Genomic DNA, 54,896 nt, shown 5'->3' on the forward strand with positions numbered 1-54,896 from the left:
TTGTTGAAGAATTAACCCAGGAAAGTCGGTTTACAGTGAAGGGGCAGGAGTATACGGTTGCTGAACTGCTTGGATCGGATTCAGAAGCAGAGCAATTTTCTGGTGGACAAGTTCTAATTTTCTACTTAAGTCCTACTGATTATCATCGTGTTCATGTTCCGGTAGACGCGAGTGTAGAATCAGTATATACACTTGGGCGTGAAGCGGCGCCGGTAAATGAACTAGGTTTACGACATGGACTTCGGCCGCTTACTCGCAATTATCGACTTGTTTCGAAGCTCAAAGCTGAGGGACATCCTCTTGCACATGTTATGGTAGGAGCGTTGAATGTCAATACGATTGAACGGACGAATACAAATCCTGTTGTACACCGAGGAGATCCTTATGGATATTTTTCATTTGGTTCAACCGTAGTATTGTGTGTTCCAAAAGGTGCTCTAGAATTCACAGGAAAGACAGGTCCGGTTAAAATGGGTGAACAACTTGGCCGCTGGGTACCAAAGGAATTGTAATCGAAAATGTGTACAAGAAAAGAACCCGCTTAACAGCGGGTTCTTTTCTATTATGCTTGAACTTCTTTTTTTAATAGACCGGCAATCAGCGCTGTAACAACAGATCCGATCATGATGGCCAGCACATAAAGCAATGGGTTTCCGTTTACAATTGGAATAACGAATGCTCCTCCATGAGGCGCAGGAAGTCCGATGCCAAAGACCATGGAAAGTGCCCCGGCAACTGCTGATCCCGCAATCGCAGCAGGAATAACCCTACCTGGATCTGCAGCTGCAAAAGGAATTGCACCTTCAGTTATGAATGAAGCTCCCATGATATAGTTCGTCTTACCTGCTTCTCGTTCTGCTTTTGTATATTTCTTTTTAAAAAACGTAGTGGATAAAGCCAACCCGAGCGGTGGAACCATTCCGCCAGCCATGATCGCAGCATGCGGAGCGAAATTTCCAGCATCGATCATCGCGATACCAAACGTAAAAGCTGCTTTATTAATAGGTCCACCCATATCAATAGCCATCATTCCACCTAAGATCAAACCAAGCAATACGAGGTTGCCTGTCCCCATACCTTTTAACCAAATCGTTAGAGCATCGTTTAACGCTTTTACAGGCTCTATCACAACAAACATCATGATGAGACCGGTCAAAAGGATTCCGAATAGAGGATATAACAGTACCGGTTTAATACCTTCCAATGAACTAGGCAGGTTACTAAAGAGTTTCTTTAAGCTTACTACCAGATAACCAGCTAGGAAACCAGCAATCAATCCACCTAGGAATCCAGCACCGCCTGTAGCGGCCATAAACCCTCCGACCATACCTGGAGCAAAACCAGGTCTATCAGCAATACTCATCGCAATAAATCCTGCTAAAACAGGGATCATGAGAGCGAAAGCATTCCCCCCGCCTATTTTACTGAGAGCTTCAGCAATCGGATGATAAGTAGGATCATTAGGATCAGCGGCATTTATACCGAATATAAACGAAATAGCAATTAAGATACCGCCTCCTACAACAAAAGGAAGCATATTGGATACACCGCTCATTAAGTGCTTGTAAAAACCGCTTCTTCCACTTTTATTTCCCTTGTTATCTCCGCCGGATTGCGAGGTTCCGCTGCCTTTGTACACCGGTGCATCTTGATCTAACGCTTGTTGAATAAGTTCTTGAGGTTTTCTGATCGCTTGGGCAACAGGAACGATAATCACATGTTTGCCGTTGAAACGTTCCATTTCAACCTGCTTATCCGCTGCTACAATGATCGCATCTGCTTCTTCAATATCTTTAGGGGTAAGCCCATTTTTAATTCCGCTCGATCCATTTGTCTCTACTTTAAGTGAAACATCCATTTCTTTTGCTTTTGCTTTTAAGGCATCTGCCGCCATATACGTATGTGCAATCCCAGTCGGACAAGCTGTAACAGCTAAGATTTTCTGTTTGGAAGCTGCAACGATAGGGTCTTCGTCTTTTTCCATCTCTTTTTCTTTACTATCAATAGCTTGTAAGATTTCCTCTACAGTGGCAGCCGATTCAAGCTTTCCTCTAAACTTAGCATCCATTAAAAAACTTGACAGCCTGGAGAGAGTTGCTAAGTGATCATTGTTGGCGCCTTCATAAGCAGCGATCATAAAGAACAAATGCGCATTCTGGCCATCTAGTGATTCATAATCGATGCCTTCTGCTGAACGCCCAAAAGCGATAGCAGGCTCTCTGACTGCACTTGTTTTTGCATGCGGGATCGCAATCCCTTCTCCAATACCTGTCGTGCTCTGACTTTCCCTTGCTAGTATCGCTTTTTTATATTCTTCTTTATCCTTTAGTTTGCCAGCAGCATGCAGTTTCTCGATGAGTTCGTCAATAACTCCTTCTTTGGACTGGGCATTTAAAGATAGTAGAATTGTATCTTTTGTTAATAAATCTGTGATTTTCATATTAACTCCTCCCCCGAAGTTTAACGTGTTGTCTTCTCTATAGTAATTTGGTTTCGTAAGGCCTCAATCTCTTGCTTTGTACAAAGATCTTCTGAAAAAGCAGTAGCACTTCCTGAAGCAACACCATATTGGAACGCAGATTGAAAGTCGCCATCTTGAATGATCTGGGAAAGGAATCCTGCAACAACTGAATCTCCTGCACCTACAGAGTTCTTAACAGTTCCTACCGGTACATTGGCAAAAAGAACGTGGTCTTTATTTAGGAAGATGGCTCCTTGCCCCGCCATTGACACGATCACATTCTGAACGCCTTCTTCAAGTAACTTTTTGCCGTAATAAATGGCAGCTTCTTTACTTTCAATCCTTACTTGAAACAGATCACCAAGCTCATGATGATTCGGTTTGATCAAGAATGGCTGAAATGGAAATGTTTTAATCAAAGCTTCTCCTGTTGTATCGATAACCGCTTTAATCCCTTTTTGATTACATTTTTCTGTGATTTTTGCGTAAAAATCTTCAGACATGGATGGTGGAATACTTCCTGCTAATACAAGAAAATCACCTTCGCTCATAGCATCAATCTGGTCAAGCAGTTCTTTTTGCTGTTCATCAGATATTGAAGGTCCCTGTCCATTGATCTCGGTTTCTTTATTAGATTTAAGTTTTACATTTATTCGTGTAGCTTCTGAAACCGTTATAAAATCGTGCAGAATCTCATCTGCTGTTAAAAAATCTTTAATGAATGCACCTGTAAAACCGCCAATGTAGCCAATTGCAGTACTTTCGATCCCTAATCTTTTAAGTACTCTTGAAACGTTAATTCCTTTTCCGCCTGGATACATCTGTGTGCTATCTGATCGGTTTAAATGGCCTTCTTTAAAGTTTCTCACTCTCGTTACATAATCAATAGATGGATTTAGTGTGCAAGTATATATCATGGTGTCACGACCCTTATGTCTGTTTTATCTTGAAAATCATAAGCAGCATCTTCGTCAATTTCATTAGTAATAATGATCGCTTCGTTTAGTTCAGCAACCTTTGAAAAGGAGGCTTCATTAAATTTTGTATGATCTGCAAGTACGAATGTTTTTTGTGAAAGTGAGATGGCCAATTGCTTTACAGCAGCCTCTTCTGGATCTGGAGTCGTAAACCCTGCATCCAGGTGTATTCCATTTATTCCAAGAAAGACCTTATCAAACCTATAGGTCCGTAAGCTGTTTAAAGCACCGCTTCCAACAAGTGCTTTTGTTTTTGGTTTTACGAGTCCACCTATCAAATAGGTCTTGATTTCATACTCGGTCAGCAAATCAAGGTGGGAGATCGCATTTGTTACTACTGTAATGTCCTTATCTTTTAAATAAGGAATCATCTTCAGTGTTGTTGTGCCTGCATCAATGTAAATACAATCACCTTCAACAACCAAGTCTCCGGCAAACTGTGCGATTCTTTCTTTTTCTGGTGAATTTTTTGCTGATTTCTCGATTACACTCAGTTCTTCACTTTTCTGGTGAAGCAGAGATGCACCTCCATGAACGCGCTTTAATTTCTTTTCCTTTTGAAGCTGGCTTAAATCTCTTCGTATGGTTGATTCAGAAGATGATGTGGCTTCAACTAATTCCTGTATCGTTACGACTTGTTTTTCGCCTAATTGTTCAATGATCTTACGATGTCTTTCAGGTGTTAACATCCTTACACCTCCAGTTGTTCTGATTCATTGAAATCATTGTAACGTAAGCCCTTACATTTTTCAATCAAAAACAATCATAAATAATCAAAAACAATCAAAAAAGGCCATCCAAATGTATCCAATGTATTGTTATAATGGATGGGCGTAAAAATATGGAAAGTAGTGTGGAAGATGACGGAAATCGAACAAAACACAGATTATCCAAAAACAAGAGGATCACTGGCTGAGGATTTTCGGAACTTGGGCTTAAAAAAAGGTATGACAGTTATCGTACACTCAAGCTTAAAATCCTTGGGTTGGGTGGTTGGCGGTCCTGTTGCAGTTGTGCAAGCATTGATGGACGTTCTGAGTGAAGAAGGTACGTTAGTCATGCCAACCCATACAGCTCATTATTCAGATCCTGCAGGGTGGATGAACCCCCCGGTCCCTGAAGAGTGGTGGCCGGTAATTCGTGAGGATATGCCTGCTTTTGACCCTGCGATTACACCAACGTATTATATGGGAGCGATTGTTGAGGCATTTCGGACATTTCCTGGTGTTATCAGAAGCAATCACCCGACAGAATCTTTTTCAGCTTGGGGAAAAAATAAAGAAACGATCATAAACGATCATGCTCTGGATTTTGGTTTGGGTGAATCATCCCCTATTGGAAACATATACAGTCTGGGTGGTTATGTGCTTTTGTTAGGTGTTGGCTATGATTCTAATACATCGATGCATCTTGCTGAGCATCGTGTCCCAAATCCTAAAACAGAAGAAAATGCTGGACCTCTTCTCGTAGAGGGGAAGAGGATCTGGTATACATTCACACAGATTTCTTACCGAGAAGAACTCTTTGAAGAAATCGGTAAAGCATATGAAGAAGCAAATTTCCCTGTATCAAAAGGAATGGTAGGACAGGCGCACGGCAGGCTGATTCCACAAAAGGAATTAGTTGATTTCACATTGAAGTGGCTTATTCAATATGATGAGGCAAGCAAAACGTTTAAGAAGGCTTAATAATAAAGAAATAGGGGTATGTTTATAAGCAAATCCAATGAAATGAGGGACTTGCTATGAGACGTTCCGTACCGGCAACAATTATTTCATTTATTGTTGGCATCATTCAGCTCATCTTAATTTTACGTTTTCTTTTTCAACTGTTTAATGCAAATGAAGGAGCCGCATTTACACAGCTTATATACGGACTGAGTCAGCCGTTGCTTTTACCGTTTGCAGCGATTTTCCCAAATGTTGAGCTCGCAAACGGATTCGTGATCGAACTATCCACGATCGTTGCGATCATTGTTTATGGAGTGGTCGGCATGCTGCTTAAGCGACTCTTTTCAGTCAGGAAAGAACCTGCTCATCGCGAAACAGTGATCAGAGAAGAACCAACAGCACATGAGAAGAGAATCGTTAGAGAAGAAAGAAGATAGAAAAGAAAAAGCGGTACCGTAAAAGGTGTCCGCTTTTTTTTTCGTGACCAGTGTCCTTATCTGATGGACATTATGTACTATGCGATCGTGATGACTTCATATTTGGCAGAAAGCTCTACAAAGTGTGCCATACCGGAAATTTCACCAGCAGCAAGTTCGTTCTCCACGTTGTAGTGGTCTACGCAAGTTTTACAGCCGAACACCTTTACACCTTTTTCTTCGATTTCCTTCAGGTGCAGTGAACATAGTGATTGGTCTGTTAGGCAATAGACACCACGGTTCATAAAGAAGATAGCGGCAGGAAGGTCAGTTTGCTGCTTCAATACAGTAAAGTACGTTTCCATGACGTTCTCGCCAAGAGCAGGGTCGTTACCCGTTCCAAAAGAGTCTGTTGTTACTAAGATTATTTTATTTTGCATTCAACATCACACCTCTCTTCTCATTTTATCAAACCAATTTTTCTTTATGGGAATTATACCATGCTTTGTTTATGTGAAGTGACACTTTGGTATGCTAGTAGCAGGAGGGTGATAGTTGTGAACGATTCTCTTTTTACAGTGATTGAAAAAGAAGAAGGGCGGAGAGCCACATTTGAAGTCCTTGAATACAAGCAGTTACCCGTTACAAGTGCTGGTTCAAGTTCTTCTTATTATGCAAAAGAAACGGGCATTAAGTTAAAACAAGTCCGAATTACTTTGCGCCAAGGAGCTGTTCAGGCAGAAGCGGGAGCTCTTCAATTTATGAAGGGTGACTTAGAGCTGAAGAGCAATGCCGGTGGTGTAGGCGGATTTATGAAAAAGATGGCGTCTAATATTCTAACAGATGAATCGTTATTTAAGCCTCTATATGAAGGGACGGGAGAAATTTATCTTGAGCCTTCTTATGGACACTATCTTTTATTGAATTTAAATGATGAGGAAGTGGTCGCTGATCGAGGAATGTTTTATGCAGCTGAGCCCAGTGTTCAGCTTGGTGTAGCAAGACAAAAGCTCACCGCTTCCATAAAAGGGGAAGAAGGGCTTTTTCAGACAAAATTTAAAGGTTCAGGTTTTTGTGTGCTTCAAAGTCCTGTTCCCACAGAACAAATCATGAAAGTACAGCTTAATAATGAAAAACTCCAAGTAGATGGTACGTTTACGCTCTTAAGAAAAGGAGATATCGACTTCTCAGTCAAGCGTTCTTCATCATCTCTTATTGGGTCAGCTACGAGCGGAGAAGGCTACCTGCATGTATTTGAAGGAACAGGAGAAGTCTGGCTGGCGCCAACATTAGGCCGATAAAAAAGGCTCCTCTCTTTTGAAGAGGGGCCCTCATTTCTTAAGTCTCAAAGCCAGAACCATTATTATTCGGGTTTCCGGTGTTGTTTATATTGTTGTTTTTGATGTTCGATTTGTTTCTACGATTAGTACTATTGTTATTGCTGCCAGCAGAATTTGTGCCGTTGCCGCTGTTTTGGTTCTCGTTCGTGACTTCGATCGGAACGGTTGGATTCATCATCCCAGCGCCATTTTTATTAACGATTATCATTAAGATCCCATTCGTATACTGAGCTTTTATATCTTCATTCCGAAACATACAAGGCAGCTGAACAAAGCGTTCTGTCCGTTTTGTTGTCTTCCTCTCCTGAAAATGTCCCGTTCGTTTGTTTTTCATTGAACGAAATTCTTCTCTTTGAGCCTTGATCTGAAGTCCTTGGTTAAGCACCTCGATATGAATATCTTCAGGCTGATACTCTTTTAAGTTTGCGTAGATCCTGTAATCCTGAGGTGTTTCTTCTATATCCACCTCAAAAGACAGCTGATCTGCGTATTGCTCAAATTGGGTAAGCCCTTTATTGACAAATTTCTCAAAGGATTTTAGCCAGTCATCCATAGAACGGTTATTAAAGAAAGGCATCAAAGGACCTTTATCAAACATCCGTATTCCCCCTACGCATTGCCGGCATTATTAGAATCAAAAACATCAGGATCCAGCGTGTTTGTAGCACTGACAACATTTATCGTCTGTATAAAGTTCCCTGTATTTCCCCCGCCAGATCCGCTGTATCCTTTACTTGTGGTTTTAGGATTGATTACTAATGTATCGCCGAAATTTACAACCCCTTCTGCAGCATTGATATTAATGGGTGCAACAATTAAACAGGGCACTTCAACACCCCCCTCATTTTTATTTACGAGTGTGACGTCGTCCTTTGAATTAAGTTATGTAGGTAGTAGCCTAAAGGTGAATATAAAGGGATTGGAACAGAAAGATGGGCGGATGCATACCATAAAGAAGTACTGAAAGTGGGGATGAACGTATATGCCAGCTATAGTGGGATCTATATCAGTAAACTCCATATCGAGCGGCGGCATTTTTCATATAGGAGACGTCCAGACGATCTGCCCAGTGAGTTATGCCAAGACATATGCAGGTGCAGGTTCATTTAATGTCGGTGATCATCTTCGTGTTCATAATGGCTATAATGTGACGTATACACAAGACCCAGATGTAAATGACAGCAACAATGCTACAAATTTTTAAGCGACATGCAAATTCCTTAGGAAGAAGGCATACATCTTACTAAGGAGCTGATAGTATGCACGAGGAACATAACTATTATTTGAGCAAGCTTCAACAGATGATACAAGATCAGAATGACAAGATCAGAGAAATAGAAGATCAAATTAAGAAACTGAAAAAACAAGTGAAAGAACTTTCTTCCAAACCCCAGAATATAGAATATAAGTTTGACCAGTTAAAAGTAGAGAGGCTCGAAGGCACCCTCCATATTGGTCTTGGGCATTCAGCTGAAAGCAAAGATCTGATTGAGCAATTTAATATTGGCCAGAACACTGTCCAAATGCCCGGCAAAATGCAGAGGAGTACGATTGAGAACCCAAATTACGGCGAGATGATAAAAGCGATGGATGATTTTTTTGTAAAAGAAGCTCCTGTATATCTACAATCTCTTGAAAACAAGATTAATGTTCCGTTAGATGAAAACTATCGAATCTTCATATTAGAGGATGTACAGCGTCAAGTTCCAGGAAGAATCAAGCATTATCTGACAAAATATGAACCAAAGGATGAGAAAGGAAGAAAAGATATTATTCAGAAGACGAAAGAAGACATCTATCGCGGGATCGAAACATTTATCGTTCATTTAAAAGATTCAAAGTCTAACGGAGGTGACGAGAGTGAAATTTTGCGTAACCAACCATGAGTTGTTCGTAGGCGAAATTCATATTATCGGTGTTAGTTTATCCTCGGTTGTTTTAATTGGGGATTCAGATTGTATCAGTCTTGGTTCAGCATTCGATACACCGCCTGAATCACTTGTTATAGGAACAACACTCGTTCCACTTTAGAGGTGAGCTATGTACAGAACATCTGTCGTTGATTGTGTGATCGTGAATTCAGTTGTCGATACTGGTGTGTTACAGACAGGAGATTCTGAAAAGATTAACAGCTATTCTGCTGCTCTTGCCATTCATAGGGAGAATACAAAATTCGGGACTTTTGATGTTCCTCTTAGTAAATATAAGGTTTTTTCACAGTCTGTTCTGGTTCCCGTATGTCCGTCAATTAAGACCAAGCAAACCTATAATGCGAATCCGTATATACGAGTGGGCAAAATCAATATTCTTGGGATATCCAGTTCAGCGCTTCTTCATATCGGATCGGTCAACGATATGACGCTTCAATCCCGAGTTAAACATATTCGACACTTCTTTACCCATCCTTATCCAGAAAGCGAGGAGGAAGGAGTATGAATCTTTTTGTCAGTCAGACGATCGTTATTCAACAATTAAGAGTTGACGGCATTACAAATTCTTCTGTGCTCCAAGTAGGGAGTGCAGGTGTTATTCAACCAGTCTCACAATTATTTAACACAGGCGGTTATACAGGTCCTGCTCCTCAAATTCCGGATTCAGATATTCCTTCCGTTCCTTTAGGGCCGCCTTCATAAGAGGTGATTGAAATGGACACATGGAAACAGATGATGGACTGGAAGAGGATGGCCGAAGATTATTTTGGAGATCAATTCTTTACCCCTAATCAAGGACAACGTGCTGAGGCTAGAAATGAGAGTCCGCTTTGCAATATTTACGAAACTCCTCAGGAGATCTGCTGTGTATTGGCACTTCCAGGTTTAAATCGTACAGATGATGTAGAAGTAATGGTTGATCCATACAAACTGACTATACAAGGAAAGTTATCTTTAACACTTGATTCCTATCGTTTAAATTCAGAAGAATTTCAACTCGGAGAATTTCAGCGTGAGGTCACACTGCCTGTAAGAGTACTACTGGATCCTGTTCAAGCTTTTTATCGAAAGGGTTTATTATTTATTCGCTTATTAAAAGATACTCGGCCAGGAGCAAACCAGAGAAAAGTGAATCTGAACTGGGTGCAGGAATAGTGGAAAAAGGCTTGACTCGAAAAGTGAATTTCATTTACAATTTAGACAAATAACGGAAGGAACAGGTGCTTGCGTCCAATGAGCAATTAATCTTATTTTTAGCCATTTACTTGAATAAAAAAAGTAGAACGCTAGATAGGATTTCTCTGCCCATTTTTAGGACTTAACACAGGCCTGTTTTTTTGTTGCAAAAAAACGAGTAACAGACGTTTTTTTCGTGATGATATTTTTTTGGCTTGGGCAGACCTCTCTAGTAAATTGGGAGGTTTTTTTATGCTTTTATTAGAAGCGATCGGATTAGAAAAGTCGTATAAAGGAAATTTAATTTTAAAACAAACAGAGCCGTTCCAGCTTTTTTCTCAGGACCGTATTGGTCTAGTAGGATTGAATGGAACAGGTAAGTCTACCTTTTTAAAGCTGCTGACAAAAACAGAAGAAGCAGATGCAGGGCTTGTTCATCATTACGGTACATTTGGGATTGTGAGCCAGTTTGAAGAGGGTGAAAAAGCCTTAACCTCAAGAAGTGAAGGCATTTGGAATGTTAGTGGGAAAAGCTATGAAACCATGAGCGGCGGGGAAAAAACACGCACGCAGATTGCTGCAGCACTTGAACGTAACCCTGATTTCCTAATACTGGATGAACCGACTTCACACTTGGATGTCGAAGGCATGGACCAGTTGGCAAAAACACTTAAACATCATAAAGGTGCTGTTCTGCTCGTATCCCATGACAGGGTATTCCTTGATATGGTATGTACCAAAATAATCGAACTGAATCAGCAAACATTCACGTCTTATACAGGGAATTATTCTGAATATCTCGTTCAGAAGGCTCATAATGAGGCTCGCCAACAATCTGAATATGAACAGTATGTGAAGGAAAAATCAAGACTCGAGAATGCTGCAAAAGAGAAAGCGTCAAAAGCAAAGAGCATGAAAGACAAACCGGCACGCATGTCCAATAGTGAAGCGAAGTTAGGAAAAGGCAAGCTTCAGTGGGCAAAAAGGTCTTTAGAGAAAAGCTCAAAAGTTATTGAAAAGAGAATCGAGATGCTGGATAAAAAAGAAAAACCACAGGAGCACCAAAAAGTTGAATTTGATATTCAGCGCTTCTCTGCCATTCATGGCAAACAAGCACTATCTGTAAAGGACCTTTCTCTCAGGTTCGGCAATCGACTGCTCTTTAACCATCTTTCGTTTTCCATAAAACCGGGGATGAAGGTGGTTTTAACAGGAAAAAACGGTACAGGAAAATCAACGTTACTTGAAGAGATCTATAGAGGCAATGATGCGATTGAACTGTCTAAACAGCTTAAAATCGGGTATTTTCATCAGCATTTGGACATCTTAAATCCGGCTAAAAGCATCTTAGAGAATGTCATGGAAAATAGCTTATACGATGAAACATGGGTAAGAACAATTTTGGCAAGAATGCTTTTTAAACGGGAAGAGGTTTATAAGAAAGTAGAAGTCCTAAGCGGAGGAGAGAAAATGAAAACCGCTCTAGCGAAACTATTTTTAAATGATTATAATTTTTTATTGCTGGATGAACCGACAAACTATCTGGACCTTTTTACTAGAGAAGCTTTAGAAGAAGTCTTAGTGGCATATCCGGGTACTTTTATTCTGGCTACTCATGATAGAAGATTAATGGAGAAAACGGCTACACACATATTAGAGCTGCAGTCTCCAAAAGCAAAATGGTTTGAAGGGAGATACGAGGAATATAAGAATAAAGAAAATACTGGTGCTAAAAAAACATCAGAAAATGATGCCTCTTTGCTAAAACTAGAACTCGAAATGACAAATTTGATCGGGCAGCTTTCTTTAGAGATGAAAGAAGAAGAGAAAACGATGCTTGATCAAAGATATCAAGAAGTATTAAAAGAAATCAGGAGATTGAAAACTTATTAAGGTGCTGTACTATATGCTTTAAAAGGTTTAGCTAGTTTCTTAAAAAGGAACAAAATTATCGTACTACTATAATTAGGAGGCGATAAAAATGGAATTAAGAGATATTATGACAGCAGATATTGTTGAAACATGTGAACCAGGGACAAAGATTAAGGAAGTTGCCAGATTGATGAAAAGTTTAGATGTTGGATCCATTCCGATTTCTGAGAATGGTGGACTAATAGGGATCGTATCTGATCGTGATATCGTTATTAGGTGCGTAGCTGATGGAGATATTGAAGGAACAGCAAGAGATGTGATGACTACAGATCCCGTAACTGGAACGCCAGATATGACGATAGATGACGCGAAAAAGCTAATGTCTGAGTATCAGATTCGCAGACTTCCTGTCTTAGATAATGAAAAGCTGGTAGGTATCGTTTCATTAGGTGATCTCGCCGTTAAACATGAGGACAACGATAAGGCAGGGGATGCTCTTACTGAGATTTCCAGACCATTATAATTTAGTTAAAAAACCATCCTTAGGGGTGGTTTTTTATGATTAAAACTTGATTCTTAGCGAGTTAATAAATCGACAAAACTATTTTGAACTGCACATTTAGGAGTTTATTATTTTTCTGTAAAAGGTACATTACAGCCATAACTAAATAAAAAAATATCTTGAAATAGTAAAAACGCGAAGGAGGCAATCGAAATGGGAAAAAATATTGTAGGCGTATATGATACAAAGGATGAAGTGATTGAAGCTGTAACACAATTAACAGGAAGAGGATATGACACAGAGGATATCTCAATCTATACGAATGGTGAAGCTACTGATTATCTGGAATTTAACAAAAGCGTAAATGGCTCTAGAGTAGGGGATAGGGAGGACGAATCTTTCTTTGATAAAATCAAAAATGCTTTTACGGATGAAGGATTGAGTTCGTATGCTACCACAGAGGAAAGACTGAAAGGAATCGGTGTTCCAGATAATGTTGCTGTAGATCATGCATCAGACTTGGATAAAGGGAAAATCGCCATCATTGTTGATGATGATGGATCGAATAATAAATTCAATGATTCTAGGGAGACATATGACAATGGTAAAGCATTTAGCGAGGATGAAGAAAGACAGATTAAACTTCGAGAAGAACAGCTAGATGTTCATAAGAATACTGTACAAAGCGGTGAGTTAGAAATTTCAAAAAAGGTGGAGTCACACCAAGAATCAGTGAATGTACCTGTTAAAAAGGAAGAGGTCTACATTGAACATAAATCGGTTGATAATGATGACGATATAGATGGAAGACCGATTGAAGATGGTGAAAATATCCGTATTCCTATTCGGGAAGAAAAGTTGGAAGTAAATAAAAAACCAGTTGTAACGGATGAAATCGTTATTGGGAAAAGAACAGTGGAAGAAACAGAACGAGTAACTGATACCGTAAAAAAAGAAGACTTGCTGGTTGATGGTGAGGATGTTGACAACTATTCACGCGATAGTGAAAGAAGGTTTAAAAAGGACAAATAAAATATTAGTAAAAGATGCCTCAAGCTTTATAGAGGCATCTTTTTTGTGGGTTCAATAATTTATTAATCGTTTCTTTTGACATTTTCCCCCGCGATAGAAGGCGGTTCTTCTTGGTCAGTAATTCCTGTATCATAACTGATCTGACGTAAATCTTCTTCGTCTGCGACGGTACCTCCAGCCATTCCTTCATTAATCATACGGTCGATGTCTAAGTACAGATCTCTCTTACCTTCATATTCTTTGTCTTTCTTCGTCATAACAATCAGCCTCTCTTTTGTAGATATGTTAATAGGTTGTCCTATTCTGAAACTTTTTTTGCGTTTAATCCGTATAGAAAATCAAGGTGATACACGAAATAATTAAAGCTGATGATAATATTCTCAAAGAAAAGAGGAGATTTCATGAAAAAAACGTTGTTGGCAGTTCTACTAACGTTTAGTGTTCTATCAGGCTGTTCAGCGGTAGAAGATGTAACGAATGGTATAAACTATGTACCTGAAGCAACTGAATATATAAATGATGTACAACAATTCTCAAAGGATATTCCAGCATTGGCTGAAAATGCACTATCTGATCAGAACGCCCGCGCTGAACTTGAAAAAGCACTTCAAGACATGAATGCAGATATAAAAGATTTTAACGAACTCGTTCCGCCATCTGTATTTGAAGATGTTCACAATCAAGTGATGGAGCACAATCAGTCGCTGCAAGAAGGTATTGATAAATATTTAGGTGCGGTCAAAAACGGAGAAATTACTTCAGATCTTCTGGAGCAAAGTGGTTTGCTGGATGAGATTGCAGTATATAGCGATCTATTAAACGAAATTAAGAAGCTTGGAGAGTAACTCTTTCAACTCAAAATAAATCTGCTCTTTTGAAGAATTCATGTTATATACCGCAGCTTTTAGGGAATATGACAATGAGATAATTGGTAAGGGTGGGTAATAGAATGAATGACTATCATCTGAAGATTGAAGATTATTTACAGTTATTAAAAAAGAGATACAAAAAAGGCAGACTTCAAGCTAAACAATATCGCAAAAGAATTGAGCTCATTCATCTATGGCACGTTAGAGGAGTCGTTAAAGTGCCAAAAGAATAATTAAAAAATGACAAGTCTTTGACGATAAATGTATAAACACGACTAGTCTTGGCAGGTGCAGCATGATCCCATTGAATACAACATTCGAAAAAGCTGAGCATACAAAATATGATTATTTCTTTCATATCGCGTTTGCTGTTCTTTTCTGTTTATATAGCTTCTTAATCCTTTTTTCCAGCAAACTGCTGGGTTTTTTGTTTTTTATCTATGGATTGGTGTTATTAGGATTTACCGTATGGAAGGAAATAAGAACAAGTTTTTCTATCCCGTGGGTACTGTTGGGTTTAACTGGTTTGTTTTTTAGCAGGCTCTATTGGATGGATGCTTTTCAAGTTTTACCCGTTTTCTTTTTTGCGATTTTCCAGTGTGTATTTTTCATCGGATTTGGAATTGGAATCGCATTGCTGTACAGCTTAACTATTAAATCAGCACCGCTTTCGAGCCGTATAACAAAGCACGCAGTGCATGGTTTTTACTTTTTAACTGGGATGATTTTGTTTCCGTATACATGGATATTTAGTTATGGAGCTGTGATGCAAGGCAATTATGAAAATCTGGTCTGGGCGCTCCTCATCCTTATCTTATGGGGTTTATTATACTATGTTCAGCTGAGTACCCATTCCAATAAAATTATGAGTGGTGCGCTCTACGCTATTAATATTGGTGTAATGTGCTGGACTGTTTTGAGATGGATATCGATATTAACATAAGAGTAAGAAAAGAGAAGCCTATGCGGCTTCTCATTTTTTAACGGCTTCGTAATTTAGACAGAAGATGTAGAATTTCAAAATAGAGCCAGATCAGTGTAACCATTAAACCGAATGCACCGTACCATTCCATATACTTAGGTGCTCCTCGATCGGCTCCGTATTCAATAAAGTCAAAATCTAAAACCAAATTTAATGCAGCGATTACAACAATAAATAAGCTGATTCCTATCCCGATCGGTCCAGTACTATGAAGATAAGGAATGCTGATTCCAAAAAAACCTAGGATAAAACTAGTCAGATAAACAAGCATGATTCCCATTGTTGCGGAAAAAACGATCAAACGGAAATTGTGAGTTACTTTTATGATTCTGAACATGTATGCAAGAAGCAGAGCAAACAGTGTGCCAAACGTTAATGCAACAGCTTGCAATGTGATTCCATTAAATTGAGATTCAAAGTTTGCAGAGATTCCTCCTATTGCAAGACCTTCCAATGCAGCATAAACAGGAGCAAGCAAAGGGGCAGTTTTAGGAACAAATGCCACAATAAGAGCTGTTACAAGTCCGCCGATTGAACCGATTACAATGTACTGCGCGACTGGATTTCCTGATTGATATTGATACCACGTAAATATGGCAGATGCCATTAGAACAAGCAATAAAATGAAAGTCTTATATACTGTCCCCGATAACGTCATTCTTTTACTGAAAGACGCTCCCCTAAATTTATCAAAAGTCGTTCCTTTTAAAGCAGGATTTGCACTTCTCATGTGAATACCTCCTTAGCTTTCTATCTATAGAATATACGAGTTATCGAAGTTAAAGTTTCATAAACAAGCTCATGACGGCTTGATTTTTTAAGACAATGTTCCTCTTGATTTCTTTTGAATTTTTGTCTTGTTTAGGAAGTAATGACTATTTTGGACAATGACCGACAAATATTTCATGAATTGGATGTATTATATAGTTGGAAGAAGGGAGGTGAATTTATGCGAATACCAAACCTCATTATGCAGAGTTTGATCGCGGGTGCCGTCCTTTTTATACCAGCAGAAGTTTTTGCTGAGAAGGAAAACACAGAAAAACGTAATCCTGCTGCTGAGAGGAATCGATCAGCGGTGGAGCAAGGAAATCCAGCAGCAGAACAACTTCCAGAACAAGCGCAAAAGCAAACAGAGCCCACAGAAAAAGTGTCTAAACCACAGCCTTCTTTGACCAGTGATAAGAAAGCTGAAGTCACTAGACCTGATTCAAAAGGGTCTCAGAAAAGTTCTGAAGTAAGGCAGAAAAATGCAGCTGCTGAAACAAAGCCTTCTCAGAAGACACAAAACCAAAGTGGGATAAAAAAACAAGTTCCTCAAAGACCATCAAAAAAGAATGTTCCAATTAATCAGTCCCAAATTAAAAAGGCTGAAACATCAGAAAGAGTCATACATAGAAAGTCATCTTTAAGCAAATCTGCATTGTCTGAAGAAACGGTAAAGAAATACAATGGGAAGAAGTTCACAGCGAAGAAGGATACTAAAAAATCACTGCCTAAAAAGGCTGTTACTAAGTCTCCTCAAGAACGGCCATCTCACCCAGTTTCAAAACATCCGATTTCAAAGGCAATTCCAGCGGCATCAAGTCAAAGCTCTTCCCATTCGTCATCAAATACAGATGTAGGAACAGGAAATGCTTCTTTAGCTAATTTTAAAGCTAACTTAGTGCTGCCATTAATTTTTGCTGAAAATGAAAAGGTTTCTGTGTATTTTAGCAGAATGGACCTCTTGAGAAGTCAATGGGTGAACGCACCGCCTTCAAAACCACCGGAAGCCGCTCTTAAATTTTTCAAAAAGATTGTGTGATGAAAACCAACTATCTGAAAATTTAAGGAGCGAATTATAATGAAAAAAGTCAACCGTACATTTGTAAAATCTTTAGTATTTGCTGGAACATTAACTCTTGCGGCAGTTGTAGGAACTGGTGCTGCTGAAGCAGCTGGGCATAAAACAGAGAAAGCAATTGCAGCACAAAACGCAAAAGCTTCTCAAGGAAATGTACAGGCTAAAGATGAGAAGTTAGCGAAACCATCTAAAGTTACTGTGAAAGTTCAAAAGCCAGTTAAAGCTGAAAAGCCAGTTAAAGCTGAAAAAGCAGCTAAACCTGCAAAAGCTGAAAAGGCTGCTAAAGACAAGAGTCATTCTCAAGCTGCTGAACATGCGAGTGAAAACGCAAAGAAACATGCTGCTCCAAACTCTGCTGTTCATGCTGTTCCTGTTAAAACAGAAGAACCTGTTGTAACAGAGCCAGTTGTTGAAGAACCAGCTGAAGAAGTTGTGGTACCTGTTGAGGAAGAAGAAACAGAAGTAATTGAAGTGGAAATTCCTGAAGCAGACACTGAGGAAGGTAAAACTGAAGACACTGTGACCGAAGATGAGGATGCTACGCGTAACGAAGATGATTCTGATGTTGACTCTGACGAAGAAGCTGTTAAAGAAGACGAAGATGATTCTAAAGACGAAGAAGTCCAAGAGGAAAATGAGGATAACCCAGTTAAAGAAGAAGAGGAAACAGATGTAATTGCTGACGAAGATGCAGTTAAAGAGGATGATGATTCTGACGAAGAAGAATCTGAAGATACTGAAGAAGTAAAAGAAAATAAATCTCTTCAAAACAAGATCAACTCTAATGCATTTGAGCGTTCAAGTGAAAACGCAAAATTGCATGCTGCACCAAACGCTGCTGTACACGCTGATGCTGATGCAACAGAAGAAGTACCAGCGGAAGAAGAAGTAACTGAAGAAGCACCAGCAACTGAAGAGACTACAACTGAAGAAACTGCAACTGAAGAAGAAGTAACTGAGGAAGCACCAGCGACTGAAGAAACTACTACTGAAGAAGTTGTTGAAGAAGAAACAGAAGTAAAAGAAAATAAATCTCTTCAAAACAAAATCAACTCTAATGCATTTGAGCGTTCAAGTGAAAACGCAAAATTGCATGCTGCACCAAACGCTGCTGTACACGCTGATGCTGAAGCAACAGAAGAAGTACCAGCAGAAGAAGAAGTAACTGAAGAAGAAGTAACTGAAGAAGCACCAGCGACTGAGGAAACTGCAACTGAAGAAGAAGTAACTGAGGAAGCACCAGCGACTGAGGAAACTGCAACTGAAGAAGAAGTAACTGAGGAAGCACCAGCAACTGAAGAAACTACGACTGAAGAAGAAGTTACAGCTCTTTTAAACAAGATCCGCTCTTTTGCAGCTGAGCGTGCAAGTGAGAACGCAAAGTTACATGCAGCAATCAACGCAGCAATCTTGGCAGCTGAAGACGTTTTATCAGAAGAAGAGACTACAGAAGTTGTCGAAGCACCAGCAACTGAAGAAGATCTAACAGAAGAAACAGTTGAAGTAGTAGTAGAAACTTCAACAAAATAATGATTGAGAAGTCAGGGATTCGCGGTCCCTGGCTTTTTTGTGCTCTCAGTACTCATGAATGACTATATATTCCAACGTTTTCTTTTAAAAGTTCAGGGAAGTATATTCTTAAGACTGAAGGAGGTGGGTTATTTGTTAAAAACAGGGGATAAAGCACCGGATTTTACTTTGCCATCCACTTTACAAAAGGATATTTCATTATCAGATTTCAAGGGTAAGAAAAATGTCCTTGTGGCTTTTTATCCATTGGATTTTACACCTGGTTGAATTAAGGAAATAACCTCTTGGAAAGAGGACTACCAGCGATTTAAAGATGCCAATACGGAAGTGCTCGCTGTAAGTGTGGACCATATATATTCGCACAATGTCTTTGCCGCAGCACTAGGGACCCTTCCATACCCACTTTTGGCTGATTGGCATAAAAAAGTAACGAAAGATTTTGGTGTTTTAAACGAAAAAAACGGAACAGCCATCAGATCATGTTTTGTTATTGATCAGAACGGGATTGTCCAATTCTGCAACCATACATTTGATGCAAATGAAAAATTGCAATATGAAGAAGTGTTTAAAGCCTGTGAATCATGTGGAAAGGATGCATAGACGTGGGAAAAGATAAACAAGACCAAAAACCGTATGAAGATCCAACTGCTCATGCAGAGCAAGAGATCAATCGTTACTTTTATGATGAAAATCAAGAGAAGGATGGCCATCCTACTGACTATATGAATAGTGAGATGCCAGCCGTCAATATTGCAAAACCAGATGATGAAAAATAAGGCTGCTGTCATAGCAGCTTTATTTATTTGCTTAACCTGTTCTTCTATCTTGAAACCGGCGCCATATATAAGATGTTGTGTTACTATATAGAGGAAGTATGCTGATATAGGGAATAGGAAGGAACCGGCTTAATGAATATTTTTCTTACCGGAGCTACCGGTTTTTTAGGTGGACGCTTAATTCAAAACTTGTCACGTGAAGGTCATACCCTTTACGTTTTAGCGCGTAACTTGGAGAAAGCTGAACAGCTTATTCAGAAGACGGCAGATTTAAAAGGCAGTATTCATATTATTCAAGGGGATATTACTGTCCCTCATCTAGGTATAACAAAAGAGGTAGAAAAAGAGCTCCTGAATAAAATCGATGTGTTCTATCATATGGCAGCTCTTGTGAAATTTGATTTGGATCTTAAAGAAGAACTTTTTCAAATAAATTATTCTGGAACGAAGCATGCACTTGATGCTGCAAAGAAAATGGGTGTTTCTCATTTTTATTATGTAAGTACAGCATATACGCTTGGTAAGGATGAATATGCGAAAGAAGAGCTTCACTCCTTAGACCGTGCATTTAACAATCCATATGAGGAGAGTAAATGCAAAGCTGAACATCTATGCATGGAATATAAAGATTCATACCATATAACAATCTTAAGACCTGCAATCATTATCGGCGATTCAAAAACAGGGGAAGCAGACTCCAAGTTTACCTTATATGGTTTATTAAGAAGTCTTGAAGTATTCAAAAAAAGATTTCAGCGTAAAGGAATTAATGATCGTATCTTTCATTTACTCTGTGAAGAAGGCAGTACCCAGAACCTTGTACCTGTAGATTATGTGGCAGATGTTTTGTCAGGCGTCTTGAGAAAAGGGCGAGAAAATAACATCTATCACATTACGAACAGTCAGCCTCCATTAAGTGCAGATGTGTTTCAAATCATGCGGGAGAAAGCTGGTTTAGAGATCTATAAACTTGCTCCATACGATTATGAGCGATACTTGAACGAGGAAGAAAGAATGTTAAACAGTGTGATTGAGGTCTATAAGAATTACCTCAATCGTAATATAAAGTTTGATGATTCGAATACACAGCAATTGCTCCAAGAGGTTGATGGGAATCCTTTAAATATGGACATCGCCATGATAAAACGAATCATTGGAGGCTACAGCGGGGCTTCTGTTTCGAAATAAAATATTATGCATCTATTTACAGATTTTGCATATACTGCTATAGTGAAGAAGTAAATTAATTTCTAATGAAACCCAAGGAGGGATGTATGATGAGACAACTTAATGGATTGACTTCAGAGAGTGTAGTTCATGTACAGCCTATTGGGACAATGAAGATCAGCAAATAATTAATTTGCTATATTTATCTTCGTTTAAATTTGTCATTTAAACCATGGGCTGTGCATACAGTGCCATGGTTTTTTATATGGAGAAGGGTTATTTGTGTACCTTTCTTTTGTAAAGAACCTAAGTAGATTAGGTTCTTTTTTATTACAAAAAATTTGACAATATTAATTCGGAGGCTATTACATTGAATTTAAAATCACTAGGCTGGAATCAAACATTTGAAGAATCATTTAAATCATTTGAAATTCTAAATCTTGTTCCAGGAAGAATCAGTATCGAACATAAAGGACTATATAACGTTCTTACAGAACACGGAGAATTGCTCGGAGAGATTACAGGGAAAATCAGATTTAATGCGACAGGGAGGCATGACTTTCCTGCTGTTGGAGATTGGGTTGCTGTTCAAGCCATTCCTCAAGAAGGAAAAGCATACATTCATAATATACTGCCGCGAAAGAGCAAGTTTTCTCGAAAAGCAGCTGGGCATACAACGGATGAGCAGATAGTAGCGACTAATGTTGATACTGTATTTTTAGTTAATGCGTTAAATCAAGACTTTAATCTGCGCAGACTTGAACGCTATCTTTTGATGGCATGGGAGAGCGGTGCTACACCTGTTATTGTTTTAAGTAAGGCAGATCTATGTGAAGATGTACAAAAATATATAGATGAAGTAGAAACGATAGCGTTTGGTGTTCCAACATTTGCTGTCAGTGCTGAAAAAGGAACAGGACTTGAAGCTCTTTCCTCTTATATTTCCGAAGGTGAAACGGTTGCCCTTTTAGGCTCTTCAGGTGTTGGTAAATCAACACTTGTTAATAAGCTGTTTGGTTCAGAGATATTAAAAACGAATACGATCCGTGATGAAGATGGAAAAGGGAAGCATACAACAACACACCGTGAATTGCTCGTGCTGGATGGCGGAGGTATTCTAATTGATACTCCAGGAATGAGAGAACTTCAGCTCTGGGAGGGAGATAATAGTTTAAGTCATAGCTTCCAGGACGTTGAAGGACTTGCAGAAAAATGCCGTTTTCGTGATTGTACGCATCATAATGAGCCAGGCTGCGGAGTTCAAGCTGCGATTGAATCGGGTGAGCTGAACAAAGAACGCTATAACAGCTATTTGAAGCTACAGCGGGAGTTGGCTTACTTTGCGCGAAAAGAAGATCAAAAGCTGGCACTTGCTGAAAGAGCAAAGTGGAAAAAAATCGCGGGTGACCGCACACGCGTTCATCGAAAATAATGTTCTTAAAACCCCCAAAGGTTTTCTTTTGGGGGTTTACTTTTTTCTGTTTCTAAGATAAAAAGGATTTGTTTAGGGAACCATCAAATTAACAAGGTAGAGGAGGGATTTTAATTGTCTCAAGTTTTTACGATACAAACGCATAAGCGTGATGAAATGTATGAGATTACGAGTTCACTGCAGGCTTACCTTGAAGAACAGCAGGTAAATGACGGGGTGATGTACATATACTGCCCTCATACGACGGCTGGGATAACGATCAATGAGAATGCAGATCCCGATGTTGTCAAAGACATGTTAATGAGGCTGGACGAAGTCTATCCGTGGGAGCATCCTAAGTACCGTCATGCAGAGGGAAACTCAGCTTCCCATTTAAAAGCTAGTACAGTAGGTTCATCACAAGTTGTATTTATCCAAAACGGCCAGCTTCTTTTAGGGACGTGGCAAGGCGTATACTTCTGTGAGTTTGACGGACCGCGCAAACGGAAGTACCACGTAAAAATAATGAAGAGTAGATAGAAAAGCTTTAAAGATTCACTGACACATTCAGTGGATCTTTTTTATTCACTACTTTAGCACTAGATGGTTGAATCTGGAAAGAAATTTGTTGAATATTAGGGAAAACTTTTAAATTTAATATAATATCTCTATTTTTTCTAAAATTTTGTTGTCTAAATCGTCATATTAATGTACTATTTTTTTAAATAGTAGAAATTATCAAAATTTTCAAACGAGGGGGATTTTTAGGTGGGAATTAAAAAAGGGTTAAAAGTATTGGCAGCTTCTGCCTTATCACTAGGACTTTTAGCAGGCTGTAATGCTTCTGGAGGATCAGGAGGCAGTGGGGGAGGAAGCGGAAAAGTTATTAAAATTGCTACGCAGACTCCTTTATCAGGCGGAAGTGCAACGCTTGGTGAATCCATTAAACTAGGCGCACAACTTGCTTTAGAGGAGAATAAGAAAAAGTTTGAAGATTTGGGGTACAAGCTTCAGCTTCAGCCATATGATGATCAAGGAGACCCTAAAAAAGGTGTTGCCAACGCACAGCTTATCGGTTCTGATAAAGCAATCCTTGGAGTGGTTGGACACTTGAATTCTGGTGTTTCTATTCCTTCATCAGAGGTATATGAAAAATATAAAGTACCAATGGTCTCTCCAGCCAATACGGCAACGGAAGTAACAGACCGTGGTTTGAAAACTGTAAACCGTATCGTTGCACGTGACGACTTCCAGGGACCTGCTGGTGCAGACTTTGCGATTAATAAACTAGGAGCTAAGAAGATCTTCGTTGTTCAAGATAAGACGGCTTACGGAACAGGGCTTGCTGATGCGTTTAAAAAGGCAGCAGAAGATGCTGGAGCCGAGATTCTTGGATACGAAGGTATCACAGTCGGAGAGAAAGACTTTAACGGTGTTCTTACACAAGTATTGTCAAAGAAACCTGATTTAGTATTCTTTGGTGGTCTCTATACAGAAGGCGGCCAGTTGATCAGACAAGCTCGTGATAAAGGTATCTCTATTCCTTTCATGGGTGGCGACGGACTGGATTCATCTACACTAGTTGAAATCGCTGGAGACGCTGTAGAAAACGTATACTACACGTCTGTTGCAGCAGATGCGAGCAAAACATCTGAAGGACAAGATTTCGCTGCTAAATATAAAGAAAAATTCAATAAAAATGTAGAATCTTATTCTGCTTATGGTTATGACTCTATGAGCGTTCTATTAAAAGGACTTGAAGCAGCAATCAAAGGAAGTGACGGAGATCTTCCAGCCCGTGAGAAGGTAGCTGAAGAAGTTCGTAAAGTTCAAGACTTCCAAGGTGTTGTAACTAAAGTCGGTTTTGATGATATCGGAGACAACAAGTTTGCAAAAGTATATATCTACAAGTTCAGTGAAGCTAAATATCCAGGAGTCCAAGAAGGCGAAATCAGTAAGTAAACCTATGTTTACAAGAGAGGGAATGACCCTAAAGGCCATATCCCTCTTCTTTTTTACAAACATACTCCCTAGTTCTGAAAGAGAGGAATATTTATGTTAGCTGAAATTTTACAAAGTTTGCCTCAAGTCCTTGTAGATGGACTAGCTCTTGGTGCCATTTATGCCGTAATCGCACTTGGTTATACAATGGTTTATGGAATATTAGAACTTATCAACTTTGCTCATGGTGAAATTTTTATGACGGGTGCCTTCATTGGTGTAGCCATGCTGATTCTTATGACAGGTATGGGCTGGTTAGCAGCTATGCCTGCAATTCTTGCCTTGATTCTTGTGTTGATTGTTACATCTGTTCTCACTGGCTTCATGGGCGTTGGAATTGAACGGATGGCTTACAGGCCACTCAGAAATTCGCCAAAGTTGATTACGTTGATCTCTGCAATCGGTGTATCCTTCTTATTGCAGGACTTGGTTCGTTTTATTACTGAGTACAAAAGAGGCAATTATATCTTAACGGGTCCATCGATGTTTAACGAACAGTTTTCCATTAAATTTTCAAGCATCTCATCTTCATTTAGTGATGCGTTCTTTAAAACGTCTACATTGATTCTGGTTGTTGCCGTTATCATTATGATGGTCGGATTGGACTTTTTCGTTAACAAAACAAAATGGGGAATGGCGATGAGAGCAGTAGCTCAAGATCGAGAAACCGCATCGCTCATGTCGATTAATGTGAACAGGGTCATTTCTCTTACCTTTTTTATAGGTTCAGCATTAGGCGGTGCGACAGGAGTTTTATTCGCTGTACAGTACGGAACGATCGATCCATACATCGGCTTTATTCTAGGATTAAAAGCTTTTACAGCTGCTGTACTTGGCGGGATTGGAAATATCCGTGGAGCGATGGCTGGCGGACTCATGCTGGGACTTTTAGAAATGTTTGCAGCAGCGAATCTTCAGCTTCTAACGGGCGGTATCTTTGGTGCTGAGTATAAAGATGTATTTGCATTTGCCATCTTGATTGTTGTCTTGATCTTCAAACCAGAAGGACTGTTTGGCAAAGCAGTTACTGAGAAAGTGTAGGTGAGGTTCCATGCAAAAGCTGACTAATAAATTAAAAGGCAACAAGCTCGCACAAATTATTCTGCTCGTGCTTTATGTAGTGGTAACTTCATTAAGTCTATATTTGGCTCAAGCCTCCGTTACCGCATTCTTATTAATGCTGTTTTCATTGTTGCTGCTGTATTATACGGAGTTGCCAGTCCGATTAAAGTGGCTTATCGCAGGAGTCGTGCTGATTGGAGTCATTCCATTTGTCTCTAGTACAGGACCGGGCTATCAATCGTACATGGAGGTCGCGACAGTAGTTGGTATCTATGTCGCTATGGCTCTAGGCTTGAATATCGTAGTAGGTTTGGCAGGATTGCTGGATCTTGGGTTTGTAGCTTTCTTTGCAATTGGTTCTTATACCTATGGCATATTTGCTACAGGTCAGGCAGCTAACTTTATGCCATTCGGTTCTTTCCCTTTATCCGGAAATAGTTTTTGGATCTTTATCTTGATCGGTTGTTTTGCAGCTGCACTTTTCGGAGTTTTATTAGGAATCCCGGTACTTCGTGTAAAAGGAGACTATCTAGCTATCGTTACGTTGGGGTTTGGAGAAATTATCAGGATTGTTTTTAACAACCTTGATAAGCCTGTAAACATCACAAACGGAGCCATGGGCTTAGCTTCTGTTCAACCGCCTGAAATATTTGGCTATCAGTTTGTTTATCCTAACCAGTTCTACTATATTGTCCTTGGTATTTTGCTGCTTGTTATTCTGGCGGTTAGACGATTTGAGTTTTCAAAGATCGGCCGGTCTTGGAAGGCTGTAAGAGAAAACGAGATCGCTGCACAATCAATGGGAATTCATCTTGTAAGGACTAAACTTTTAGCATTTGCTATTGGGGCTTCTTTTTCAGGAATGATGGGGGTTGTCTTTGCAGCAAAGCAGACGTTTGTTGACCCTACGAGTTTTACGCTGCTAGAGTCTATTACCATTCTAGTAATGGTTATCTTAGGAGGAATGGGCAGTGTGCCAGGTGTTATTCTTGGTGCTGCTGTTATCACGATTCTTAACCTGCAGGTTCTTACAGAAGTTACTAATTATTTGAATCAGCTGAGTCTGGACGGTGTGATCAGTTTTCCAGAGGCACTGTCTCCAGCAAAGATGCAGCGATTTATATTTGGAGCGATCCTGATTGTATTTGCAATCTATCGCCCTCAAGGGTTAATTCCGGCCAAAAATCCTGTATTTGATGAGGAATCGTTAAAAGAGGGATCGAAAAAGCACAAAAAAGAGCAAATTGCGGTTGAACCTGATAAAGGGTTTCAGGCTTAAGGGGGCGATTTAAAGATGTCAATCTTAACAGTTAGTAATCTGACAAAACAATTTGGCGGACTTGTCGCCGTAAATTCAGTGGATATGACAGTTGAAAAAGGGTCGATCACAGCTGTGATCGGACCAAATGGTGCAGGGAAAACAACATTCTTTAACTTAATTACTGGCGTGTATCAGCCTGATAAAGGAAACGTTCAACTCGGCTCAACATCATTAGTAGGATTAAAGCCGCATGAAATTTCTCGACACGGGATCGCCCGTACGTTTCAGAACATACGTCTCTTTTCAAACATTACCGTTTTAGAGAACGTGATGGTGGGCCTGCATAAACAGTTGCAAGCTGGGATTGTAGGTACGCTGTTTCAAACAAAAAGAGTTCGTGAAGAGGAAAAACAGGCACAGGAAGAAGCCTATCATTGGCTAGAATATGTAGGACTTGCACAGCATCTAAACGAAGATGCCCAGAATCTATCTTATGGTGCTCAGCGAAGGCTGGAAATAGCTCGTGCTCTGGCAACGAAACCAAAACTGCTGCTTTTGGATGAACCAGCAGCTGGGATGAACCCAAGAGAAACACGTGAATTAACAGAGTTTATACACAGGATGAGAGAAGACTTAGATATGACGATCGTGTTGATCGAGCATGATATGAAACTGGTCATGGAAATATCAGAACAAATATTTGTACTCGATCATGGTGAGAAAATAGCTGAAGGAAAGCCTGCCGAGATCCGTAATAATGTAAAAGTAATTGAAGCTTATCTTGGAAAAAGTGCCGTAACGCCAGCGTAAAGGGGGAGAACGATGAGTATTCTGCAATTGAAAGATGTAAACACATTTTACGGTGGTATTCATGCGCTAAAGGGGATCAGCATCTCTGTTGAAAAAGGAGAAATCGTTACTTTGATCGGTTCAAACGGTGCAGGGAAATCCACTACTTTAAAAACGATCAGCGGGCAGGTCCTTCCGAAAACCGGAACAGTTATATATGAAGGCAGTGATATCTCTAAACAGCCGGCTCATATAACAGCACAAACGGGAATCGCCCATGTTCCAGAAGGCAGAAGGATTTTTCCTAGATTAACGGTAAAAGAGAATCTTGAGATGGGTGCTTTTATTGTAAAGGATAAAAAAGTGATTAAAGATAGGATGGAACAGGTTTTCGATTACTTTCCGCGGTTAAAGGAACGATTGAGCCAAAAGGGAGGTACAATGAGCGGCGGAGAACAGCAGATGCTCGCCATCGGCCGAGCGCTCATGTCAAAGCCCCGTCTATTGCTGCTCGATGAACCTTCAATGGGATTAGCACCTGTTATTGTTGAGCAGATCTTTGATATCATCAGTGATCTGAACAAAGAAGGAATGACTATTCTTCTGGTCGAACAAAATGCTTTTCAGGCTCTGCAGATAGCCCATAGAGGATATGTTATCCAAACCGGTGAGATCGTAATGGCAGGTCATGGACAAGAATTAATAAAAAATGAACAAGTAAGAGAAGCATATCTAGCATAATGAAAAAAGAAAACCAGCTTTCAATAGCTTGGTTTTTCTTTTTGTGTACATTTTCCCTTTATTATTGGATGAATTTGTTATACCTTTAATAGGAAGATGAAAGGGGTATGATCCATGATTAAAGTACTCTTTGTATGTTTAGGCAACATCTGCCGATCCCCAATGGCAGAAGCGATTTTTCGGGATCTTGTAAAAAAGGAAGGACTTTCGGAAGTGATTTCGGTTGATTCTGCCGGAACCGGAAATTGGCACGTCGGTGAACCTCCTCATGAAGGAACAAGAAATATCCTTACAAAGAATGAAATTTCCTATGAAGGTCAAAAAGCTCGTCAGATAAAAACAAATGACCTCACTCAATACGATTATATTATTGGAATGGATGCTGAGAACATCGGGAACATGCATAAGATGGCCGGTCAATCAAAGACAGGTATGATTGCAAGACTATTAGACTTTGTGCCAGATATTGAATATGAAGATGTTCCAGATCCATACTTTACAGGTAATTTTCAGGAAGTGTATGAATTAGTAACAGCAGGATGTGAAAGGCTGTTAATCGAAATTAAGAATAGAGAGTCTTTGTAAAGCAGGAGGTAAGGAATGGGTGAGATCAGGCAGTTATCTTTAGAACACGAGGTGCGTGAAGCTTTTCCAGTAATGAATCAGCTTCGGACACACTTATCAGAAGACTTGTTTTATGAATTATTTCTTCAAATGAAAGGTGAAGGCTACACGTTATTTGCAAACTACCGAGATGAAAAGATCGTTGCTTTAGCAGGGTTTGCTATTTTAACAAATCTATATGATGGAAAGCATGTTTATTTATATGACTTAATTACAGACCAAGAAGAGCGTTCTAAAGGATACGGGGAAGAATTGCTATCCTTTTTAGAATCTTTCGCTGTTCAAAATAATTGCAACTGTATAACATTAAGTTCTAATGTGAACCGTATAGACGCTCACCGTTTTTATGAAGAAAAGATGCATTATGAAAAACCAAGCTATGTGTTTAAGAAAGGATTCTAACCCCAAAAAAGCTGACCCAGGACGATCAAATGATCAACTTGAGTCAGCTTTTCTTGTTTAGATTAATTATGTTCTTTTTCGTTCTAATTAAGCACGGCTACGCATACTGCGCATGATCCAGCTTACAATAAGTACAACGACGATAGCTCCGATGATCGCAGGGATAATAGCAAATCCAGCTACTTCAGGACCCCAGTCACCTAATAGCAATCCACCTAACCATGCACCAACAAAACCTGCGATGATGTTACCGATAATACCACCTGGTACATCACGTCCTGTTAATAGTCCTGCTAACCAACCGATGATTCCTCCAATTATAAGTGCCCATAATAAAGTCATTTAAAATTCCTCCTTTTTTTGTTTGTTGTAATATGGAATTATTCTTAAGTTACCCATAATAAAAAAATATAAACTTCTGAAGAAAAAAGTTTTCACACTTAAAGAGAAAGGGAATGATAAAGGAAATATATAACCATGTAAAGGGTGAGAGGACCATTGACTTTATGGCATATCATTAAAAATATGAAAGCAAGATCGTTTGGAATTGAATTTATGCACGGCTTTAAAAAAGGGGATGTAACAGGGCTGGCTGCGCAGCTCGCTTACTATTTTCTTTTATCATTATTTCCGTTTCTAATCTTCTTATTAACACTCGGTGCTTTCTTTATTGAACCGGCTGAAGCTCTTGACTTGCTGGAACATTTTGTCCCGGCTGAAGCAATGGATTCTGTAAGAGAAAACTTACTCGCAGTGCTAGAAGGGAGAAGCGGAGGTTTATTATCGATCGGAATTCTAGCTACGATTTGGTCTGCCTCTAACGCGATAAATGCTGTAATTAAAACATTAAATGAGGCGTATGGGGTTGAAGAATGCAGAAGTTTTATTAAGACGAGGCTATTGGCGATCTTCCTGACGTTCGGTGTTATTTTTTCTTTTATCATCGCATTAGTTTTTCCGGTGTTTGGCAAGATGATCGGAAACGCTGCTTTTTCTTATTTAGGCTTAAGTGATGAGTTTTTACAGATTTGGGGTGTGCTGCGCTGGCTGATAAGTTTCTTTATTATTGCGACGGTCGTGTCGGTGCTGTATTACATGGCTCCTTGTAAGAAATTAAAGTATAGTGAAATTTGGTATGGTTCCCTTGTTGCAACCTTTTTATGGCAGATCGTATCAGCTGGTTTTGCTTTTTATGTAGATCATTTTGGGAATTATTCAGCTACGTATGGAAGTATAGGAGCGATTATCGTACTCATGCTCTGGTTCTATCTGACTGGAATCGTTCTATTATCTGGCGGAGTGCTGAATGCTACGTTTCATAAATATAAGATTGATTTTGCCAAGAAAAGGGGCTTGTTAAAAGCTGAATCCTAGGAAAGACTAAAAGCAACTTTTCGTTAAGGAGGTTTTATTGCCATGGGAAAAAGCAACAAGCAGACCCACAACAATAAGAATAATAAAAATGAAAGTAAGCACAAAACAAGCAGCAGTGCTAACAAGAAAAATAACTTTCATTAATCGTAACGAATGGTTAAAAGCTGTCCAGAAATGGGCGGCTTTTTTTGCGTTTATATGGAAAAGGGACAAGTTTAAGACTTGTTTAACGAAATGTTTATGGCAAATTCCGACTTGTGTTATAATGTTTCTCGTTACTCTTGAACAGAAAGGGAGGGTGAAAAGTGTGGAAGAACTTATTCTCTCATTTATTGAATTTTTAAAGCAATTTTCTTATTTTGGATTGATTATTGCACTGACATTTGAATTCGTCCCCGCAGAGCTTGTATTGCCTCTGGCCGGATTTTGGGTATATGAAGGAGATATGAATTATTGGCTTGCTGTATTGGCAGGGACAATTGGGGGAACGTTTGGCCCTTTAACGCTTTACGCACTTGGCAGATATGGCGGGAGACCTTTTCTGATCAAATACGGAAAGTATGTTTTTATTAAAGAAAAAGAAATTGATGCAGCTGACCGCTTTTTTGATAAGTATGGTGCTGGGGTGGCTTTCTTTGGACGATTTCTCCCAGGGGTACGAACAACCATCTCTGTTCCTTGCGGTATGGCTAAGATGAATGTTTGGGTCTTTTCGATCTACACGTTTATTGCCATGTTTCCAATCACCGCTTTTTACATCTATCTTGGTAAACAGTTTGGTCCACAATGGAAGGATGTCGGAGCGAAGGCAGAAGAATATATGCTGCCTGTAGCTGGGATCATTGTTGTCGCAATTTTATTATTCTTTGTTGTAAAAAGAGCACGTAAAAAAGTGACAGCGTAAAATGCTGGGAGAAAGTTTGTGTCTTTTACCTGTATCTCCTTAAGAGCTTTGCGTGATACACTTAATAAGGCACTTATGGGAATCTCATATATAAAGGCAGGAGAAAGGCAGTATGAAAAAAGTTAGAATCATGTTTAGTATATTGGGTGCATTTCTTTTTATTTGCTATTTTGCACTCGTGGTTAAAGCCACGCTTTTCTCATTTAATGAATATGTCTATGGAAAATCAGCCAATCTCGTTTTATTTGATAGCATTAAACAGATGTGGAGAAGCGATAACGATTGGCTTATTCTTAAGAACATCATCGGAAACGTACTGCTTTTTATGCCTTTTGGATTATTGCTGCCTTTAATATTCCGAAAATTAAATTCTTGGCGGTTCATGTTTGTGGCCGGTTTTGGTACAAGCTTTCTTATCGAAGTTCTTCAATATGAATATTTCAAACGAATCTTTGATATTGATGACATTTTTTTAAACGGAATAGGCGCGATGACAGGGCTGTTTGTCTATAAGTTTTTAGCCGTTTTGTTTCGTTTTTTCGAACGAGCATTTAAATAAAAAAAACCGGGCATCTGCCCGGTTTTTATTTTGTTTCTTTTCCTAATACACGGTTAACACGCTTAGTCAGCATCTTCATTCCGTCTCCGCCAGCTTGATAGTGACGAAGCTTTCCTTCTGCATCAAAAACGTAGTAAGCCGGTACATATTCGTTTTCAAAAGCATCTGTCAAGGCGTGATCATTATCTACAAAAATGGGCTGTGTAATATCATGTTCTGCTGCTACCTCTTTAATTTGAGCGATATCCAGGTCTTTTTCTGAACGAGGCATGTGAACTGCGATCACGTTAAGCTCATCCTTGTAGTCATCACGAAATTGATTAATGTTTGGCATCGCTTCTTTACATAGTCCGCAGCTTACAGACCAAAAGTGAATAAGCGTCGGTTTATCACCAATAAGATCGCCTTTCGAAACCTCTCCATTAATCCACTCTGTAGCACCGCTAAGTTCAGGCATATCCGAACGTAGTCTCATCATTTTAAATCTACTCCTTATTTTGAAAAATAATGTAAGCATTCTAATTCTAGTTTAAAGAATGATCATATAAAGTCAAAATTCCTGCTTTCATAATATGGAGTAAAAAGAAAAAAATTATTTTATTACGCTGATTTGGATTTCAAGGCGGCTGATTGATTATTCTTCATAAACAGAATGGGCAGGCAAAGAATAAATAACATGCCACAGATCGCAAAGACAAAAGCGCCACCCTCAAACCAGCTGATAAAACTTCCACCGATCAATGGTCCTGCCATACTTCCAATACTAAAACTAATTCCGGCTAAGATGTTTCCCGCAGGGAGATGGTATTTCGGAAGCAGATCACTCATGTATGCAATACCCAATGAGAACATTGAACCAACAAACATTCCAGATAAAAAGAAAAGGCTTAACAGGATCCAAAAAGAATGCATGGTCCAATATGTGGCTAAAAATGAGAAAAATCCAGAAACGAAAGAGAACACAAGAACAGGTTTGCGCCCCCATTTATCACTCAATATTCCTAAGGGCAGCTGAAAAACAAGGCTTCCTAGCACAAATGCCGGCAGGAGGACGGCTACCCAATCAAGGCTTATACCGTTCCGAAGAGCAAATACAGGAAAAGAGCCATGTAAAGTAGCTTCTAAAAAGCCGTAGGCAAAAGGCGGCAATAAAGAGACCCATGCCAGTTTAAAAACATCCTTGTAACGGTCTATTGCTGTTATACCAGCAGCACGGGCTGATTCTGTCTCTGGTCTTTCGTTCCGGATCGTTGTCATAATGACAAAAGAAATGAAACAAAGACCAGCTGCTAGCCAGAACGGAAGGTTCATGTTAACTTCCACCAGTTTTGTCATGAGTGGTCCGATCCCAAAGCCTGCTCCAAAGGCTATTCCATAAAGAGAGATATTGCGTCCTCTCTTATTTTCAGGGCTGTTTGACGTAATCCATGTCTGCGTAGAAAAGTGCAGCATATGATCTCCAATGCCTATTAAGAGTCTTAACACAAACCAAAACCAAAAGACTTTCCAAATCGGAAACATAGCAAAACATAAGATTACGGCTAGAAGACCTGTTAAAATAAGCGGTTTATATCCAAATCTTCTAAGCGGCTTCTCGATAAAGGGAGAAGCAATGAGTATACCTATATAAAGTGCTGTTGCATGAAACCCGTTTAAAGAAGCGGACGTTCCATCTTGCTCAAAGATAACAGCTATCAAAGGAAGCAACATTCCTTGAGCGAAACCTGAGATAAAGACAATACTTACTAAAACTGAGAATTTATACGTAGAAAGCTGCATGAGCGTCTCCTTTTCCAAACAAACTAAAACCATTGTACAACGGAAACTGTAAAAAGTTGAGTATAAAGTTCAAGTTAAGGAGGCGTGATTTTGGAATTTAAGATGAATGAAAAAGGTTTTGAAACAACCGTAGATTATGGGACTCTTCACATCAGCGGCAACGAGGAATATGGCTTTAGACCTTTTCAATTACTCGTTTCTTCCATAGCAGTATGCAGCGGAGGAGTCTTGCGAAAAGTATTAGAGCGTATGCGAATGAGCTTTGATGACATCACGGTACAAGCAAAGGTAACAAGAGTGGAAGACGAACCGAATAGAATATCTGATATTCAGCTTCATTTTGTGATAAAGGGTAGTGAACTATCAGAAGACAAAATGGAAAAGGCATTAAAAGTCACAAGAAAAAATTGTTCGATGGTCCAGTCTGTTAAGGATAGTATTCACATTACAGAAAGCTTTGAAATTATAGTTTAATCATTGCCTTTGTTCGTCATGAGGATCGGGATTTTATTTTCCAACAAAAACCCAATGATTCAAGGAGTGTAAGGCGGATAAATTTTGCGCGATAGAAAAAAATAGGGGTAAAGGAGGATGTCATGAAAAAGAGAATTTTTATTTTCATTTTTGTTATGCTTTTCATATTTACTAACACGGCATTTGCAGCCGAAAAAACAAAGCAGAAACCAGAACAAAAACTGGCTGAAAAGACAGAAAAAACGGTTCAGAAAACAGACATTAAAGTCCCGAGTTCTGTTCTTAGCATATCAAAAGAGAACACATACCCGAACTCTGCACAAGATCTTCCATATTTGGAGCCAAGCAAGCTTGCCAAAGCTATGCTTAAAACATCTGATGTTCCAATTACCAATCCAGATTTGATTCGACTTTTAAACGAGTCGAGTATAAATGCTTCTAAAGTTGCTTTTTGGTACCGAGCAAAAATTTACTTAGGCCAGTGGCCGCTTTCGTATCAGTCTACAGAAACAACGGTTAACTGGGAACATCAGCAAATTAATACAAACCGATTAGATAACAGAGGAGCAAAATCAGTTGCTAAGTTATCTTATAATCAGACGGCCCATAAGAAAGTAACGGGCGGTCTTACAGCAGCAATTCCCAATAGTGAAGCTGTACAAAAAATGATGATCATATCTGCTGCAGAAAAGTCCAAGCTGCCTTTATCCTTTCAAACAGCTGTCGGTGCAGGAACAAAAAAACCGAACGTATATCACGTGTCTCCTAAACAAGTAGGATATTTACACAGTTATGTACCTGCTGTAAATGAAAGAGGGCGTGTAACATACGGAGAAGTCTATATCGTATTAAAAGGCGGAAAAAGAGAGATTGTTATCCAAAACGTAACGCAGCAAGGAATAGGAGCTTGGATTCCTGTACAAGACCACGTTTCATTTAGTTTTCATACAAGCAATATGTAAAAAGGACAGCATCTTAAGAAGCTGTCCTTTTTCTTTATTCGTGGTGTGAACAATGGTCTACCCACTGTTCACTCCAGTCTTGTATCGCATTGATGATTGTTTTTAAAGAATTTCCTTTATCCGTAAGTGAATACTCGATTCGCACAGGTGTCTCCGGGTAAACGTTGCGTTTTACGATCCCCACAGACTCTAATTCCTTCATGCGTTCAGTAAGCATACGATCACTCATCTCAGGAATCTGGGATTTGATATCTTTAAACCGCTTAGGGCCATCCATCAAAACGCGAATGATGAGTCCTGTCCACTTTTTACCAATTATATCCATGGCTACTTCGTATTTCGGACACATAGTGCTGTAATCCATAATCATTCACCTCTATGAAAACAATGCTAAAGCTACAGTTTATATTTGCCTTTTATTATACGTTTTAAACTTACTTTTGTAAAGTTTATAACTTTTTAATGCTTTAAAGCTTTGACTTATTATTTCTGAAATCTGTATCTCTGTAGTAAGAATGCTTCACAAGCACATTTGGTCCTAGACACTTTACTGCTGGACAATGGCAGCCAAGTTCTTTAGCAAGTTCCGAATCATTCCATCTTTCGTATGCATCAAGCAGACTTGTATCCTTAATGTTTCCAAGCGTTGGAGCGTCTCCGAAATCAGTCACGATAATATTGCCGTCAAAAATATTGATGTTTAATCTGGATCTTCCGTCTGGATCATTTCTAACCGTTACATTTTTTTCGGTTTGAAGTCGTTTAATCAATTTTAGATCTTCTGGATGATCGGAACATGCATAAAAAGGAAGGGTGCCAAAGAGCATCCACGTATTTTTGTCCCGGATATCTAGAAGACGGTGAATGCTTTCACGCATCTTATTCAGGCTGATCGTTTCAAGCGTGCTTGCAAAATCACTAGGATACATCGGGTGGATCTCGTGACGCTGGCAGCCCATCTCAAGAACGTGCTTATGTATGTCCTCTAAGTAGGGAACTGTCTTTTTATTGAGCATCGTCTCAGCGGACACCATGACACCAGCCTCCGTTAAAGCTTGAGCGTTCTCAACAAGGCGTGAAAAATAAGCTTCTCTTTGTTCTGCTGAAGGTTTCTTTTCCATCATCGCAAACCCTGTCTCAGAGAACTCCTCCAGCGTTCCCCAGTTATGGGAAATGTGGAGCACGTCTAAGTATGGAATAATTTTTTCATAACGAGCTAAATCTAATGTTAAATTTGAGTTAATCTGTGTTCGTGCGCCTCGTTCTTTTGCATATTTCAATAGGGGGACAACATAATTGTTAACCGATTTTAAAGAAAGCATCGGTTCGCCGCCTGTTATGCTGAAAGCACGCAATTGAGGAATCTCGTCTAGTCTTTTTATAACCATTTCCAACGGAAGAGGTTCAGGATCCTTAGTTTGAAGTGTATAGCCGACTGCACAGTGAGCACAGCGCATATTACAAAGTGTCGTAGTTGTAATCTCTATGTTGGAAAGCTGCAGTTTTTGGTGCTCGCTCATATCTAAATAAGCTTCCCACGGATCATTTTTGGGGGTTATCGCTTTTAAATCTGTGTTTAATACCATTAAATATTCTCCTTCATGACCAAAATGGACAATCTTATCTTAACTGAACACATCATAAAGAAAAAGGATAAACTTATGTTGGCAAATGCTTCTCACCTTGTTAAAGTAGAATGGATGGAAAGGAGAGATCAACATGGGTAACTCTATTCAGGATAAATCCTCTCAAAAAGAATATATTAAAAATCGTATTGATTTATTAGTTGATGTTTTAGATTCAATCGATGCTGAAACAGCTGGAATTGAAGAGATCGACAGAATTATTGGAATGCTAGATGACTTAGAAGAGAAGTGCAAACAATTCCGTCATGATTGGGAAGAAAAATAAGCTGAAATCCGTTTCTTTATTAAAGGAGCGGATTTTTTTGTTATAATAGAGACATCAAATTTGTTTACGCTTACAATAGCAAGTAATAAAGGGGTAGTGGAGAGATGGAAAAATTTCAAGAAAGCATGTATAAGCTGATAGTTGAAACATCAACCAAATTGCCAAAAGACGTTCGCCGTGCCATTCTTGCTGCGAAACTAAAAGAGAATGCTGGAACGCGTGCAGCGATGTCTTTAGATACGATTACAGATAATATTTTAAAAGCGGATGAAAATGTGTCTCCGATCTGCCAGGATACAGGACTTCCTACTTTTAAAATTAAAGTTCCAGTGGGAGCTAACCAAATTAAAATGAAAAAAGCCATTCGCCATGCGATTGCTGATGCAACAAAGGATACAAAGCTTCGTCCAAATTCTGTTGATTCGATCACAGGTGATAACAGCGGGGACAACCTAGGTGACGGAACGCCTGTTATTAAATTTGAAGAGTGGGAAGAGGATTATATTGATGCTCGTCTTATCTTAAAAGGCGGCGGTTGTGAGAATAAGAATATTCAATACAGTCTGCCATGCGAATTAGAAGGATTAGGTCGTGCAGGCCGTGACCTGGATGGAATTCGCAAGTGTATCATGCACTCTGTTTATCAAGCACAAGGTCAAGGATGCAGTGCTGGTTTCATCGGTGTAGGAATCGGTGGTGACCGCACTTCTGGATACGAACTTGCAAAAGAGATGCTGTTCCGTTCAGTTGATGATGATAACCCGAATGAGAACCTTCGTAAGCTTGAAGAATATGTGATGGAGAATGCCAACAAGCTTGGAATCGGTACAATGGGCTTTGGCGGTGAAACAACGCTGTTAGGCTGTAAAGTGGGCGTGATCAACCGCATTCCTGCTAGTTTCTTCGTTTCTGTAGCATACAACTGCTGGGCATACCGCCGTTTAGGAGTGAAGCTGAACGCAGAAACAGGCGAGATCCAAGAATGGCTGTACCAAGAGGGGGAAAATGCCGATTTTGGAAAAGCTGATAAGGAAGCAGCAGCAGCTCTTGAAGTTCAAGAAGAAAAAACACGTAAAATCGTGTTGGAAGCTCCAATAACAGAAGAACAGATCCGTGAACTAAAAGTAGGTGACGTTGTAACGATCAATGGTATGATGCATACAGGCCGTGACGCGATTCATAAGCATCTCATGGATAATCCCGCACCAATTGATCTGAATGGACAGATCATCTACCATTGTGGACCAGTTATGGCTAAAGACGCTGAAGGAAATTGGGTCGTTAAGGCTGCAGGACCAACAACAAGTATTCGTGAAGAACCTTATCAAGGCGATATCATGAAGAAGTTTGGAATCCGTGCTGTGATCGGTAAAGGCGGAATGGGGCCAAAAACGCTAGCGGCGCTTAAGGAACATGGCGGTGTTTATCTGAACGCTATCGGTGGTGCAGCACAATATTACGCGGAGTGTATGGAAAAAGTAGAAGGTGTCGATCTGATGGAATTCGGTATTCCAGAAGCGATGTGGCATATCCGCGTAAACGGATTTACAGCGGTAGTAACGATGGATTCACACGGAAACAGCCTTCACGAACACGTTGAAAAGTCATCTTTACAGAAGCTGGAGCAGTTTAAGGATCCAGTATTTAAATAAAGGGGAAGCCAAAACCACAGTTTGAATGTATGAACTGTGGTTTTTTTGTTGTGCAGGAGCCGGTAAGGTCCGGTATTTCTTATTAATTCCACGAGTTTTGGTAATAATTCCACGGATTTTCATGACAATTCCACGAATTTGTGGCATTTATCCACGAATTTGAATTATATATCAACGAGTCGACACAGTTCAAAATTGGAAGCTGCCTGTTTCAAACTAATCAGAAACAGGTTTCCTTTATATACCTAGCATGCTTTTCTGCAATTACAACAAAATAAAGGTATAGGTTGTCGCTTGAAGGAGGAAATCTTATGAGAATCAATCGGCTCCTGTGCCTGATATTGGTTTCTGTTCTTTTTTTTACACAAACACATGTTATTTATGCCCAGCGAGGAATATCTAACCAAAGACTTGAATGGTTTTTCGAGAAAAAAGGAAAAGAAACACCTCCTGTTACTGACAAAAGGTATATGGAGCTCATTCAAAAATACGATAGTCTTTTTATCGGAGATCCCGACCAGAAAGATATCTACTTAACCTTTGATAATGGGTATGAGAACGGTTATACCGATGATGTGTTAGATGTGCTGAAAAGAAAAAAAGTCCCTGCTGCCTTTTTTGTAACCGGACAATTTATGAAGACTCACCCTCACCTGATAAAACGTATGGCTGAAGAAGGGCATATTGTAGGGAATCATTCTTATCATCACCCAGATCTGACACAAGTATCTGATGCCCGGTTAAGGAATGAACTTGAAAAAGTAAAATTAAGATATACGGAACTAACCGGCAGAACGGATATGCATTATATAAGGCCGCCTAGAGGTGTGTTTAGCGAAAGAACGATCATGCTCGCAAAAGAAGAAGGCTATACACATGTGTTTTGGTCACTTGCTTTTCTAGACTGGGAAACCAATAAACAGCGTGGTTGGAAATATTCATACAACCAGATCATGAAACAGATTCACCCAGGAAGTATTATGCTGCTGCACACTGTTTCAAGAGATAATGCAGAGGCATTAGAAACGACGATAGAAGCACTTCAGAAGAGAGGCTATACATTTAAAAGCCTAGATGACTTGCAGCTGAAAAAGTCTGCACCTCCATTATTGTTTAAGTCTTGATTAGTACCTTTGTATTAGACAAAGGTACTTTTTTTATTTGCACCTTTCTTATTGGTAGAACTCGCAAGTTTCGTCTACAATAAGAAAAGCAACTTTTAGCTAAGAAATGAGTGAGGAATTTTGAAAAAAAACAGCAACGTTAATCCAATCATGAAAATAGGCCAGACGTTTCCGCTTTCTATCAAGCGGCTTGGAATCAATGGTGAAGGGATTGGATTCTATAAACGGCAAGTTGTCTTCGTTCCAGGTGCTATTCCTGGTGAAGATATTCTTGTCGAAATTACAAGAGTCTTTCCAAATCGAGCGGAAGGCAAGATTAAAAAAATTAAAAAAGCATCCAAGAACAGAGTAACTCCGCTTTGTCCGATTTATGAGACATGCGGTGGCTGTCAGGTTCAACATATGTCTTATTCAGCTCAGCTAAAAGAAAAACGTGATATTGTCATCCAAGCGTTTGAACGTTATACCAAAATCCCAAAAGACCAGCTGCAAGTAGGAAAAACGATAGGGATGGATGAACCTTGGGCATATCGAAACAAATCCCAGTTCCAAGTAGGGATTAATAAAGATACTGTGATTGCAGGGCTATACAGCAGCAATACTCATAAACTGATCAACATCGATCATTGTCTTGTTCAGCATGAAGATACAAATATAGTTACGAATAAGGTAAAACAGATCATTCGGGATTTGAACCTATCTGTTTATAACGAAAGAAAACATACTGGAAGCATTCGTACAATCGTAGTAAGAACCGCATTTCGTACTGAAGAAATTCAGCTTGCGATCGTAACGGCAACAGAGGATTTTCCGAAAAAGAAACTATTTATAGATGAGGTTAAAAAACGGCTTCCACAGGTAACTTCCTTCGTTCAAAACGTAAACGAAGAAAAAACGTCGCTGATCTTTGGGAATCAGACAGAAGAACTTTTTGGTAAAGTTACCATCACTGAACATTTAAGAGACCTAAGTTTTGAGTTGTCAGCACGAGCCTTTTTTCAATTAAATCCACAACAGACCGTCAAATTATACGACGAAGTAAAAAAACAAGCTAAGTTATCCGGAAAAGAAAAGGTAGTTGACGCATATTGCGGTTCAGGAACGATCGGCATGTGGCTCGCCAAGCATGCAAAGGAAGTCAGAGGGATGGACATTATTAAGGAATCCATTATAGATGCAAGAAAGAATGCTAAGAAACACGGTATAACAAATGCACACTACGAAACCGGAAAAGCAGAGATGCTGATGCCAAAATGGTTAAAAGAAGGCTGGCAACCGGATGTTATCGTTGTAGATCCTCCTAGAACAGGATGTGATCAAACATTTCTAGATACGGTAATTAAAATTAAGCCAAAGCGGATGGTCTATGTATCCTGTAATCCATCTACATTGGCGAAAGATGTCCACATGTTGATAAGTAAAGGATTTCAAGTGGAGCACGTTACGCCTGTGGATATGTTTCCGCAAACAGCTCAGGTAGAAGCTGTTTGTACCCTTGTATTAAAATAATTTTTAATGATGATGGGACCAGTTCTTATGCAAACAGAAAAAGAAAAGATGATAAGCGGGGAATTGTACCGTCCAGATGACGAGCAGCTTATTACCGAGCGAACAAAGGCTAGAAGGTTGACGAGGATCTATAACGCTACAACAGAAGAAGAATGGGAGAAGAGGAGCCAATAATTAATTAAAGAGTTATTTGGTTCAACAGGCAAAAACATTGGAATCGAACCTTATTTCAGATGTGATTATGGCTATAACATTCATGTTGGGGAGAATTTCTTTGCCAATTTTGACTGCACCATTTTAGATGTTTGCGAAGTACGGATTGGGGATAACTGCATGCTTGCACCGGGTGTTCATATCTATACAGCTACTCATCCACTAGATCCGTATGCACGGAATTCAGGATCGGAGTTTGGTAAACCTGTAGTTATAGGTGATAATGTTTGGCTTGGTGGTGGCTGCATCATTAATCCTGGCATAAAAATCGGCAACAATGTGGTAGTGGCCTCTGGGGCAGTTGTTACAAAAATGTCCTTGATCATGCTGTTGTTGGAGGTAATCCTGCTAAAATTATTAAAAAGCTTGAAATCAAATAATAATTAAAGCTTAAAAAATTCAGAAATATACACAATATCCACATGCTTGTCCACAGAAAATGTGCATAACTTATAGGTTTTGCACAAATTTGCACATAAAGATTTCATAAAGAACTTTTATTATGCACAATATCCACATAGTTGTGTATAACTTTATCCACATTGTTAAGTATTTGTGTGATTTTCTATATTAAAAAAAGACCTGCTATCCCAGCAGGTCTTTTTGCACTTAGCGACGACCTTTTTTCTGGCGTCGGTCAGCGGCTTGTGCACGTGCTTGTGCTTCGAGATCGTCTTGATCTGCCAATTCACTTGAGTACTCGACGTCAAGTCCGTTGGCTTGTGAAGCGTTAGCATTGTTGTGCGATGGGGACTTTCGGTTACGTTTTTCCACACAAATACCTCCTTAAAGATATCACAATGTTTAAAACGTAAATCAAAAGCGTTTGAGGAACTTTTCCTCGAACTTAGAATGTGCAGAATGAAGAATGTTCATACAGGAAGAATCAACCTATTTATGAATAATCTTCATTCGTCATTTCTTTTGTTTCAGCAACTGATTCTGCTGATTTTAATTCTTCCTTATACGTTACTTCTTGTGTTTTGGTTAAATCGTTATTCCGTTCTTTTGCCTCGCGTTTGCTGCTTTTCATTTTTAATGACCTCCTTATAAAAATAACACCACCTTCAAAAATGAAGGTGGTGTTAGTATGTGCAAGGAAAAGCAACAAGTTACCTGTATTAAGCTTCCTTTAATTGCTCCTCTGTAACTTCGATAGGCTGTGTACGAAGCTGATGCATCAAGTAGTTATCTTTTTCAATCTGATATAAATTGTAGATATCTTGACCTTGATTGAGCTGATCGTAAACATCTTTTCTTGTTTCATTCGCAAGGGTAACATAAGGAATTTTCTCTGCAGCTTTCTGTGAGCGGACATTAACTTTTCTAATTCTCATAAAGATCGTATGAATGTCCTTCTCATAAAATAACTCTGAAAAGAATGCTTCTTTGGCTATAGAATTATAACCTTTTCCAAAGTAAGGCTGACCAATCCATGTTCCGAGAAAGCCGTAACCATCTTGAACATCGAAAAGATTAATGGTGCCGATCGGATTATGCCATTCATCCAGAATCGTTCTGGAAATGATTTTTCCTTGGTCTTCTTCCTCGATCGTCTGTTTCGTCAGGAACAAAAATTCCTCAAATGAAGCTGCTTTTTGACGCACAAAAGGGAAGACGTCTGGGTGCACCATTAAATTGTAAAGAACATGACTCTCTGATAAATCACGCTTTTTCAACAATTTAATCCCTCCTAGAGGGCAGAATTATCCCCCACCCTCGAATTAAGAATAAAAATTAATTCGGGGTGGGAATCGAACCCACTAGGACCAGCCATAGCTGGTGGCGCACCAATTGCCTTCCCTTGCTCAAATATTTAATTTATGAAAATAATTTTTGTTTTTAAGAAGAGCACGATTAAATATACCGGATTTCGTATAATCCGCATGTTGCTCTTCTTGTATCATAAGACATTTTTCTAAAAAAGAAAATAGTTATTTTGTAGATTTTTTGTAAATTATTTCTCCGTCAATCATGGTCATAACTGGGGTTGCAGAAAAGTGAAAAGGATGCTCTGTCCAAAGTGATAGATCAGCATCTTTACCCGGTTCAATACTTCCGACTCGATCCTCTATACCAAGGTTTCGAGCGGGTGCTATCGTGATTCCTTCTAATGCTTTTTTCTCGCTTAATCCTTCTCGGACAGCGATTGCAGCACAAACGTTTAAATATTGAATAGGGATGTAAGGATGATCTGTCGTGATTGAAACCTCAACGTTATTTTCGGATAGTATACGGTAGGTGTCCCATGTTTTGTTTTTTAATTCAATTTTTGATTTTCTTGTTAAAGTTGGACCTACACTTGCTTTCAGATTTAAATTTTTTAAGGAATCAGCGATTAGGTGCCCCTCTGTACAATGCTCAATGCGGTAATCCAAGTTAAATTCTTCTGCAAAACGGATTGCAGAAAGAATATCGTCAGCACGATGAGCGTGAATGCGGACGGGGATTTCACGGTTCAAAGCAGCTGCGATGGGAGCAACACGCAAATTATCCTGATAAGCTGAATCTTTTGCTTGATAAAAAGCTTCACGAAGCATCCCCATGATTCCCATACGAGTGATCGAATCGTTGTGACGACCGCTATGAATTCGTTTAGGGTTCTCTCCTAGTGCGATCTTAAGGCCTGCTGTTTCCTTAATAATCATCTTCCGGATGTCATGGCCGTGTGTTTTTATAACCGAAGTAGTACCGCCTATTACATTCGCGCTCCCCGGCATAATATGTGCAGTAGTTACTCCGAATCTAACAGCATCTTTAAAGGCGATATCTAGCGGATGACATCCATCGATCGCACGGATATGAGGAGTTAAGACTTCATGGGTTTCATTCGCATCGTTACCAGCCCAGCCTGTTCCTTCATCGTAAAGTCCTAAGTGAGTATGTACATCAATAAATCCAGGAAGGAGATGAAGGTTTTTAGCTGAAATAACTTCCATTTCAGATGTAGGTTCTATATGATTCTCCACAGCTAAGATCTTACCGTTCTCTACAAGAACATCTCCTTGCTGCAGTTCACTGCTTGTGATTGGATAGACTTTCGCATTTTGAATTAATGTTTTCATTATGTGTCACCTAATAAATTATTTTTACTTTTATTGTAACAAATCATGTAAAGCCCCCTTTATATGAGGGTAGGTGAAGTGAAACCCTAGCTTTTGAGCTTTTTCAGGTACTACTTGTTGTCCTTTTAATATCAGCATGCTCATTTCTCCAAAAAGGAGTTTAAATGCAAAGGAGGGTGCCGGAAGCCAATGCGGGCGGTGCAGGACGTCACCAGTTGCTTGCCCGAATTCTCTCATGGTAACGGGATGTGGAGATGTTACGTTTACAGAACCTGTATACTGTGCGTTCTCTATTACGTCCCTTATCAACTCCGCTACATCATCAATATGCACCCACGACACCCATTGATCACCAGAGCCAACAGTTCCCCCAGCAAAAAAACGATAGGGCAGACTTAACTGAGGAAGAACACCTCCGTCTCGTCCAAGAATAAGTCCGAATCTTGTAAGCACCGTTCTTATGCCAAGAGATTCTGCCCCTTTTGCTTTTGTTTCCCACGCTTTTACAACCTCAGCTAAAAAATCTGAGCCATGTTCCTCCGTTTGTTCTGTAAATACTTGTGTTTCAGATGTTCCATAATATCCGATGGCAGATGCATTTATCCAAACGGAAGGTTTTTGAGGCATTTTTCCAACAAGGTTTAAAAGCTCTTCGGTTACTTTTAAACGGCTGTTTAAAATGGCTTTTTTCTTTTCGTCTGTCCATCTTCCATTAATGGATTCTCCTGCAAGGTTAACAACAGCATCAATTTGTGGGAGTTTTGGTTCTTTGCTGCCCATCCATTGTATATAGTTCACACCTTGTGCTTGAGATTGTCTTTCTTTTCTTGTCAGAATATAGACTTCATCTCCAAGTGATTTAAGGTGTTTGGTTAAAGCACTTCCGACAAAGCCTGTACCACCGCTTATTAAGATCCTTTTCAAAAAAAATCCACCTCTTTCAAATTATATTTATTTAAAAATTAAGAATATTTGTTATAATTCAACTTGTACATACTATAGTACCACTATTGAGGAGGAGAGAACGTAAATGGAGCTTCAGAGAAATGTGCCTGCAAAAAAGAAGAACCCGTTTTTGAAAGCGCTTTTGTGGATTGGAATAGCTTTAGCAGGGGGGATCGCGCTTTCGATCATAGCTCTGCAGCGGGATGAAAAGATCAACGCAATTTGGTTTGTTGTTGCTTCTTTGTGTACGTATGCTATTGCTTACCGTTTTTATGCCCGCTTTATTGCAACAAAAATATTCAGCCTTAACAAAAATAATGCTACACCTGCTGAAAGATACACAGATGGCAAAGATTATGTCCCAACAAACAAATGGGTTTTGTACGGACATCATTTTGCGGCGATAGCAGGAGCTGGTCCCCTTGTCGGCCCGACATTAGCTGCTCAAATGGGTTATCTTCCGGGGACCATTTGGATTATTGTCGGAGCAGTTCTGGCCGGGGCCGTTCAAGATTTTGTTATCTTAATTATTTCGATGAGACGCAGAGGTAAATCAATCGGTCAGATCGCAAAAGAAGAAATAGGACCAGTTGGCGGTATTTTAGCACTTATCGGTGTTTTTGCTATTATGGTTATTTTGATTGCTGTACTTGCACTGGTTGTTGTTAATGCACTTAAATCCAGTCCATGGGGTACTTACACAATTGCGATGACGATCCCAATTGCACTATTCATGGGCGTTTACATGCGCTATCTGCGTCCGGGAAGAGTAGGAGAGGCGTCTATTATTGGTTTTGTGTTATTAGTATTCGCTTTGATCAGCGGACAATGGGTGGCTGATTCTCCAACTCTGGCACCTCTTTTTACATTTGATGGAGAAACATTGGCTTGGATGCTGATTGTTTACGGTTTCTTAGCATCAGTTCTTCCTGTATGGATGCTTTTAGCGCCGAGAGACTATTTAAGTACGTTCTTAAAAGTTGGGGTAATCGGAATGATGGCATTAGGTATCTTGATTGTTATGCCTGAAATTCAAATGCCAGCTCTAACTAAATTCATTGATGGAACGGGGCCTGTATTTGCTGGGAACCTATTTCCATTCCTGTTCATTACGATTGCTTGTGGAGCTATTTCAGGTTTCCATGCTTTAATTTCTTCAGGAACATCTCCTAAATTAATTGCAAATGAACAGCATGCCCCTATGATTGGTTACGCGGGGATGCTGACAGAATCTTTTGTTGCGATTATGGCTATGGTAGCTGCGACACTTTTAACTCCTGGAATTTATTTTGCGATCAACTCACCAGGAGCTGCGATAGGTACTGATGTAGCGACTGCAGCAACAACAATATCCTCTTGGGGATTCACGGTTTCTGCTGATGAAATTAACGAATTAGCTAAAAACGTTGATGAAGAATCAATTCTTTCTCGAACGGGAGGAGCACCTTCCCTTGCTGTTGGGATCGCACAAATTTTCTCACAGGTAATCGGAGGACCTCAATTGATGGCGTTCTGGTACCACTTTGCGATATTATTTGAAGCCGTGTTTATATTAACCACTATTGATGCAGGTACGCGGGTAGGTCGGTTTATGCTTCAGGACCTTTTAGGTCAAGTATTTAAGCCGCTTCGAAAGACAGATTCTATGCCTGCTGTTTATTTTACAAGTGCACTTGTTGTTGCTGGCTGGGGTTACTTTTTAGTAGTTGGTGTTACTGATCCGTTGGGCGGAATCAATACCCTATGGCCATTATTCGGTATTGTAAACCAGATGTTAGCTGCTATTGCTCTTATTGTTGCAACTACAGTTATTTTGAAAATGGGTAAAAAGAAGTTTGTATGGGTTACACTGGTTCCGCTTACTTGGTTAATGATTGTAACTTTCTATGCCGCCTGGCAAAAGATATTCTCCGATATTCCAAAGATCGGTTTCTTAAAACAAGCAGAGGTGATGAAGGAAGCTGCAGCTAGCGGGAACTTGCCGCCAACAGTACCTTCTATTGAAGCCGCCGAACGCCTTGTTTTCAATAACACATTGAACGCTTATTTAACAGCAATCTTTATGCTTCTCATTTTAGGAGTGCTGATTGATGCAATGAGGATTTGGTACAAAGCGATCAAGAGTGAAAAACCTTTAGAGACATCGGAAGAGCCGTTTGTACAAACAAAGCTTGGTGATGTTTCGTGAGTTTTAAAGCTGCTTGGGAATGGGTAAGGAACATCTTTCGGATCATTTTATATATTGGAAAGGGAATCTCAAACCTGCCTGATTATCAAGCTTATGTAAAACATCTAAAAGAAAATCATCCTGATCGGACCCCACCTACTGAAAAAGAGTTCTTTGCAGAATTGCTCGAGAATAAATATGGAGCAAATGCAAAACGCTGTTGATAAGCGAAAAACAAGTGCAGGCTGCACTTTCACCAAAAGCATCTTCTCTAACAGGGAGGATGCTTTTTTATAATAAAAAAACGAATTATGGTACACTATTCAGTGAAAAGAGGTGGGTAGATGGCTGTCATAACAAGGATTTCTGCTCAGCAAAAAAATGATGAACGATTTAATGTATTTATTCAAAAGGGTCCAAAGGAAGAGTTTGCATTTAGCGTAGATGCTGATGTTTTAATAAAGTTTCAGCTTCAAAAAGGTATGGAGATCGATGAAGGAGAATGGGAAGAGATACTAGAAGAAGATGCCTACCGAAAAGCGTTTAATAAGGCTCTTCATTATTTGTCTTATCGCATGCGGACTGTGCATGAGATCGAAGTTTATCTACAGAAGAAAGAAGTACCTGATTCCACTATTAAAAGAGTAATCCATAAGTTGTCCGAGTACGATTTCGTAAATGATAAAACCTTTGCAGATGCACTCGTTAAAAGCCGTATGAACACTTCTTTTAAAGGTCCTGGTGCAATTCGCCAAGAGTTAAAGAAAAAGGGAATTAGTGATAACCAAACGGAAGAGGCATTAGATCAGTACAGCTTCCAAGAACAACTAGAAGCTAGTGTGAAGTATATACAAAAACAATTTTCAAGCAGAGCGAAGCGTTCTGAAAAGGAACAAAAGCAAAGGATAGCCCAGCAGCTGCAGCAAAAAGGTTTCATGTGGGAAGTGATTGAACAGGCTTTTCAAGAGGCTAAGATCAATCAATCGCCAGAGGATGAAAAAGAAGCCCTGCTCGTTCATGCAAGAAAGGCACATCAAAAGTACAAGAAGTACAGCGGATATGAGTATGAGTCTCGCATGAAACGGTTTTTGTACAGCAAAGGCTTTGATTCAGCGGTTATTTCTGAACTGCTAAGCGGAGACGAGCTTAACGGTCTATAAAGATCTCTCCTCGATTGTCATCTTTTTCATAAATCAGTTCTGCGACCATTTCTGGAGACTTCAAACGGGAACGGTCTTTGATATGATCGGATTCATCCCAAAACGGTGTATCCATCCCGCCCATGTAAACGGCAGTAGGATAAATGCCTGAACCTTCCCACTCTTTAACCAGGCTCTCGGTAAACCCTCTTACGGCAAACTTAGAGGCACAATAAACAGACTCATTCACTTTCCCGCGTAAGCCTGCAGTAGAAATGATGTTCATTACTTTACCGTAGCCTTGTTTCTTAAATAGTTGGAGAGCTGCTCTTGTTGGATAGATGGTGCCATAAATGTTGGTTTCAATCATACATTTAATATCTTTTTCGGAAAGTGATTCCAACGGCTGAAAGATGCCTGTTCCAGCATTGTTAATTAATAAATGTACTTGTTCATTCGTAAAAATAGATTGTAATACATTCAGCACCTGTTCCTCATTTGTAACATCGCAAACTTTATAAGTAACTTTTTTATCAGTTTTGGTAAAGGTTTTAACAGCTTGTTTTAATTTTGTTTCTGTCCGTCCAATAAGGCAGACGTTAAAGTTTTTATGATATTGACGCGCTAATGCGAGACCGAGGCCAGAACCGCCGCCGGTGATAATTACCGTTTTATTCAAGAAGATCACTCCTATGTAATATAAATCTTAAGCAAGTATTAGGGTACAGAAAAGAAGGGAAGTATTCAAATGGAAAAAAGGTTCAGCGAGATGACAGAAGCTGAAATTAAAGGTGAAATCGCAGCGCTTAGAGCAAAAGCACAAAAAGCAGAACAAATGGGCATGGTAAGTGAGTATGCTGTTTATGAAAGAAAGATCGCCCTTGGTAAATGCTACTTGATGGATCCTTCATCCATTGAGAGCGGGAAAGAGTATGGCATACAGGGAGATCCTGGCTCTACGTTTTCTGTTCTGTACTTAAATGGTATTTTTGCATGGGGTTACAAAAATAAACAAAGTACGTTAGAAGCCTTGCCGATTTCTGTACTTGAAGTTAAATAAAGAAGCGATTGTTCACCGCTTCTTTATTCGTCACTATGAACGCTTACGTGTTTGAATTTCAAGCACATAGTTATTTAATGCTTGCTGGGTCTCCCCGTTCACTTGGCATGCTTCGGGTTGGCACGCGGTGAGTGAAAGGGGTCAGAATTTTGTTCATCTGATTCATCCCCCAGAATGAAATTCATAACCGCAAGAGTTACTGGTCATCTCGGTGTTGATTGGATAAAAACATTCGCTCCTGTGGATGGTCGCGAGTGGATCCATCTGGCCGTTTAGAAGAGAACTCTTCTTTTGCTCTCGGCTCACCTGAGAAGGAGATCCGATTAGGGAAGTTTTTCGATTTGTTTCTCATTTGACTTACCTCCTTTAAATCGGTTCTCACCTAGTATGAAACGTTAAAGAACCCTTTATGTGACGGGGTTTTCTTTAAAAATTGGATAAGGAGGGAGAATAATGGAAGAGCGTTTTGACCGATTGGCGAAACAACTGCATAAAACGAACCCGACCCTTAGTTATGAAGAAGCAAGGGAATGGGTGGAAGGTTTATGGGAAGATTTTGAGTCCACTCGTGCTAAAGCAGGATGGGAATATGAAGGGCAAGATGTAACAGAGAAAATGGTGACCCAGCTTATTTCTTCCTATGGACACAAACTTCATGAGTACTTCTCAAACAATCCAAAATTTCAAAGATTCATCAAAAAAGACGGGCCTGTTAACTAAGCCCGTCTCTTCACTATTCATTGTTGTTAATAAGGTCCATCGGAGAAAAGTCCATTTTCTTTTTCAGTCGATCTTCCGAATACACCCATCCCGTGTAAGAAGTAATAATATTTAGGTTTTCATCCAGCTGAACCATTGCGACAAAAGGATAATGCCCTTTACTTCTATAACGAAGGTCAATAAATTGCACCATATGGCCATGATCGTTCTTTTCAACTTCCCACCTGTGAACAGGGGAGAATGAAAGAAACGCTGATATATTTTTATCTCGTTTAGCAGCATCTATCAATTTTGATTTTGGGACAGGTAGACGATCAAACGTATCCCATACGGTTACTTTGCCGTTCTTTAATCCTGCTACGAAGAATTCATGCTTAGATTTAATGGCTAGGTGGTATTGTCCCCAGCGTATAGTTGGGCTGGCATAAATTTCTTCTGCCTCTGGTATCTTATTTAAAACGATTGAGTTAACTCGCTGCCGTGCGATAATCCGGATCACGTAATAAATAACAAGGATTACGTAAACGGTTAAAAACGTGTAGCCGGGGTCTACACCAACATACCAGAGTAGGAGTCCTGCGATATGCAGGAAAAAGATAAATGGATCAAAAATACTGATAACGCCTAAAGCAATCCATTTCTTTGATAAAGGATATAAGGCTTGTGTGCCATAAGCATTGAAAATATCTACAAACACATGCAGAAAAACAGCTATGGCGGTCCACAGAAATAGCTTGCCATTATCGGCTTCAGGAACAAATAAAGAAATAATACCAAAGAGCAGCAGAGGCCAGATAACAAGAGCTGGCAGGGAGTGAGTAAGGCCTCTATGATTACGGATATAAACCGCATTGTTTTTTAATTTTAGTATGGTGTCAAAATCAGGGGCTTGGGAACCGACCAATGTCGCTGCAAGAACGGCTTGGGATGTCGCTGGATCATTAGCAATTGAAGGGTCGAGCATCGCTAATCCGCCTAATCCCAGCCCCATCACAATATGTGTGCCTGTATCCAAGGCGACCACCTCCTATGTAGGAATGGAGTGATAATGATGATTACAGTTTTTATGGAGTATAAAGTAAATCCGGATACCATTCAATCTTATGAGACGCAAATGTCCTCTGTGATAAAAGAACTTAAAGTTTGCGGAGCGTCTGAGATACAGTGGTTTAAAGCAGCAGATCAACCGTCACTGTATGTAGAATGTTTCCAAGTTAAAGATAAATCAACGTATGATACCATTAAGAAATATCGAACAACTTCAGGACACCCTGTTTTCTCTTCAATCGAGCCATTTGTGACAGGTGGTTTGGAGAAAATCCATTGCTGGGCGTTTGAAAAAATGACTATAAAGGAAGATCTATAAATTGAACACAATAAGTAATAGTATATTTTCCCTCGATCCTTCTTATGTGAAACAATTTCAAGACCATTTGTTGACGTGGTACAACGATAACAAACGAACATTGCCCTGGAGGGAAAACCAAGACCCTTACCGCGTTTGGGTTTCAGAGATCATGCTTCAGCAAACGAGAGTAGATACGGTAATTCCTTATTTCGAACGCTTCACTGCCCTGTTTCCTACGCTCCAAGACCTGGCTTACGCAGATGAGGAAACCGTTTTGAAGGCATGGGAGGGTTTAGGTTATTATTCCCGAGTTCAAAACTTACAAACCGCAGTAAAAGAAGTATGCGAAACTTATGCAGGAAAAGTACCTGACTCACCTAAAGAGATTGCCGGATTAAAGGGCGTTGGTCCTTATACGGCTGGTGCAGTTTTAAGTATAGCGTATGGAATCCCTGAACCAGCAGTTGACGGAAACGTTATGCGTGTTTTATCACGAATTCTGTTAATTGAAGAGGATATAAGCAAGCCAAAAACTCGCGTGATCTTTGAGAATGCTGTTCGCGAGCTGATTTCACATGAAGATCCTTCTTCTTTTAACCAAGGTCTGATGGAGCTAGGAGCATTGGTATGTACACCGAAATCACCAGCTTGTTTGCTTTGTCCGATGAGAGACCTGTGCAAAGGTTTTGAAGAAGGAAAGCAAAATGAACTGCCAATCAAACTTGGAAAAACAAAGGTTCGAACTGCAAAGATGGCAGCGGGGATATTGGCTGGTGAAGATGGCCGTTTACTGATCCATAAAAGACCTTCTGAAGGGCTTCTTGCTAACATGTGGGAATTTCCAAACACAGAATACGTGGGTGAAAATAAAAATGCTGAAACTGAAGCATTGGGGAGCTATGTAGAAGAAACTATTCTCGCTTCAGTGGAATTAGAGGAAAGAGCAGGCTACATCGAGCATGTCTTTTCTCATCTGAAATGGGAGATTCAACTCTGGCAAGGAAAGGTTAGATTTAAAGGTGAGAATCTGCCTGCTGATTGGAAATGGGTTAGGGTGGACGAGCTTGAGAAGTACCCGTTTCCCGTTTCACACCAAAAAATTATTCGGCTCATTAAGGAGGCGATCATCCTATGAACTTAGAACTTGAAGGAAAAGCGGTCCTTGTAACTGGCGGCTCTAAAGGTATAGGTCAAGGCATTGCTTATGCCATTTTTGGATGAAGGTGCAAAAGTAGGGATTGTTGGACGTAACATGGATGATTTGCAAGCTGCTAAAAAAGAGGGGATTGAAATTTTTCAGGGAGATGTGACGAATGCAGATGATCGCGAACGCATTGTAAGTGATTTTCTTGAGAAGTTTGGAACGATTGACGTCTTGGTCAATAATGCAGGCGGCAGTAATGGATCCACGGTTATGGAAACAAGCATGAAAGAGTTTGAATCGGCTATGCACCTGAATTTTTTATCGGCAGTGGACTTAAGCAAGAGAGTGGCTGAGGTAATGATTGGTAATCAGGATGGAGCAATTATAAATATTTCGTCCATTTTTGGCAGAGAATCTGGAGGCAAACCTACGTATAACGCGAGTAAGGCAGCGATGATTTCCTTTACGAAATCCTTTGGTGATGAAATGATCACAAAAGGTGTTCGTGTAAACGGAGTAGCACCTGGTTCTATTCTGCATGAGACCGGCAATTGGAAAAAAAGATTAGAAAGTGATCCAGTTAAAATAAATGCTTTTGTTGAGGAACATATTTCTGCAGGTCGATTCGGAACAGTGGAAGAAGTGGCCAATGTTGTCGTATTTTTGGCTTCGAAAAAAGCGTCTTGGGTAGTGGGCAGTACGTTAAACGTGGATGGCGGCCAGTCTTATAGTAATTTTTAATGAAAATGAAGAAAAACAAGCCCCAGCGAAGCGCAGGGGCTTGTTTTTATGAGCGGAAAACGAAATTTATGAGCGGAAAACGAAATTTATGAGCGGAAAACGAAATTTATGAGCGGAAAACGAAATTTATGAGCGGAAAACGAAATTTATGAGCGGAAAACGAAATTTATGAGCGGCGGAAAACGAAATTTATGAGCGGAAAACGAAATTTATGAGCGGAAAACGAAATTTATGAGCGGAAAACGAAATTAGATCCCCAGCTCACTTGCCTCCTGGGGATCTCTCTTTTATTCAATCGTACTTAACCTCTGTCCCGTGCGTCCAATCAGCTTCGTTACGCTTCAAACCGCCGCGTGCTTCTATTTCTTTAATGATCTCTCTGTGAATACTTGTTCCTTCTTCGTTTAAATAAGGAGCCATCTGCTGCAGTGAATGGTGGAAGTAAGCAAGCTCTTCGTCTTTCCATTCACCTTTACTTGTCATGCTCAATTCTGTCATATCTCGTCCAACATACATGTGTATCCCTCCTTAAAAATAGTGTAATCATTCATTTATCCCCCAATTTTTGATTTTTTAATACTGGAAATATCTAATAAAAATTCAGCTTATAAAATTTTGTAACCCCGGGTAAATTATATTTCGTGGAGGTGAAAAAACATGGACAAACAACAACAACAAGCTTCTAAGACAAACGCTCAAGAAGTTCGTAAACAAAATCAAGCTTCTCAAGCTGGTCAAGCTTTCGGAACTGAATTTGCTAGCGAAACTAGCGCACAAGAAGTTCGTCAGCAGAACCAACAATCTCAACAACGTAAGAACCAACAATAACCTCTATCCAGAAATGCTCCCTAATCGCTAGGGAGCATTTTTTGGTTTGTTCTTCATTTTCTAAAAAGCACTACGTTTTCTATACATAACCGGTGGGAATACTAATGGCGAGTGAAATTATTTGAAAAAAGGCGCTTTTTTTAATAAAACAGGGACAAGTACATTTCCAAACTATTCTTAAAACGATATAATAAAGAAGAGAAAAAAAGCGTGTGTTTTGTAAGAAGGTAATGATCGGGAATGAAAATAATTGAAAAAATGAAGAACGAGGTTTATTTATGGAGCTGGTGAATTACCGAAAAATGGTTTAAAAGGAAGGAGAGTTAACAACTCAATAGGTAACATTAGCTTCCGGAACTCGGGCAGAAAGGAGAGAGAGATGAGTTTTCCTGCAACCGGAAGTATAATCAATATTCAAAGCTACAAACATAATGGCTATC

At 39.6% G+C, this 54,896-nt stretch carries 71 protein-coding genes and 2 pseudogenes (2 of these 73 running past the window's edge); 50 read left to right on the forward strand and 23 right to left on the reverse strand.

Annotation, left to right across the window (positions count from 1 at the left end):
- Window positions 1-512: the 3' portion of a phosphatidylserine decarboxylase gene (locus IEV52_RS19010; protein ID WP_188404152.1), read on the forward strand. Its footprint begins 274 nt before the window's first position; the window shows 512 of its 786 coding nt (coding positions 275-786); its start codon lies beyond the left edge, outside the window; it ends in the stop codon at window positions 510-512.
- Window positions 513-562: 50 nt separating this feature from the next.
- Here IEV52_RS19010 and IEV52_RS19015 read toward each other — a convergent pair whose 3' ends face one another.
- From IEV52_RS19015 to IEV52_RS19025, 3 genes are read right to left on the reverse strand one after another with little or no spacing between them, the layout of a single operon-like run.
- A complete protein-coding gene (locus tag IEV52_RS19015) occupies window positions 563-2,440 on the reverse strand; it encodes a PTS fructose transporter subunit IIABC (protein ID WP_188404153.1) in 1,878 nt (625 codons plus the stop codon).
- Between the two features lie 20 nt (window positions 2,441-2,460).
- On the reverse strand, window positions 2,461-3,378 hold the full coding sequence (gene pfkB, locus IEV52_RS19020) for a 1-phosphofructokinase (protein WP_188404154.1): 918 nt from the start codon (window positions 3,376-3,378) through the stop codon (window positions 2,461-2,463).
- Complete coding sequence (locus tag IEV52_RS19025) at window positions 3,375-4,127, reverse strand: DeoR/GlpR family DNA-binding transcription regulator (RefSeq protein ID WP_188404155.1); 753 nt, start codon at window positions 4,125-4,127, stop codon at window positions 3,375-3,377. The genes pfkB and IEV52_RS19025 overlap by 4 nt, the downstream gene beginning before the upstream one ends.
- Window positions 4,128-4,265: 138 nt before the next feature.
- On the opposite strand from IEV52_RS19025, the gene IEV52_RS19030 reads away from it, so the two are divergent.
- Both IEV52_RS19030 and IEV52_RS19035 read left to right on the forward strand, forming a co-directional pair.
- Window positions 4,266-5,126: an AAC(3) family N-acetyltransferase gene (locus tag IEV52_RS19030; protein ID WP_308464584.1), complete on the forward strand. Its 861-nt coding sequence runs from the start codon at window positions 4,266-4,268 to the stop codon at window positions 5,124-5,126.
- 56 nt (window positions 5,127-5,182) lie between these two features.
- Window positions 5,183-5,545, forward strand: coding sequence for a YggT family protein (locus IEV52_RS19035; RefSeq protein ID WP_188404156.1), 363 nt, complete (start codon window positions 5,183-5,185; stop codon window positions 5,543-5,545).
- Window positions 5,546-5,622: 77 nt separating this feature from the next.
- On the opposite strand, the gene IEV52_RS19040 is transcribed toward IEV52_RS19035, so the two are convergent.
- On the reverse strand, window positions 5,623-5,964 hold the full coding sequence (locus IEV52_RS19040) for a DsrE family protein (RefSeq protein ID WP_188404157.1): 342 nt from the start codon (window positions 5,962-5,964) through the stop codon (window positions 5,623-5,625).
- 117 nt (window positions 5,965-6,081) lie between these two features.
- Between IEV52_RS19040 and IEV52_RS19045 the strand changes: the two genes are divergently transcribed.
- Window positions 6,082-6,825: an AIM24 family protein gene (locus IEV52_RS19045; RefSeq protein WP_188404158.1), complete on the forward strand. Its 744-nt coding sequence runs from the start codon at window positions 6,082-6,084 to the stop codon at window positions 6,823-6,825.
- A gap of 37 nt (window positions 6,826-6,862) precedes the next feature.
- On the opposite strand, the gene IEV52_RS19050 is transcribed toward IEV52_RS19045, so the two are convergent.
- Together IEV52_RS19050 and IEV52_RS19055 are read right to left on the reverse strand one after the other, a co-directional pair.
- The gene (locus tag IEV52_RS19050; RefSeq protein ID WP_188404159.1) at window positions 6,863-7,462 is read right to left on the reverse strand and encodes an Hsp20/alpha crystallin family protein; all 600 of its coding nucleotides are present in this window, start codon (window positions 7,460-7,462) and stop codon (window positions 6,863-6,865) included.
- Window positions 7,463-7,473: 11 nt separating this feature from the next.
- Window positions 7,474-7,692, reverse strand: a complete 219-nt coding sequence (locus IEV52_RS19055; RefSeq protein ID WP_188404160.1) for a spore germination protein — start codon at window positions 7,690-7,692, stop codon at window positions 7,474-7,476.
- A gap of 154 nt (window positions 7,693-7,846) precedes the next feature.
- Here IEV52_RS19055 and IEV52_RS19060 point away from each other — a divergent pair, with 154 nt between their 5' ends.
- The 9 genes from IEV52_RS19060 to IEV52_RS19100 all read left to right on the forward strand — a co-directional run bounded on the left by IEV52_RS19060 (window position 7,847) and on the right by IEV52_RS19100 (window position 13,377).
- Window positions 7,847-8,068: a spore germination protein gene (locus IEV52_RS19060; RefSeq protein WP_188404161.1), complete on the forward strand. Its 222-nt coding sequence runs from the start codon at window positions 7,847-7,849 to the stop codon at window positions 8,066-8,068.
- A 55-nt stretch (window positions 8,069-8,123) separates the two neighbouring features.
- Entirely contained in the window at window positions 8,124-8,750 is a 627-nt protein-coding gene (gerPC, locus tag IEV52_RS19065; protein ID WP_188404162.1) for a spore germination protein GerPC, read from the forward strand.
- On the forward strand, window positions 8,725-8,895 hold the full coding sequence (locus IEV52_RS19070) for a spore gernimation protein GerPD (RefSeq protein ID WP_188404163.1): 171 nt from the start codon (window positions 8,725-8,727) through the stop codon (window positions 8,893-8,895). Before gerPC ends, IEV52_RS19070 begins: the two co-directional genes overlap by 26 nt.
- A 9-nt stretch (window positions 8,896-8,904) precedes the next feature.
- On the forward strand, window positions 8,905-9,300 hold the full coding sequence (locus IEV52_RS19075) for a spore germination protein GerPE (RefSeq protein WP_188404164.1): 396 nt from the start codon (window positions 8,905-8,907) through the stop codon (window positions 9,298-9,300).
- Complete coding sequence (locus tag IEV52_RS19080) at window positions 9,297-9,497, forward strand: spore germination protein GerPB (protein WP_188404165.1); 201 nt, start codon at window positions 9,297-9,299, stop codon at window positions 9,495-9,497. Before IEV52_RS19075 ends, IEV52_RS19080 begins: the two co-directional genes overlap by 4 nt.
- A gap of 12 nt (window positions 9,498-9,509) precedes the next feature.
- Complete coding sequence (locus IEV52_RS19085; RefSeq protein WP_188404166.1) at window positions 9,510-9,950, forward strand: Hsp20/alpha crystallin family protein; 441 nt, start codon at window positions 9,510-9,512, stop codon at window positions 9,948-9,950.
- A 273-nt stretch (window positions 9,951-10,223) separates the two neighbouring features.
- A complete protein-coding gene (abc-f, locus tag IEV52_RS19090; RefSeq protein WP_188404167.1) occupies window positions 10,224-11,864 on the forward strand; it encodes a ribosomal protection-like ABC-F family protein in 1,641 nt (546 codons plus the stop codon).
- Window positions 11,865-11,952: 88 nt separating this feature from the next.
- Window positions 11,953-12,366: a CBS domain-containing protein gene (locus IEV52_RS19095; RefSeq protein WP_188404168.1), complete on the forward strand. Its 414-nt coding sequence runs from the start codon at window positions 11,953-11,955 to the stop codon at window positions 12,364-12,366.
- A gap of 192 nt (window positions 12,367-12,558) precedes the next feature.
- On the forward strand, window positions 12,559-13,377 hold the full coding sequence (locus IEV52_RS19100; RefSeq protein WP_188404169.1) for a YsnF/AvaK domain-containing protein: 819 nt from the start codon (window positions 12,559-12,561) through the stop codon (window positions 13,375-13,377).
- A gap of 62 nt (window positions 13,378-13,439) precedes the next feature.
- On the opposite strand, the gene IEV52_RS19105 is transcribed toward IEV52_RS19100, so the two are convergent.
- Entirely contained in the window at window positions 13,440-13,634 is a 195-nt protein-coding gene (locus IEV52_RS19105; protein WP_188404259.1) for a hypothetical protein, read from the reverse strand.
- A gap of 144 nt (window positions 13,635-13,778) precedes the next feature.
- On the opposite strand from IEV52_RS19105, the gene IEV52_RS19110 reads away from it, so the two are divergent.
- The 3 genes from IEV52_RS19110 (at window position 13,779) to IEV52_RS19120 (ending at window position 15,189) form a co-directional block, all read left to right on the forward strand.
- Complete coding sequence (locus IEV52_RS19110; protein WP_188404170.1) at window positions 13,779-14,222, forward strand: DUF6376 family protein; 444 nt, start codon at window positions 13,779-13,781, stop codon at window positions 14,220-14,222.
- A gap of 104 nt (window positions 14,223-14,326) precedes the next feature.
- Entirely contained in the window at window positions 14,327-14,479 is a 153-nt protein-coding gene (locus tag IEV52_RS19115; RefSeq protein ID WP_188404171.1) for a hypothetical protein, read from the forward strand.
- 62 nt (window positions 14,480-14,541) lie between these two features.
- Window positions 14,542-15,189 carry a hypothetical protein gene (locus IEV52_RS19120; RefSeq protein WP_188404172.1) on the forward strand — a complete coding sequence of 216 codons (648 nt, stop codon included), beginning with the start codon at window positions 14,542-14,544 and terminating at the stop codon, window positions 15,187-15,189.
- A 37-nt stretch (window positions 15,190-15,226) separates the two neighbouring features.
- Here IEV52_RS19120 and IEV52_RS19125 read toward each other — a convergent pair whose 3' ends face one another.
- Window positions 15,227-15,958 (reverse strand): Bax inhibitor-1/YccA family protein, encoded by a 732-nt coding sequence (locus IEV52_RS19125; RefSeq protein WP_188404173.1) that lies wholly within the window; start codon window positions 15,956-15,958, stop codon window positions 15,227-15,229.
- 219 nt (window positions 15,959-16,177) lie between these two features.
- Between IEV52_RS19125 and IEV52_RS19130 the strand changes: the two genes are divergently transcribed.
- The 14 genes from IEV52_RS19130 (at window position 16,178) to IEV52_RS19200 (ending at window position 28,838) form a co-directional block, all read left to right on the forward strand.
- Window positions 16,178-17,035 carry a hypothetical protein gene (locus IEV52_RS19130; protein ID WP_188404174.1) on the forward strand — a complete coding sequence of 286 codons (858 nt, stop codon included), beginning with the start codon at window positions 16,178-16,180 and terminating at the stop codon, window positions 17,033-17,035.
- A gap of 39 nt (window positions 17,036-17,074) precedes the next feature.
- On the forward strand, window positions 17,075-18,604 hold the full coding sequence (locus tag IEV52_RS19135) for a hypothetical protein (RefSeq protein WP_188404175.1): 1,530 nt from the start codon (window positions 17,075-17,077) through the stop codon (window positions 18,602-18,604).
- A gap of 132 nt (window positions 18,605-18,736) precedes the next feature.
- Window positions 18,737-19,204 carry a redoxin domain-containing protein gene (locus IEV52_RS22390; RefSeq protein WP_373869444.1) on the forward strand — a complete coding sequence of 156 codons (468 nt, stop codon included), beginning with the start codon at window positions 18,737-18,739 and terminating at the stop codon, window positions 19,202-19,204.
- 2 nt (window positions 19,205-19,206) lie between these two features.
- A complete protein-coding gene (locus tag IEV52_RS19150; RefSeq protein WP_188404177.1) occupies window positions 19,207-19,380 on the forward strand; it encodes a hypothetical protein in 174 nt (57 codons plus the stop codon).
- Window positions 19,381-19,512: 132 nt separating this feature from the next.
- A complete protein-coding gene (locus IEV52_RS19155; protein WP_188404178.1) occupies window positions 19,513-20,568 on the forward strand; it encodes an SDR family oxidoreductase in 1,056 nt (351 codons plus the stop codon).
- A gap of 349 nt (window positions 20,569-20,917) precedes the next feature.
- Window positions 20,918-21,979: a ribosome small subunit-dependent GTPase A gene (gene rsgA, locus IEV52_RS19160; RefSeq protein ID WP_188404179.1), complete on the forward strand. Its 1,062-nt coding sequence runs from the start codon at window positions 20,918-20,920 to the stop codon at window positions 21,977-21,979.
- Between the two features lie 114 nt (window positions 21,980-22,093).
- Window positions 22,094-22,498 (forward strand): secondary thiamine-phosphate synthase enzyme YjbQ, encoded by a 405-nt coding sequence (locus tag IEV52_RS19165; protein ID WP_188404180.1) that lies wholly within the window; start codon window positions 22,094-22,096, stop codon window positions 22,496-22,498.
- A gap of 228 nt (window positions 22,499-22,726) precedes the next feature.
- Window positions 22,727-23,920 carry a branched-chain amino acid ABC transporter substrate-binding protein gene (locus IEV52_RS19170; RefSeq protein ID WP_188404181.1) on the forward strand — a complete coding sequence of 398 codons (1,194 nt, stop codon included), beginning with the start codon at window positions 22,727-22,729 and terminating at the stop codon, window positions 23,918-23,920.
- A 93-nt stretch (window positions 23,921-24,013) separates the two neighbouring features.
- Window positions 24,014-25,000 carry a branched-chain amino acid ABC transporter permease gene (locus IEV52_RS19175; protein WP_188404182.1) on the forward strand — a complete coding sequence of 329 codons (987 nt, stop codon included), beginning with the start codon at window positions 24,014-24,016 and terminating at the stop codon, window positions 24,998-25,000.
- 10 nt (window positions 25,001-25,010) lie between these two features.
- Entirely contained in the window at window positions 25,011-26,300 is a 1,290-nt protein-coding gene (locus tag IEV52_RS19180) for a branched-chain amino acid ABC transporter permease (RefSeq protein WP_188404183.1), read from the forward strand.
- Between the two features lie 15 nt (window positions 26,301-26,315).
- A complete protein-coding gene (locus IEV52_RS19185) occupies window positions 26,316-27,092 on the forward strand; it encodes an ABC transporter ATP-binding protein (protein ID WP_188404184.1) in 777 nt (258 codons plus the stop codon).
- 12 nt (window positions 27,093-27,104) lie between these two features.
- Complete coding sequence (locus IEV52_RS19190; protein WP_188404185.1) at window positions 27,105-27,812, forward strand: ABC transporter ATP-binding protein; 708 nt, start codon at window positions 27,105-27,107, stop codon at window positions 27,810-27,812.
- Window positions 27,813-27,926: 114 nt separating this feature from the next.
- Complete coding sequence (locus IEV52_RS19195; protein ID WP_188404186.1) at window positions 27,927-28,397, forward strand: low molecular weight protein-tyrosine-phosphatase; 471 nt, start codon at window positions 27,927-27,929, stop codon at window positions 28,395-28,397.
- A 15-nt stretch (window positions 28,398-28,412) separates the two neighbouring features.
- Complete coding sequence (locus IEV52_RS19200) at window positions 28,413-28,838, forward strand: GNAT family N-acetyltransferase (RefSeq protein ID WP_188404187.1); 426 nt, start codon at window positions 28,413-28,415, stop codon at window positions 28,836-28,838.
- 87 nt (window positions 28,839-28,925) lie between these two features.
- Here the strand turns inward: IEV52_RS19200 and IEV52_RS19205 are convergent, their stop codons facing one another.
- Window positions 28,926-29,180, reverse strand: coding sequence for a GlsB/YeaQ/YmgE family stress response membrane protein (locus IEV52_RS19205; protein WP_188404188.1), 255 nt, complete (start codon window positions 29,178-29,180; stop codon window positions 28,926-28,928).
- A gap of 156 nt (window positions 29,181-29,336) precedes the next feature.
- Between IEV52_RS19205 and IEV52_RS19210 the strand changes: the two genes are divergently transcribed.
- From IEV52_RS19210 to IEV52_RS19220, 3 genes are all read left to right on the forward strand, one after another.
- Window positions 29,337-30,212 (forward strand): YihY/virulence factor BrkB family protein, encoded by an 876-nt coding sequence (locus IEV52_RS19210; protein WP_229754378.1) that lies wholly within the window; start codon window positions 29,337-29,339, stop codon window positions 30,210-30,212.
- A gap of 307 nt (window positions 30,213-30,519) precedes the next feature.
- Window positions 30,520-31,116, forward strand: a complete 597-nt coding sequence (locus IEV52_RS19215) for a DedA family protein (RefSeq protein ID WP_188404189.1) — start codon at window positions 30,520-30,522, stop codon at window positions 31,114-31,116.
- Between the two features lie 112 nt (window positions 31,117-31,228).
- Window positions 31,229-31,675, forward strand: a complete 447-nt coding sequence (locus IEV52_RS19220; RefSeq protein WP_188404190.1) for a VanZ family protein — start codon at window positions 31,229-31,231, stop codon at window positions 31,673-31,675.
- A gap of 25 nt (window positions 31,676-31,700) precedes the next feature.
- Here IEV52_RS19220 and IEV52_RS19225 read toward each other — a convergent pair whose 3' ends face one another.
- Both IEV52_RS19225 and IEV52_RS19230 read right to left on the reverse strand, forming a co-directional pair.
- On the reverse strand, window positions 31,701-32,150 hold the full coding sequence (locus IEV52_RS19225; RefSeq protein WP_188404251.1) for a redoxin domain-containing protein: 450 nt from the start codon (window positions 32,148-32,150) through the stop codon (window positions 31,701-31,703).
- 125 nt (window positions 32,151-32,275) lie between these two features.
- Window positions 32,276-33,454: an MFS transporter gene (locus IEV52_RS19230; RefSeq protein WP_188404191.1), complete on the reverse strand. Its 1,179-nt coding sequence runs from the start codon at window positions 33,452-33,454 to the stop codon at window positions 32,276-32,278.
- Window positions 33,455-33,544: 90 nt separating this feature from the next.
- Here IEV52_RS19230 and IEV52_RS19235 point away from each other — a divergent pair, with 90 nt between their 5' ends.
- Window positions 33,545-33,928, forward strand: coding sequence for an OsmC family protein (locus IEV52_RS19235; protein ID WP_188404192.1), 384 nt, complete (start codon window positions 33,545-33,547; stop codon window positions 33,926-33,928).
- Window positions 33,929-34,050: 122 nt separating this feature from the next.
- Window positions 34,051-34,890 carry a YfkD famly protein gene (locus tag IEV52_RS19240; RefSeq protein ID WP_188404193.1) on the forward strand — a complete coding sequence of 280 codons (840 nt, stop codon included), beginning with the start codon at window positions 34,051-34,053 and terminating at the stop codon, window positions 34,888-34,890.
- A gap of 34 nt (window positions 34,891-34,924) precedes the next feature.
- Here IEV52_RS19240 and IEV52_RS19245 read toward each other — a convergent pair whose 3' ends face one another.
- Together IEV52_RS19245 and yfkAB are read right to left on the reverse strand one after the other, a co-directional pair.
- On the reverse strand, window positions 34,925-35,254 hold the full coding sequence (locus IEV52_RS19245; RefSeq protein ID WP_188404194.1) for a winged helix-turn-helix transcriptional regulator: 330 nt from the start codon (window positions 35,252-35,254) through the stop codon (window positions 34,925-34,927).
- 103 nt (window positions 35,255-35,357) lie between these two features.
- Window positions 35,358-36,476, reverse strand: coding sequence for a radical SAM/CxCxxxxC motif protein YfkAB (gene yfkAB, locus IEV52_RS19250; protein WP_188404195.1), 1,119 nt, complete (start codon window positions 36,474-36,476; stop codon window positions 35,358-35,360).
- 133 nt (window positions 36,477-36,609) lie between these two features.
- On the opposite strand from yfkAB, the gene IEV52_RS19255 reads away from it, so the two are divergent.
- From IEV52_RS19255 to IEV52_RS19275, 5 genes and pseudogenes are all read left to right on the forward strand, one after another.
- Window positions 36,610-36,801 (forward strand): SE1561 family protein, encoded by a 192-nt coding sequence (locus IEV52_RS19255; RefSeq protein ID WP_066243343.1) that lies wholly within the window; start codon window positions 36,610-36,612, stop codon window positions 36,799-36,801.
- A gap of 104 nt (window positions 36,802-36,905) precedes the next feature.
- Window positions 36,906-38,453 (forward strand): fumarate hydratase, encoded by a 1,548-nt coding sequence (locus tag IEV52_RS19260; RefSeq protein WP_188404196.1) that lies wholly within the window; start codon window positions 36,906-36,908, stop codon window positions 38,451-38,453.
- 311 nt (window positions 38,454-38,764) lie between these two features.
- A complete protein-coding gene (gene pdaA / locus IEV52_RS19265; RefSeq protein ID WP_188404197.1) occupies window positions 38,765-39,577 on the forward strand; it encodes a delta-lactam-biosynthetic de-N-acetylase in 813 nt (270 codons plus the stop codon).
- Between the two features lie 120 nt (window positions 39,578-39,697).
- Window positions 39,698-41,086 (forward strand): 23S rRNA (uracil(1939)-C(5))-methyltransferase RlmD, encoded by a 1,389-nt coding sequence (gene rlmD, locus IEV52_RS19270; protein WP_373869445.1) that lies wholly within the window; start codon window positions 39,698-39,700, stop codon window positions 41,084-41,086.
- Between the two features lie 27 nt (window positions 41,087-41,113).
- Window positions 41,114-41,679: pseudogene (locus IEV52_RS19275) on the forward strand (maltose acetyltransferase domain-containing protein).
- A gap of 229 nt (window positions 41,680-41,908) precedes the next feature.
- Here IEV52_RS19275 and IEV52_RS19280 read toward each other — a convergent pair.
- The 5 genes from IEV52_RS19280 to IEV52_RS19300 form a co-directional block, all read right to left on the reverse strand.
- Window positions 41,909-42,073 (reverse strand): YfhD family protein, encoded by a 165-nt coding sequence (locus IEV52_RS19280; RefSeq protein WP_188404198.1) that lies wholly within the window; start codon window positions 42,071-42,073, stop codon window positions 41,909-41,911.
- Window positions 42,074-42,194: 121 nt separating this feature from the next.
- Window positions 42,195-42,332: a hypothetical protein gene (locus IEV52_RS19285; RefSeq protein ID WP_156774208.1), complete on the reverse strand. Its 138-nt coding sequence runs from the start codon at window positions 42,330-42,332 to the stop codon at window positions 42,195-42,197.
- Window positions 42,333-42,420: 88 nt separating this feature from the next.
- Complete coding sequence (locus IEV52_RS19290) at window positions 42,421-42,981, reverse strand: GNAT family N-acetyltransferase (protein WP_188404199.1); 561 nt, start codon at window positions 42,979-42,981, stop codon at window positions 42,421-42,423.
- Between the two features lie 252 nt (window positions 42,982-43,233).
- Window positions 43,234-44,364, reverse strand: coding sequence for an amidohydrolase (locus IEV52_RS19295; RefSeq protein ID WP_188404200.1), 1,131 nt, complete (start codon window positions 44,362-44,364; stop codon window positions 43,234-43,236).
- Between the two features lie 30 nt (window positions 44,365-44,394).
- Window positions 44,395-45,288 (reverse strand): TIGR01777 family oxidoreductase, encoded by an 894-nt coding sequence (locus IEV52_RS19300; RefSeq protein WP_229754379.1) that lies wholly within the window; start codon window positions 45,286-45,288, stop codon window positions 44,395-44,397.
- A gap of 106 nt (window positions 45,289-45,394) precedes the next feature.
- Here IEV52_RS19300 and IEV52_RS19305 point away from each other — a divergent pair, with 106 nt between their 5' ends.
- From IEV52_RS19305 to recX, 3 genes are all read left to right on the forward strand, one after another.
- Complete coding sequence (locus IEV52_RS19305; RefSeq protein ID WP_188404201.1) at window positions 45,395-47,497, forward strand: carbon starvation CstA family protein; 2,103 nt, start codon at window positions 45,395-45,397, stop codon at window positions 47,495-47,497.
- Complete coding sequence (locus IEV52_RS19310) at window positions 47,494-47,700, forward strand: YbdD/YjiX family protein (protein WP_205723980.1); 207 nt, start codon at window positions 47,494-47,496, stop codon at window positions 47,698-47,700. The genes IEV52_RS19305 and IEV52_RS19310 overlap by 4 nt, the downstream gene beginning before the upstream one ends.
- 120 nt (window positions 47,701-47,820) lie before the next feature.
- Entirely contained in the window at window positions 47,821-48,636 is an 816-nt protein-coding gene (gene recX / locus IEV52_RS19315; RefSeq protein WP_188404202.1) for a recombination regulator RecX, read from the forward strand.
- Here recX and IEV52_RS19320 read toward each other — a convergent pair.
- Window positions 48,623-49,294 carry an SDR family NAD(P)-dependent oxidoreductase gene (locus tag IEV52_RS19320; RefSeq protein ID WP_240460751.1) on the reverse strand — a complete coding sequence of 224 codons (672 nt, stop codon included), beginning with the start codon at window positions 49,292-49,294 and terminating at the stop codon, window positions 48,623-48,625. The two genes, recX and IEV52_RS19320, sit on opposite strands and share 14 nt — an antisense overlap.
- A gap of 69 nt (window positions 49,295-49,363) precedes the next feature.
- On the opposite strand from IEV52_RS19320, the gene IEV52_RS19325 reads away from it, so the two are divergent.
- On the forward strand, window positions 49,364-49,675 hold the full coding sequence (locus IEV52_RS19325) for a YfhH family protein (RefSeq protein WP_188404203.1): 312 nt from the start codon (window positions 49,364-49,366) through the stop codon (window positions 49,673-49,675).
- A gap of 33 nt (window positions 49,676-49,708) precedes the next feature.
- On the opposite strand, the pseudogene IEV52_RS19330 reads toward IEV52_RS19325, so the two are convergent.
- Window positions 49,709-49,860: pseudogene (locus IEV52_RS19330) on the reverse strand (YpzG family protein).
- A gap of 11 nt (window positions 49,861-49,871) precedes the next feature.
- Window positions 49,872-50,027 carry a small, acid-soluble spore protein K gene (gene sspK, locus IEV52_RS19335; RefSeq protein ID WP_066286185.1) on the reverse strand — a complete coding sequence of 52 codons (156 nt, stop codon included), beginning with the start codon at window positions 50,025-50,027 and terminating at the stop codon, window positions 49,872-49,874.
- Window positions 50,028-50,128: 101 nt separating this feature from the next.
- On the opposite strand from sspK, the gene IEV52_RS19340 reads away from it, so the two are divergent.
- Window positions 50,129-50,395: a YfhJ family protein gene (locus IEV52_RS19340; RefSeq protein ID WP_188404204.1), complete on the forward strand. Its 267-nt coding sequence runs from the start codon at window positions 50,129-50,131 to the stop codon at window positions 50,393-50,395.
- Between the two features lie 13 nt (window positions 50,396-50,408).
- Here the strand turns inward: IEV52_RS19340 and IEV52_RS19345 are convergent, their stop codons facing one another.
- Window positions 50,409-51,410 carry a metal-dependent hydrolase gene (locus IEV52_RS19345; RefSeq protein WP_188404205.1) on the reverse strand — a complete coding sequence of 334 codons (1,002 nt, stop codon included), beginning with the start codon at window positions 51,408-51,410 and terminating at the stop codon, window positions 50,409-50,411.
- A 36-nt stretch (window positions 51,411-51,446) separates the two neighbouring features.
- On the opposite strand from IEV52_RS19345, the gene IEV52_RS19350 reads away from it, so the two are divergent.
- From IEV52_RS19350 to IEV52_RS19360, 3 genes are all read left to right on the forward strand, one after another.
- Complete coding sequence (locus IEV52_RS19350; RefSeq protein WP_229754380.1) at window positions 51,447-51,761, forward strand: hypothetical protein; 315 nt, start codon at window positions 51,447-51,449, stop codon at window positions 51,759-51,761.
- Window position 51,762: 1 nt separating this feature from the next.
- Entirely contained in the window at window positions 51,763-52,878 is a 1,116-nt protein-coding gene (mutY, locus tag IEV52_RS19355) for an A/G-specific adenine glycosylase (protein ID WP_240460750.1), read from the forward strand.
- Between the two features lie 78 nt (window positions 52,879-52,956).
- Window positions 52,957-53,628 (forward strand): SDR family NAD(P)-dependent oxidoreductase, encoded by a 672-nt coding sequence (locus tag IEV52_RS19360; protein ID WP_308464586.1) that lies wholly within the window; start codon window positions 52,957-52,959, stop codon window positions 53,626-53,628.
- A 291-nt stretch (window positions 53,629-53,919) separates the two neighbouring features.
- On the opposite strand, the gene IEV52_RS19365 is transcribed toward IEV52_RS19360, so the two are convergent.
- A complete protein-coding gene (locus tag IEV52_RS19365; RefSeq protein WP_188404207.1) occupies window positions 53,920-54,144 on the reverse strand; it encodes a hypothetical protein in 225 nt (74 codons plus the stop codon).
- 141 nt (window positions 54,145-54,285) lie between these two features.
- Here IEV52_RS19365 and IEV52_RS19370 point away from each other — a divergent pair, with 141 nt between their 5' ends.
- Together IEV52_RS19370 and ntdP are read left to right on the forward strand one after the other, a co-directional pair.
- Complete coding sequence (locus IEV52_RS19370; protein WP_188404208.1) at window positions 54,286-54,456, forward strand: gamma-type small acid-soluble spore protein; 171 nt, start codon at window positions 54,286-54,288, stop codon at window positions 54,454-54,456.
- A 379-nt stretch (window positions 54,457-54,835) separates the two neighbouring features.
- Window positions 54,836-54,896: the 5' end (the start) of a nucleoside tri-diphosphate phosphatase gene (gene ntdP / locus IEV52_RS19375; protein ID WP_188404209.1), read on the forward strand. The gene runs 467 nt beyond the window's last position; the window shows 61 of its 528 coding nt (coding positions 1-61); the start codon lies at window positions 54,836-54,838; its stop codon lies off the right edge, out of view.

This window comes from Fictibacillus barbaricus, assembly GCF_014635025.1.
In the GTDB taxonomy this organism is placed as follows: Bacteria; Bacillota; Bacilli; order Bacillales; family Fictibacillaceae; genus Fictibacillus; species Fictibacillus barbaricus.

Excerpts from the sequence above, each read along its gene's own strand:
- IEV52_RS19015 (WP_188404153.1), bottom strand. The coding sequence starts at position 2,440 with ATGAAAATCACAGATTTATTAACAAAAGATACAATTCTACTATCTTTA.
- pfkB (WP_188404154.1), bottom strand. The coding sequence starts at position 3,378 with ATGATATATACTTGCACACTAAATCCATCTATTGATTATGTAACGAGA.
- IEV52_RS19025 (WP_188404155.1), bottom strand. The coding sequence starts at position 4,127 with ATGTTAACACCTGAAAGACATCGTAAGATCATTGAACAATTAGGCGAA.
- IEV52_RS19030 (WP_308464584.1), top strand. The coding sequence starts at position 4,266 with ATGGGCGTAAAAATATGGAAAGTAGTGTGGAAGATGACGGAAATCGAA.
- IEV52_RS19035 (WP_188404156.1), top strand. The coding sequence starts at position 5,183 with ATGAGACGTTCCGTACCGGCAACAATTATTTCATTTATTGTTGGCATC.
- IEV52_RS19040 (WP_188404157.1), bottom strand. The coding sequence starts at position 5,964 with ATGCAAAATAAAATAATCTTAGTAACAACAGACTCTTTTGGAACGGGT.
- IEV52_RS19050 (WP_188404159.1), bottom strand. The coding sequence starts at position 7,462 with ATGTTTGATAAAGGTCCTTTGATGCCTTTCTTTAATAACCGTTCTATG.
- IEV52_RS19060 (WP_188404161.1), top strand. The coding sequence starts at position 7,847 with ATGCCAGCTATAGTGGGATCTATATCAGTAAACTCCATATCGAGCGGC.
- gerPC (WP_188404162.1), top strand. The coding sequence starts at position 8,124 with ATGCACGAGGAACATAACTATTATTTGAGCAAGCTTCAACAGATGATA.
- IEV52_RS19075 (WP_188404164.1), top strand. The coding sequence starts at position 8,905 with ATGTACAGAACATCTGTCGTTGATTGTGTGATCGTGAATTCAGTTGTC.
- IEV52_RS19080 (WP_188404165.1), top strand. The coding sequence starts at position 9,297 with ATGAATCTTTTTGTCAGTCAGACGATCGTTATTCAACAATTAAGAGTT.
- IEV52_RS19085 (WP_188404166.1), top strand. The coding sequence starts at position 9,510 with ATGGACACATGGAAACAGATGATGGACTGGAAGAGGATGGCCGAAGAT.
- abc-f (WP_188404167.1), top strand. The coding sequence starts at position 10,224 with ATGCTTTTATTAGAAGCGATCGGATTAGAAAAGTCGTATAAAGGAAAT.
- IEV52_RS19095 (WP_188404168.1), top strand. The coding sequence starts at position 11,953 with ATGGAATTAAGAGATATTATGACAGCAGATATTGTTGAAACATGTGAA.
- IEV52_RS19100 (WP_188404169.1), top strand. The coding sequence starts at position 12,559 with ATGGGAAAAAATATTGTAGGCGTATATGATACAAAGGATGAAGTGATT.
- IEV52_RS19105 (WP_188404259.1), bottom strand. The coding sequence starts at position 13,634 with ATGACGAAGAAAGACAAAGAATATGAAGGTAAGAGAGATCTGTACTTA.
- IEV52_RS19110 (WP_188404170.1), top strand. The coding sequence starts at position 13,779 with ATGAAAAAAACGTTGTTGGCAGTTCTACTAACGTTTAGTGTTCTATCA.
- IEV52_RS19115 (WP_188404171.1), top strand. The coding sequence starts at position 14,327 with ATGAATGACTATCATCTGAAGATTGAAGATTATTTACAGTTATTAAAA.
- IEV52_RS19120 (WP_188404172.1), top strand. The coding sequence starts at position 14,542 with ATGATCCCATTGAATACAACATTCGAAAAAGCTGAGCATACAAAATAT.
- IEV52_RS19125 (WP_188404173.1), bottom strand. The coding sequence starts at position 15,958 with ATGAGAAGTGCAAATCCTGCTTTAAAAGGAACGACTTTTGATAAATTT.
- IEV52_RS19130 (WP_188404174.1), top strand. The coding sequence starts at position 16,178 with ATGCGAATACCAAACCTCATTATGCAGAGTTTGATCGCGGGTGCCGTC.
- IEV52_RS19135 (WP_188404175.1), top strand. The coding sequence starts at position 17,075 with ATGAAAAAAGTCAACCGTACATTTGTAAAATCTTTAGTATTTGCTGGA.
- IEV52_RS19155 (WP_188404178.1), top strand. The coding sequence starts at position 19,513 with ATGAATATTTTTCTTACCGGAGCTACCGGTTTTTTAGGTGGACGCTTA.
- IEV52_RS19175 (WP_188404182.1), top strand. The coding sequence starts at position 24,014 with ATGTTAGCTGAAATTTTACAAAGTTTGCCTCAAGTCCTTGTAGATGGA.
- IEV52_RS19180 (WP_188404183.1), top strand. The coding sequence starts at position 25,011 with ATGCAAAAGCTGACTAATAAATTAAAAGGCAACAAGCTCGCACAAATT.
- IEV52_RS19185 (WP_188404184.1), top strand. The coding sequence starts at position 26,316 with ATGTCAATCTTAACAGTTAGTAATCTGACAAAACAATTTGGCGGACTT.
- IEV52_RS19190 (WP_188404185.1), top strand. The coding sequence starts at position 27,105 with ATGAGTATTCTGCAATTGAAAGATGTAAACACATTTTACGGTGGTATT.
- IEV52_RS19195 (WP_188404186.1), top strand. The coding sequence starts at position 27,927 with ATGATTAAAGTACTCTTTGTATGTTTAGGCAACATCTGCCGATCCCCA.
- IEV52_RS19200 (WP_188404187.1), top strand. The coding sequence starts at position 28,413 with ATGGGTGAGATCAGGCAGTTATCTTTAGAACACGAGGTGCGTGAAGCT.
- IEV52_RS19205 (WP_188404188.1), bottom strand. The coding sequence starts at position 29,180 with ATGACTTTATTATGGGCACTTATAATTGGAGGAATCATCGGTTGGTTA.
- IEV52_RS19220 (WP_188404190.1), top strand. The coding sequence starts at position 31,229 with ATGAAAAAAGTTAGAATCATGTTTAGTATATTGGGTGCATTTCTTTTT.
- IEV52_RS19225 (WP_188404251.1), bottom strand. The coding sequence starts at position 32,150 with ATGAGACTACGTTCGGATATGCCTGAACTTAGCGGTGCTACAGAGTGG.
- IEV52_RS19230 (WP_188404191.1), bottom strand. The coding sequence starts at position 33,454 with ATGCAGCTTTCTACGTATAAATTCTCAGTTTTAGTAAGTATTGTCTTT.
- IEV52_RS19240 (WP_188404193.1), top strand. The coding sequence starts at position 34,051 with ATGAAAAAGAGAATTTTTATTTTCATTTTTGTTATGCTTTTCATATTT.
- IEV52_RS19245 (WP_188404194.1), bottom strand. The coding sequence starts at position 35,254 with ATGGATTACAGCACTATGTGTCCGAAATACGAAGTAGCCATGGATATA.
- yfkAB (WP_188404195.1), bottom strand. The coding sequence starts at position 36,476 with ATGGTATTAAACACAGATTTAAAAGCGATAACCCCCAAAAATGATCCG.
- IEV52_RS19255 (WP_066243343.1), top strand. The coding sequence starts at position 36,610 with ATGGGTAACTCTATTCAGGATAAATCCTCTCAAAAAGAATATATTAAA.
- IEV52_RS19260 (WP_188404196.1), top strand. The coding sequence starts at position 36,906 with ATGGAAAAATTTCAAGAAAGCATGTATAAGCTGATAGTTGAAACATCA.
- pdaA (WP_188404197.1), top strand. The coding sequence starts at position 38,765 with ATGAGAATCAATCGGCTCCTGTGCCTGATATTGGTTTCTGTTCTTTTT.
- IEV52_RS19285 (WP_156774208.1), bottom strand. The coding sequence starts at position 42,332 with ATGAAAAGCAGCAAACGCGAGGCAAAAGAACGGAATAACGATTTAACC.
- IEV52_RS19295 (WP_188404200.1), bottom strand. The coding sequence starts at position 44,364 with ATGAAAACATTAATTCAAAATGCGAAAGTCTATCCAATCACAAGCAGT.
- IEV52_RS19305 (WP_188404201.1), top strand. The coding sequence starts at position 45,395 with ATGGAGCTTCAGAGAAATGTGCCTGCAAAAAAGAAGAACCCGTTTTTG.
- recX (WP_188404202.1), top strand. The coding sequence starts at position 47,821 with ATGGCTGTCATAACAAGGATTTCTGCTCAGCAAAAAAATGATGAACGA.
- IEV52_RS19325 (WP_188404203.1), top strand. The coding sequence starts at position 49,364 with ATGGAAAAAAGGTTCAGCGAGATGACAGAAGCTGAAATTAAAGGTGAA.
- sspK (WP_066286185.1), bottom strand. The coding sequence starts at position 50,027 with ATGAGAAACAAATCGAAAAACTTCCCTAATCGGATCTCCTTCTCAGGT.
- IEV52_RS19340 (WP_188404204.1), top strand. The coding sequence starts at position 50,129 with ATGGAAGAGCGTTTTGACCGATTGGCGAAACAACTGCATAAAACGAAC.
- IEV52_RS19350 (WP_229754380.1), top strand. The coding sequence starts at position 51,447 with ATGATTACAGTTTTTATGGAGTATAAAGTAAATCCGGATACCATTCAA.
- IEV52_RS19365 (WP_188404207.1), bottom strand. The coding sequence starts at position 54,144 with ATGTATGTTGGACGAGATATGACAGAATTGAGCATGACAAGTAAAGGT.
- IEV52_RS19370 (WP_188404208.1), top strand. The coding sequence starts at position 54,286 with ATGGACAAACAACAACAACAAGCTTCTAAGACAAACGCTCAAGAAGTT.